This is a genomic window from Fibrella musci (assembly GCF_041321105.1).
Lineage (GTDB): Bacteria > Bacteroidota > Bacteroidia > Cytophagales > Spirosomataceae > Fibrella > Fibrella musci.
The window spans coordinates 115,196-172,866 of the sequence record NZ_JBGGWD010000005.1 but is presented as its reverse complement, the minus strand read 5'-3'; the positions used below and the strand labels follow the sequence as shown (position 1 = coordinate 172,866).

49 protein-coding genes and 1 other RNA gene (1 of these 50 cut by a window edge) are annotated in these 57,671 nt (G+C 57.9%); 35 read left to right on the top strand and 15 right to left on the bottom strand.

All coding sequences use genetic code 11. The features are described from left to right. On the top strand, positions 1-773 hold the 3' portion of the coding sequence (locus tag ACAW74_RS17140) for a vanadium-dependent haloperoxidase (protein WP_370699440.1). Its footprint begins 595 nt before the window's first position; only the last 773 of its 1,368 coding nucleotides appear in the window; the start codon falls outside the window, past its left edge; its stop codon occupies positions 771-773. A 72-nt stretch (positions 774-845) separates the two neighbouring features. Here ACAW74_RS17140 and ACAW74_RS17135 read toward each other — a convergent pair whose 3' ends face one another. Beyond that, on the bottom strand, positions 846-1,139 hold the full coding sequence (locus tag ACAW74_RS17135) for an AtpZ/AtpI family protein (RefSeq protein WP_370699439.1): 294 nt from the start codon (positions 1,137-1,139) through the stop codon (positions 846-848). A 147-nt stretch (positions 1,140-1,286) separates the two neighbouring features. Here ACAW74_RS17135 and porW point away from each other — a divergent pair, with 147 nt between their 5' ends. Both porW and ACAW74_RS17125 read left to right on the top strand, forming a co-directional pair. Further along, positions 1,287-3,557 carry a type IX secretion system periplasmic lipoprotein PorW/SprE gene (gene porW / locus ACAW74_RS17130; RefSeq protein ID WP_370699438.1) on the top strand — a complete coding sequence of 757 codons (2,271 nt, stop codon included), beginning with the start codon at positions 1,287-1,289 and terminating at the stop codon, positions 3,555-3,557. 132 nt (positions 3,558-3,689) lie between these two features. Next, positions 3,690-6,041 (top strand): penicillin-binding protein 1A, encoded by a 2,352-nt coding sequence (locus ACAW74_RS17125; protein ID WP_370699437.1) that lies wholly within the window; start codon positions 3,690-3,692, stop codon positions 6,039-6,041. A 113-nt stretch (positions 6,042-6,154) separates the two neighbouring features. Here ACAW74_RS17125 and ACAW74_RS17120 read toward each other — a convergent pair whose 3' ends face one another. Next, positions 6,155-6,430 carry a helix-turn-helix domain-containing protein gene (locus tag ACAW74_RS17120; protein ID WP_370699436.1) on the bottom strand — a complete coding sequence of 92 codons (276 nt, stop codon included), beginning with the start codon at positions 6,428-6,430 and terminating at the stop codon, positions 6,155-6,157. A gap of 361 nt (positions 6,431-6,791) precedes the next feature. Here ACAW74_RS17120 and ACAW74_RS17115 point away from each other — a divergent pair, with 361 nt between their 5' ends. The 6 genes from ACAW74_RS17115 (at position 6,792) to ACAW74_RS17090 (ending at position 11,799) form a co-directional block, all read left to right on the top strand. Further along, positions 6,792-7,031 carry a hypothetical protein gene (locus ACAW74_RS17115; RefSeq protein ID WP_370699435.1) on the top strand — a complete coding sequence of 80 codons (240 nt, stop codon included), beginning with the start codon at positions 6,792-6,794 and terminating at the stop codon, positions 7,029-7,031. Between the two features lie 134 nt (positions 7,032-7,165). Next, positions 7,166-7,405, top strand: coding sequence for a hypothetical protein (locus ACAW74_RS17110; protein ID WP_370699434.1), 240 nt, complete (start codon positions 7,166-7,168; stop codon positions 7,403-7,405). Positions 7,406-7,544: 139 nt separating this feature from the next. Next, on the top strand, positions 7,545-7,784 hold the full coding sequence (locus ACAW74_RS17105; protein ID WP_370699433.1) for a hypothetical protein: 240 nt from the start codon (positions 7,545-7,547) through the stop codon (positions 7,782-7,784). Positions 7,785-7,918: 134 nt separating this feature from the next. Then, complete coding sequence (locus ACAW74_RS17100; RefSeq protein WP_370699432.1) at positions 7,919-8,158, top strand: hypothetical protein; 240 nt, start codon at positions 7,919-7,921, stop codon at positions 8,156-8,158. Between the two features lie 216 nt (positions 8,159-8,374). Then, a complete protein-coding gene (locus ACAW74_RS17095) occupies positions 8,375-9,565 on the top strand; it encodes an HlyD family secretion protein (protein ID WP_370699431.1) in 1,191 nt (396 codons plus the stop codon). Then, entirely contained in the window at positions 9,562-11,799 is a 2,238-nt protein-coding gene (locus ACAW74_RS17090; protein ID WP_370699430.1) for a peptidase domain-containing ABC transporter, read from the top strand. Before ACAW74_RS17095 ends, ACAW74_RS17090 begins: the two co-directional genes overlap by 4 nt. 52 nt (positions 11,800-11,851) lie before the next feature. On the opposite strand, the gene rhaT is transcribed toward ACAW74_RS17090, so the two are convergent. Both rhaT and ACAW74_RS17080 read right to left on the bottom strand, forming a co-directional pair. Next, positions 11,852-12,886: an L-rhamnose/proton symporter RhaT gene (gene rhaT, locus ACAW74_RS17085; protein ID WP_370699429.1), complete on the bottom strand. Its 1,035-nt coding sequence runs from the start codon at positions 12,884-12,886 to the stop codon at positions 11,852-11,854. A gap of 153 nt (positions 12,887-13,039) precedes the next feature. Continuing rightward, positions 13,040-14,086 carry a GntR family transcriptional regulator gene (locus ACAW74_RS17080; protein WP_370699428.1) on the bottom strand — a complete coding sequence of 349 codons (1,047 nt, stop codon included), beginning with the start codon at positions 14,084-14,086 and terminating at the stop codon, positions 13,040-13,042. Between the two features lie 129 nt (positions 14,087-14,215). On the opposite strand from ACAW74_RS17080, the gene ACAW74_RS17075 reads away from it, so the two are divergent. The 10 genes from ACAW74_RS17075 to ACAW74_RS17030 all read left to right on the top strand — a co-directional run bounded on the left by ACAW74_RS17075 (position 14,216) and on the right by ACAW74_RS17030 (position 25,272). After that, the gene (locus tag ACAW74_RS17075) at positions 14,216-16,363 is read left to right on the top strand and encodes a bifunctional aldolase/short-chain dehydrogenase (RefSeq protein WP_370699427.1); all 2,148 of its coding nucleotides are present in this window, start codon (positions 14,216-14,218) and stop codon (positions 16,361-16,363) included. Positions 16,364-16,455: 92 nt separating this feature from the next. Beyond that, complete coding sequence (locus ACAW74_RS17070) at positions 16,456-17,760, top strand: sugar isomerase (RefSeq protein ID WP_370699426.1); 1,305 nt, start codon at positions 16,456-16,458, stop codon at positions 17,758-17,760. 105 nt (positions 17,761-17,865) lie between these two features. Next, positions 17,866-19,233, top strand: coding sequence for an FGGY-family carbohydrate kinase (locus tag ACAW74_RS17065; RefSeq protein ID WP_370699425.1), 1,368 nt, complete (start codon positions 17,866-17,868; stop codon positions 19,231-19,233). A gap of 73 nt (positions 19,234-19,306) precedes the next feature. Then, positions 19,307-19,555, top strand: a complete 249-nt coding sequence (locus tag ACAW74_RS17060) for a hypothetical protein (protein ID WP_370699424.1) — start codon at positions 19,307-19,309, stop codon at positions 19,553-19,555. Next, entirely contained in the window at positions 19,555-19,923 is a 369-nt protein-coding gene (locus ACAW74_RS17055; protein WP_370699423.1) for a type II toxin-antitoxin system VapC family toxin, read from the top strand. Before ACAW74_RS17060 ends, ACAW74_RS17055 begins: the two co-directional genes overlap by 1 nt. 28 nt (positions 19,924-19,951) lie before the next feature. Next, entirely contained in the window at positions 19,952-21,832 is a 1,881-nt protein-coding gene (locus tag ACAW74_RS17050; protein WP_370699422.1) for a beta-N-acetylhexosaminidase, read from the top strand. Positions 21,833-22,000: 168 nt separating this feature from the next. Beyond that, positions 22,001-22,633, top strand: a complete 633-nt coding sequence (locus tag ACAW74_RS17045; protein WP_370699421.1) for a hypothetical protein — start codon at positions 22,001-22,003, stop codon at positions 22,631-22,633. A 97-nt stretch (positions 22,634-22,730) separates the two neighbouring features. Further along, positions 22,731-23,591, top strand: coding sequence for a tetratricopeptide repeat protein (locus tag ACAW74_RS17040; RefSeq protein ID WP_370699420.1), 861 nt, complete (start codon positions 22,731-22,733; stop codon positions 23,589-23,591). Positions 23,592-23,654: 63 nt separating this feature from the next. Continuing rightward, a complete protein-coding gene (locus ACAW74_RS17035; protein ID WP_370699419.1) occupies positions 23,655-24,398 on the top strand; it encodes a hypothetical protein in 744 nt (247 codons plus the stop codon). Between the two features lie 40 nt (positions 24,399-24,438). Further along, a complete protein-coding gene (locus tag ACAW74_RS17030) occupies positions 24,439-25,272 on the top strand; it encodes a TIGR02757 family protein (RefSeq protein WP_370699418.1) in 834 nt (277 codons plus the stop codon). A 51-nt stretch (positions 25,273-25,323) separates the two neighbouring features. Here the strand turns inward: ACAW74_RS17030 and ACAW74_RS17025 are convergent, their stop codons facing one another. After that, a complete protein-coding gene (locus ACAW74_RS17025; protein WP_370699417.1) occupies positions 25,324-26,121 on the bottom strand; it encodes an energy transducer TonB in 798 nt (265 codons plus the stop codon). Positions 26,122-26,239: 118 nt separating this feature from the next. Continuing rightward, positions 26,240-27,235 carry a type I phosphomannose isomerase catalytic subunit gene (locus ACAW74_RS17020; RefSeq protein WP_370699416.1) on the bottom strand — a complete coding sequence of 332 codons (996 nt, stop codon included), beginning with the start codon at positions 27,233-27,235 and terminating at the stop codon, positions 26,240-26,242. A gap of 208 nt (positions 27,236-27,443) precedes the next feature. Here ACAW74_RS17020 and ACAW74_RS17015 point away from each other — a divergent pair, with 208 nt between their 5' ends. From ACAW74_RS17015 to ACAW74_RS17005, 3 genes are all read left to right on the top strand, one after another. Next, a complete protein-coding gene (locus tag ACAW74_RS17015; protein WP_370699415.1) occupies positions 27,444-27,797 on the top strand; it encodes a DUF6970 domain-containing protein in 354 nt (117 codons plus the stop codon). Between the two features lie 198 nt (positions 27,798-27,995). Continuing rightward, positions 27,996-29,255 (top strand): argininosuccinate lyase, encoded by a 1,260-nt coding sequence (gene argH, locus ACAW74_RS17010; protein WP_370699898.1) that lies wholly within the window; start codon positions 27,996-27,998, stop codon positions 29,253-29,255. 98 nt (positions 29,256-29,353) lie between these two features. Further along, positions 29,354-29,887 carry a hypothetical protein gene (locus tag ACAW74_RS17005; protein WP_370699414.1) on the top strand — a complete coding sequence of 178 codons (534 nt, stop codon included), beginning with the start codon at positions 29,354-29,356 and terminating at the stop codon, positions 29,885-29,887. Between the two features lie 16 nt (positions 29,888-29,903). Here ACAW74_RS17005 and ACAW74_RS17000 read toward each other — a convergent pair whose 3' ends face one another. Beyond that, a complete protein-coding gene (locus ACAW74_RS17000; RefSeq protein WP_370699413.1) occupies positions 29,904-32,849 on the bottom strand; it encodes a T9SS type B sorting domain-containing protein in 2,946 nt (981 codons plus the stop codon). Between the two features lie 171 nt (positions 32,850-33,020). Between ACAW74_RS17000 and ACAW74_RS16995 the strand changes: the two genes are divergently transcribed. From ACAW74_RS16995 to ACAW74_RS16980, 4 genes are all read left to right on the top strand, one after another. Then, positions 33,021-34,976 (top strand): TlpA family protein disulfide reductase, encoded by a 1,956-nt coding sequence (locus tag ACAW74_RS16995; protein ID WP_370699412.1) that lies wholly within the window; start codon positions 33,021-33,023, stop codon positions 34,974-34,976. A gap of 80 nt (positions 34,977-35,056) precedes the next feature. Beyond that, the gene (locus ACAW74_RS16990; RefSeq protein WP_370699411.1) at positions 35,057-36,961 is read left to right on the top strand and encodes a TlpA family protein disulfide reductase; all 1,905 of its coding nucleotides are present in this window, start codon (positions 35,057-35,059) and stop codon (positions 36,959-36,961) included. Between the two features lie 89 nt (positions 36,962-37,050). Beyond that, positions 37,051-37,863 (top strand): SDR family oxidoreductase, encoded by an 813-nt coding sequence (locus ACAW74_RS16985; RefSeq protein WP_370699410.1) that lies wholly within the window; start codon positions 37,051-37,053, stop codon positions 37,861-37,863. Between the two features lie 201 nt (positions 37,864-38,064). Continuing rightward, the gene (locus ACAW74_RS16980) at positions 38,065-38,694 is read left to right on the top strand and encodes a CAP domain-containing protein (RefSeq protein ID WP_370699409.1); all 630 of its coding nucleotides are present in this window, start codon (positions 38,065-38,067) and stop codon (positions 38,692-38,694) included. Positions 38,695-38,787: 93 nt separating this feature from the next. On the opposite strand, the gene ACAW74_RS16975 is transcribed toward ACAW74_RS16980, so the two are convergent. Beyond that, positions 38,788-39,849 (bottom strand): agmatine deiminase family protein, encoded by a 1,062-nt coding sequence (locus ACAW74_RS16975; RefSeq protein WP_370699408.1) that lies wholly within the window; start codon positions 39,847-39,849, stop codon positions 38,788-38,790. Positions 39,850-39,969: 120 nt separating this feature from the next. Between ACAW74_RS16975 and ACAW74_RS16970 the strand changes: the two genes are divergently transcribed. The 8 genes from ACAW74_RS16970 to ACAW74_RS16935 all read left to right on the top strand — a co-directional run bounded on the left by ACAW74_RS16970 (position 39,970) and on the right by ACAW74_RS16935 (position 50,599). Then, the gene (locus ACAW74_RS16970) at positions 39,970-43,236 is read left to right on the top strand and encodes a leucine-rich repeat domain-containing protein (protein ID WP_370699407.1); all 3,267 of its coding nucleotides are present in this window, start codon (positions 39,970-39,972) and stop codon (positions 43,234-43,236) included. A 5-nt stretch (positions 43,237-43,241) separates the two neighbouring features. Next, complete coding sequence (locus ACAW74_RS16965; RefSeq protein WP_370699406.1) at positions 43,242-45,647, top strand: leucine-rich repeat domain-containing protein; 2,406 nt, start codon at positions 43,242-43,244, stop codon at positions 45,645-45,647. A gap of 43 nt (positions 45,648-45,690) precedes the next feature. Continuing rightward, the gene (locus ACAW74_RS16960; RefSeq protein WP_370699405.1) at positions 45,691-46,509 is read left to right on the top strand and encodes an alpha/beta fold hydrolase; all 819 of its coding nucleotides are present in this window, start codon (positions 45,691-45,693) and stop codon (positions 46,507-46,509) included. A gap of 111 nt (positions 46,510-46,620) precedes the next feature. Next, positions 46,621-47,122, top strand: an RNA gene (rnpB, locus tag ACAW74_RS16955) — RNase P RNA component class A. Positions 47,123-47,301: 179 nt separating this feature from the next. After that, entirely contained in the window at positions 47,302-47,865 is a 564-nt protein-coding gene (locus tag ACAW74_RS16950; RefSeq protein WP_370699404.1) for a 30S ribosomal protein S16, read from the top strand. Positions 47,866-48,073: 208 nt separating this feature from the next. Continuing rightward, positions 48,074-48,640: a ribosome maturation factor RimM gene (gene rimM, locus ACAW74_RS16945; RefSeq protein ID WP_370699403.1), complete on the top strand. Its 567-nt coding sequence runs from the start codon at positions 48,074-48,076 to the stop codon at positions 48,638-48,640. A gap of 110 nt (positions 48,641-48,750) precedes the next feature. Continuing rightward, positions 48,751-49,425 carry a tRNA (guanosine(37)-N1)-methyltransferase TrmD gene (trmD, locus tag ACAW74_RS16940; RefSeq protein ID WP_370699402.1) on the top strand — a complete coding sequence of 225 codons (675 nt, stop codon included), beginning with the start codon at positions 48,751-48,753 and terminating at the stop codon, positions 49,423-49,425. 127 nt (positions 49,426-49,552) lie between these two features. Then, positions 49,553-50,599: an acyl-CoA reductase gene (locus ACAW74_RS16935; protein ID WP_370699401.1), complete on the top strand. Its 1,047-nt coding sequence runs from the start codon at positions 49,553-49,555 to the stop codon at positions 50,597-50,599. Positions 50,600-50,698: 99 nt separating this feature from the next. Here the strand turns inward: ACAW74_RS16935 and ACAW74_RS16930 are convergent, their stop codons facing one another. Beyond that, positions 50,699-52,678: a PAS domain-containing sensor histidine kinase gene (locus tag ACAW74_RS16930; RefSeq protein WP_370699400.1), complete on the bottom strand. Its 1,980-nt coding sequence runs from the start codon at positions 52,676-52,678 to the stop codon at positions 50,699-50,701. 237 nt (positions 52,679-52,915) lie between these two features. Beyond that, positions 52,916-53,497 carry a DUF4082 domain-containing protein gene (locus tag ACAW74_RS16925; protein WP_370699399.1) on the bottom strand — a complete coding sequence of 194 codons (582 nt, stop codon included), beginning with the start codon at positions 53,495-53,497 and terminating at the stop codon, positions 52,916-52,918. 60 nt (positions 53,498-53,557) lie between these two features. Here ACAW74_RS16925 and ACAW74_RS16920 point away from each other — a divergent pair, with 60 nt between their 5' ends. After that, entirely contained in the window at positions 53,558-53,722 is a 165-nt protein-coding gene (locus ACAW74_RS16920; RefSeq protein ID WP_370699398.1) for a hypothetical protein, read from the top strand. A 2-nt stretch (positions 53,723-53,724) separates the two neighbouring features. Here the strand turns inward: ACAW74_RS16920 and ACAW74_RS16915 are convergent, their stop codons facing one another. The 5 genes from ACAW74_RS16915 to ACAW74_RS16895 all read right to left on the bottom strand — a co-directional run bounded on the left by ACAW74_RS16915 (position 53,725) and on the right by ACAW74_RS16895 (position 57,578). After that, complete coding sequence (locus ACAW74_RS16915; protein WP_370699397.1) at positions 53,725-55,260, bottom strand: SGBP N-terminal domain-containing protein; 1,536 nt, start codon at positions 55,258-55,260, stop codon at positions 53,725-53,727. A gap of 98 nt (positions 55,261-55,358) precedes the next feature. Further along, positions 55,359-55,883, bottom strand: coding sequence for a hypothetical protein (locus ACAW74_RS16910; RefSeq protein ID WP_370699396.1), 525 nt, complete (start codon positions 55,881-55,883; stop codon positions 55,359-55,361). 46 nt (positions 55,884-55,929) lie between these two features. After that, entirely contained in the window at positions 55,930-56,334 is a 405-nt protein-coding gene (locus ACAW74_RS16905; protein ID WP_370699395.1) for a hypothetical protein, read from the bottom strand. Between the two features lie 34 nt (positions 56,335-56,368). Further along, positions 56,369-56,776 (bottom strand): hypothetical protein, encoded by a 408-nt coding sequence (locus ACAW74_RS16900; protein ID WP_370699394.1) that lies wholly within the window; start codon positions 56,774-56,776, stop codon positions 56,369-56,371. 133 nt (positions 56,777-56,909) lie between these two features. Beyond that, on the bottom strand, positions 56,910-57,578 hold the full coding sequence (locus tag ACAW74_RS16895) for a hypothetical protein (RefSeq protein ID WP_370699393.1): 669 nt from the start codon (positions 57,576-57,578) through the stop codon (positions 56,910-56,912). Positions 57,579-57,671 lie beyond the last annotated feature (93 nt).

Below are 57,671 nucleotides of genomic sequence, written 5' to 3'. Positions count from 1 at the left end.
GTTTTTGGGTACCCCCGGCGGCGGGACAGGCGCAGGTAACGACCACCTCGCCGCTGCATCCGCACTGGGGACAAAACCGCACGTTTGCCTTGGCGAACAGCACGTTGCCCGTTCCGTCGATGACGCCTTACAGCACCAGCCGTTCGTCGGACTATTACAAGGAGTTTGCGGCGGTGTACCAGAAAAACGGATCGCTGAGTCAGGAAGAACGCAACATTGCCGGCTGGTGGGCCGACGACCCGACCGAGACGTTTTCGCCGCCGGGGCATTCGTATAGTCTGGCAGGCATTGTGGCCGTCACGGCCAAGGCCGATCTCTACCAGACGGCCGAGACCTACGCCCGCGTGGGCATGGCCGTGGCCGACGCCTTCATCAACTGCTGGAAAGCCAAGTATACCTACCACTGCGAACGCCCGTCGACCTACGTCCGGGCCAACATCGACGCGAACTGGAATCCCTTCTGGCCTGAGCCGCCTTTCCCGGCGTTCTATTCAGGCCACTCGGTACAGTCGGGTGCCACCGCTACGGTGCTGGAAGCGCTTTATGGCCCGTCGTTCAGTTTCACCGACACCTCACACTGGGGTCGCCCGCGCGACTCGGCCCGCAAGGTGTATTATGTATCCCGTTCCTTTAACTCGTTCTGGTCAACGGCCGAAGAAGCCGCGCAGTCCCGTTTTTGGGGCGGCATCCACACGAATCAGGACAATGTAGTCGGGCTGGCCGAAGGCAAAAAAGTCGGCACCAACATCAACAGCCTCACGTGGCGGAAGTGAGAGCTCAGTGAACAGTACACAGTGGACAGTATGCAGTAAACTGTCCACTGTGTACTGTTCACTGCATACTGTTTACTGCCCTTTCGGTAGGCCTCGTATGAAGAGGTAAAGCGAGGCGAAGATGGCAAACAGCGACAGGCCGATGGTCCAGCCGGGCGTTTGGTTGTGCTGCCATTCGTCGAGTTTCATACCGGCGTAAACGCCCAAGCCGATGGTGGCCAGCATCTGAAACGCAATGCTGCTGTATTGGGCATACGCCGACGGCCGACGGTCAATGTCGTCGGGGCGGTCGGGCTTGTTGGGGTCGGCTGACGGGTTCATGGTCGGAAAAATGGTAGATTCGCCCATCGGTTCAGTCCCGGTCATACGTTCGGGTGAGCGATAAACGTTTTAAAATTGGTTTACTATTTGCTGAGATTGGGCTAAACAGACCAGCCAGCGGTATACACCAAACGCAATAAGCCGCTCTACCGTTTTCGACCGAATCTAGTTTCCCGACGAACGTCCTGACGAATGCAGATCAATCGAATTAACCCCGTTGTCGTTTTGGGTTTGTTGGCGTTGCTGACCGGCCTGAGCGTTTCGTGCTCGCAACACAGCAACGGGGCCATGAGTAAAGCCTACCACAACACCACCGCCCGGTTCAACGCCTACGTGATGGCCCGCGACGACATCGACGAGGTAGAACGGTACCTGTTCAGGAACCGGAAAGAAAATTACAACGAAACGTTACCCATTCTGCTACCGCTGGATTCGACCGCCAGTCAGCCGGTGCGGGCGCAGCTCGACGATGCCATCAAGAAAGCGTCGCTGGTGGCCGAGCGGCACCAGAATAGCCGGTGGGTCGACGATGCCTACGTACTAATCGGTAAAACGCGGCTCTACCGGCAGGATTTGCCCAATGCCATCGAGGTGTTCAAGTACGTGAATACCAAAGGCACCGACGACGACAACAAGCACGAGGCGCTTATTTACCTGATGCGGGCCTACACCGAGCAGGGTGATTTTCAGAATGGCCTCACCGTAGCCGAATACCTACGTACCCAGCCGCTCAACAAGGCCAACACGCGCGATTTTTACCTCACCAAAGCGTACCTGCATCAGCGGAACGGTCAGCCTCAATTGGCGGCGGGGATTCTGGACGCGACCTTCCCGTACCTGAGCAAATCGGAAGAAACGGCGCGGCTGCACCTGATTGCCGGGCAGCTCTACGAAGGCATGGGTAAGTCGGCCGAAGCCACGGCTCACTTTCAGAAGGTGCTGACCTCGCGGCCCAACTACGACCAGGAGTTTTTTGCCAATATCTACCTGATGCAGGCCGACGGCGACGATACGCGCAACGCCCGCCGGTTCGACGAGATGCTCGACGACCGGAAAAACTCCGATCTGAAAGATAAGATCTACTTCACGATGGGCCGGGCCGAGGCGCGCCGGGGTAACTACGACAAGGCGCTGAGTACGTTCGGCAAAGCTGTTCGGTCGGCGGGGAGCGGGTCGGTGCAGTTGCCGCTAACGTACCTGGAAATGGGCTCGATCTATTTCGACAAGAAGCGCAATTTTGCCAAAGCCCAGGCCTACTACGACAGCGCCCTGTCGCTGCTGCCGCCGGGCCACGCCCAATACACGGCGCTGGCCGCCCGCAAAAAAACGCTCGACGAATTCGTGCTGAACCAGGGCACCATCGACACCGAAGACAGCCTGCAACGACTGGTGCAGATGAACCCGGCCGCGCTCGACGCCCTGCTCGACAAGGTGATCGACCAGCGCCAGAAAGACGACGAAGCCCGCGCCGAGCTGGCTAAACAGATTACCGGCCGCGTGAACCTCGACGGGGCGCAGGCCACCAATTCAGACCTCTCGCCCGATCAGCGCTGGGTGCTGTATAACCCGAACCAACTGGCGCAGGGACGGCAGGAGTTTACACGGATCTGGGGCAACCGCCCGCTGGAAGACAACTGGCGTCGGCAAAACAAAGACGCCACGGCGGCCCTTGCTGGCGACAGCAGCCCGCAGAGTGGCAACAACCCGGCCAACGCGACTAATCCTGCCTCGCCGCTGCCCCAGCCGGGCACCAACCCCGTTGCCAGAAACACGCTGAACCCGCGGCAGGTGCAGAAAGACGAGCTCTACAACCGACTGCCTTTCACAAAAGAGGCACTACAAGCCTCGAACGACAAACTCGAATCGGCGTTGTTTCGGCAGGGGAAACTGTACAAATTCCAGCTGGAACAGCCCACACAGGCCATCGCCGTACTCGATCAGTTGCTGACCCGCTACCCCAACTCAAGCTACCGCCCCGAGGCCTATTACCTCATGCACCTGTCGGCCGAGGCCTTGCCGCAGCAAGCGGGCAGACCCTCGCCCTGGCGCGATAAACTGCTGACCGAATTCCCGACCTCGTCGTTTGCCAAACTGCTGTCGGAGTCTGGGCAGACGGGCGTGGTGGCGGGTAACCCGGCGGGTACGTCGGCAGGAGCTGGCAAAGGGCCGGTCAACGAAATCGCCGCCAGCCAGACCTACGCATCGCTGTATCAGTTGTACCAGTCGGGCAACAGCACCGAGGCACTGGCGCGGGTCGAAGCGGCGCTGGGTACGTTCGGTGGGTCAAAAATTATGGACAAAATGGCCTTATTGCGTATAATTTTGTTGGGCCAGGTACGGGGTGTGGACGCCTACCGGCAGGCACTGGGCGACTTCGTGCGCGATTACCCCACCAGTCCATTACTCTCCCACGTGAAAGAACGCCAGGTCGCCGCCGAGCAATTGTCGGCGAAACGGAAATAAATTAGGTTCAATGTCCCACATCCAAGGTTCAAAGCGGTCTTGCCGGAAGCATCCGACCAATACGGTCAGCTTCGTCGGCCAGTAACACTACGTTGAACGTTGAATATTGGACATTGAACCACCAAAGAACCCATGATCGAATTTGCCTCCGGGCCTTATCGCACCACCATTGTTCGCATCTGGCAAGTCTTCCTGGTTGGCCTCGTCGCACTGATTCTGTATGTGTTGGCCGTATCGGTCGACTTTCTCTGGCTCTTCGGCGGCATGCCCGACCTGAAAGCGCTGGAAAACCCCAAAAGTCAGGTGGCGTCGACGATCTATTTCAACGACGGCCCGCAGATGGGTAAGTTTTACCTCGAAAACCGTACCCCCGTTGAAATTACGCAGGTATCGCCCAACGTGATTTCGGCCCTGCTCGCTACCGAAGATGCCCGGTTTATGAAACACTCGGGCATCGACGCCCGGTCGATTGCGCGGGCTGTGGCGGGTATCGTTACGTTTCAGAACACGGCCAGCACGGGTGGCGGGAGTACCCTCACGCAGCAAACCGCCAAAAACCTCTTCAACACGCGCGAAGAAGTCTACGAAGGGGCGTTAGGGAAGGTACCGGTGATTCGGCTCGTCATTGCCAAAACCAAGGAGTGGATTCTGGCCGTGCGCCTCGAACGCAACTACACCAAGCAGGAGATCATCATGATGTACCTCAATACGGTGTCGTTTGGCAATAACACGTACGGGATTCGTACCGCCGCTAAAACGTATTTCGACAAAGAACCCTGGCAATTGTCGGTGGATGAGAGCGCGCTGCTCGTGGGGATGCTCAAGAACCCGTCGCTGTTCGATCCGCGCGTGTTTGAAGACCGCGCCCGCGAACGGCGCAACGTGGTGCTGAGCCAGATGAAGAAATACAAGTTTCTGACGACGGATCAGTACGTGACCTACAAAATCAGGCCGGTGAAACTCGATTTCAACATCGAAAACCAGAACACCAACAAAGCGCCCTACTTCTGCGCCTACATCAAGGATTTCCTGAAAGCCTGGCTCAAGCAGTACAACAAGGAGAACGGCACCGACCTGAATCTTTACACGAGCGGCCTGAAAATCTTCTCGACCATCGACTCACGAATGCAGAAGGCCGCCGAAGAGGCTGTGATGGTCAATATCCGCGATCAGCAGAAGAAATTCTACGAGCAGTGGCGCGGCCGCAACCCCTGGGTGTTCCGCAACGCCCGCAACCAATGGCAGGAAATGCCCAACTTCATCGAAAACGCGGTGAAGCGCACCACCCGCTATAAACTGCTTAAAGCGGTGTATGGCGACGACACGAAAACCATCTGGCGCGAGCTGAACAAGCCCGTGAAGATGAAGGTGTTTACGTACACTAACCGCCGGATGGAAAAGGATACCACCATGAGCACCATCGACTCGCTAAAGTACTACAAGCGGTTGCTGCACACGGGCTTCGTGTCGATGGACCCGACCACCGGGTACGTTCGGGCGTGGGTTGGCGGCGTCAATTTCAAGTACATGAAGTTCGACCACGTGGCGCAGGGCAAACGGCAGCCGGGGTCTACATTCAAACCGTTTGTGTACCTCACCGCCCTCAACAACAATTACTTCACTACCTGCGACCGCATCACCGACCAGCCCGTGGTGTTTGCTCATGGCGAAGATGGCAACGGTGGCCCGCCCTGGCAACCCAAAAACTCAACGGGACGCTACAGCTACCGGGCGTTGTCGTTGCGGGAGGCACTGGGCCAATCGATCAACAGTGTATCGGCGCAGCTGATCAAGAAAACCAAGCCGGGGCCGGTGCTCCGCACGGCGGCGGCGCTTGGGATCGACACCACCGGTTTCCCGGCCAACCCAACGCTCTGCCTCGGCACCGCCGACGTGTCGGTGATGCAGATGGTAGCGGCTTATTGTGCGTTTGCCAACAGCGGTCACCGGGTGCAGCCCATGACCATTTACCGTATCATGGATAAGAACGACAACGAACTGGTGCGGTTTACGCTCAACGCCACGCAGGTGATCAGCGGCCAGAAAGCCTACGACATGCTCTATCTGATGCGTGGCGCGGCCGAAGATCCTAACGGCACGGCCGGTCGCCTACGTACCCAGTACAAGCTGTTGGAAAACGGCAATCAGATCGCAGCCAAGACGGGCACCACGTCGAGCTATTCGGATGGCTGGTTTATGGGCATCACCCAGAATCTGGTATCGGGCCTGTGGGTGGGCGGCGATGAACGGTCGATTCACTTTAAAAACATCGAGTTTGGGCAGGGAGCGCGGCTCGCCATGCCGGCCTGGGGCATGTACATGCAGAAAGTATACGCCGACAAAACCCTGACCAAATACAAACCCAGCCCCTTTCTGAAACCCAATGGCTACAAAGTGGACTGTGGCGGCTATTACATCGATTCGTCGCAACGGTACATCCCGCCCAAGATAGCACCCGCCGAAGAGGAGGAAATCCTGAATTAAGGAGGGGCGGACGAAAGAGAAAAAGGAGACGGGGAGTAAAGAGAGAAGCGTAACGTACCTGAGCGTTGCCTTCTCTCTTTACTCCCCGTCTCCTTTTTCTCCTCTTTTTATGATTAACTGACGCCGCCCCGGCCTAGCAGGCGCTCGGCAAAATGGCTATCGGCCAGCAGTTTCTGGATAAGCGCGATATCGTTTTCGTTGAGTAAGTCACCGATTGTTAGTTGATAAAGGCCAGCCAGCTCCTGAAGTTTGGTGAGCGAAGGCTGCGTTTGTCCACTTTCCCATTTGCAATAAGCAGGTTGGGTCATACCGATATTAAACGCAATGTATTCCTGCGAATAGCCGAATAATTGACGCAGCCGACGAAGCTTTTCCGATAGCATCTGCATAGTTCAACGATTTAGGGTACAACAAAAACGGAAAAGTAGAGCGTCGGCACATAGTATATAATAGGTTAGTCTATTGGCTTAATGGTGTAGTGTATACGGAAGCAAACCGGCTTTTGGATTGCCTGGCTAGTGCAGAATTATTGAGTGGCCCTGCTCGCGGCCGGTTATAATCTTATAACTGAGGGCTATGAAGCTATAAACGCTCGTTATCGGCTCGCCTGCATTTACCCCCCACCTTTGTCATAAGCAAACGGCACCCCGGCGGGCACAGTAATTAAGTCAGCCAGTCGGACGGTCGGGAGCCCCGCGGCAGCCGAAAAGCGAATCGAGTAGGCAACTAAGTATTCAACGATCAATTGTTATGAAAACGCTCGAACTGGCCCAGCTTGGCCTCGAAGAACTCTCAACCACAGACCTGATCAACAACCACGGTGGCGGCGACAACACCAGCATCGGTAACATTGGTGGCATTGCCATCGGTGACCTGATCGATGTGAGCGGCAACAGCCTGTTTAACGGCGACTCGGCCCTCTTCAGTGGTAATTCAACCAGCACGGTCACCGACCTGACGACACTGCTCAACTTCGTGTCGAATCGCTAATCGGTAAGTCCGTGTTCCGAAGTAATCAATCATTGTCATTGGAGGTCATCGGGTAGTCGGTCTCCGTCGAACTAGTCATATTCTTCTATCCACGAAGACCGACTCCGGTGACGATCCGTAAACTTCTTTCTGTTATGAAAACGCTCGAACTAGCTCAACTGGGCCTCGAAGAATTATCAACAGTCGACATGATAAATAACCAGGGCGGTGGCGATACCACCAGCATTGGTAACATTGGCTCCATCGTAGCCGCTGATTTTCTGGACGTAAGTGGCAACAGCCTGTTCAACGGAAGTACCGCGCTTTTCAGTGGTAACTCAACCGACACATCGACGAGCCTCTCGACACTGCTGAGTTTCGTAACCAGCCGATAGTCGCCAGGTACGTTAGCCTGAGTTCAGTCAATCAATTTATGTCAGTGGTAGTGGTCGGGTAGTCTGGTTTCGCTTGCATAGTCATGAATCGCACCGTCGAAACCGGACTACCGGCAGCTACCCTTAACTCCTTACGATTATGAAAACGCTCGAACTGACCCAACTGGGTCTCGAAGAATTGTCAACTACAGACATGATGAATAACCACGGTGGTGGCGACAGCACCAGCATCCTGAACATCGGCAGCATTGCCGTCGGTGATCTGGTCGATGTAAGTGGGAATAGCCTGTTCAACGGCGACAACGCGCTTTTCAGCGGAAATGACACGAGCATCGTCAACAACCTGACCACGCTGCTCGGTTTCTCATCGAGCCGGTAAATAAGGCCAACGTGAATCCTCAAAGTCAATTCATCTCAGTGGTGGTGGTTTGGTAGTCGAATGTCGTTTCCGATAGTCAAGAATCGTGGCTACGACGTCTGACTACCAGCGACTGCCCTTAACGCCATACAGTTATGAAAACGCTTGAACTGGCCCAACTTGGCCTCGAAGAACTCTCAACCACAGACCTGATCAACAACCACGGTGGTGGCGATAGCACCAGCCTCGGCAACATCGGTTCGATCATCGTCACGGATCTGGTCGATATAAACGGTAACGAGCTGATGAACGGGAATTACCTCGCCTTTAGTGGCAATACCACGAACACAGGCACCAGCTCAACCACGGGCTTTAATTTCAGTTTTAGCCGGTAAGATTGTGCGTAAATCAGTGGGGCCGGGTTGCCCATAAAACCCATTGAGTAACAAGTAGGAAGCAGGTATGCAGCCCGGGGAAACAGGAATCCGTTCCATCAGTTTCCAGTTAAGGGCGACATCCCTGCTTCTTTTTTTTTCGTAAAAACAGATGATGCATGCCATAAATGACGGCGCAGCCTAATGACGTGCAACACCCAATAACTCAACGCCCCCATGAACGAGAACGACTTTTCACACGGCCTGGTAACGTACCTGCCAACGGTGAGCGTCAGGAGTCAGCTCATCTACACCACCGTCTTAGGCGCGGTCACGCTTACATTATTGGCCCTTCCGTTTATCCACGTAGATGTATCCGTACAGGCGAATGGACTGGTGCGCCCGATTTCAGAGCGCAGCGAAGTGAAAGCCACCGCCGGGGCCGTCATTGAAGCGGTGCTGGTGAAAGAATGGCAGACCGTGAAAAAAGGCCAACCGCTGTTCCGGCTCCGGTCAGAACAACTGCTTACCCGCCAGCAACTGATCGATCAGCAACTGGCCGAAAAACAGGCGTTTGTGCAGGATTTGACCCAACTTACAACCCGGTCGTGGAAAGAAGTGGCGGGGCTGACGGCTCCACTCTACCGGCAGGAGTACACCCGGTTCCGGTCGGTGGTGGAAGAAAGCTGGAACTTACAGGAAAAGCGCAAGCGTGAATACCAGACGGCCAGCCTGCTGTATTCGCAGAAGGTCATTGCCCGCCTCGAATACGAAGATGCCCTTTACGCGCACAAAGCGGCTCTGGCCCGCTACAACACCCTGGTGGAACAGCAACGGAGCGACTGGCAGACCGACCTGACCCGAAGCCGCCGCGACCTGAGCAACCTCGAATCGGAAGCCAAACAGCTCGCCGAAGAGCAGGAACTGTATGTGCTGAAAGCGCCCATCGGGGGCACGGCAAGCCAACTGGCGGGGCGTTATGCGGGCAGCTATGTGCAGCCGGGCGACATTATGGCCGTTGTCTCACCCGACTCTACGCTCATTGTGGAAGCATACGTACCGTCTAAAGATATCGGCCTGTTGCAACCGGGGCAGGTGGTACGTCTGCAAGTCGATGCCTTCGATTACAACCAGTGGGGCTTGCTGACCGGTAAGGTGCTCGACATTGCCAATGATTTTACCATGAACAACAACCAGCCGGTGTTTAAGGTACGTTGCCAGCTCGACCGGCCGTACCTGAGCCTGAGCAACGGCTACCGCGGGCAACTCAAGAAGGGCATGACCGTGCAAACGCGTTTTCAGGTAGCCCGCCGGTCGTTGTTTCAACTCCTTTACGACAAAGCCGACGACTGGCTAAATCCGGCCATTCAGTCGAAACCGTCACCGTCTAACCGATTGGCGCAGCAGGAGGGCGGAACTCGCTCATGAATCGACTGAACCAACTAAAAAACAGCGTATTAGCCAGTTGGCAACGTGCCCAGGACCGGCTAGCCGAACGGAGCCTGAGCGCCCGCGTGCGGGTAAAGCAGCGTGACCTGACCGACTGTGGCGCGGCTTGTCTGGCGTCGGTAGCGTCGTATTACCGGCTCGTGCTGCCCGTCGCCCGCATCCGGCAGATTGCCTCGACCGACCAGAAAGGCACCACCATGCTGGGTATGGTAGAAGCGGCCCAAAAGCTGGATTTCCAGGCGAAAGGGGTGAAGGCGACCTACGAAAGCCTGTCGAAGATTCCGCTACCCGCCATTGCTCACGTGAACGTGCTCGATGGCCGCATGCAGCATTACGTGGTGGTGTATCGGATAACGCCGCAGCACGTGACGGTGATGGACCCCTCCGACGGGCAGATGCACAATCTCTCGCCCGATCAGTTCAAAGCCGCCTGGACGGGCCTGCTGGTGCTGCTGATTCCCGACGAAACGTTTAAAATCGGCAACGAAAAAGTGCCTGTGTTGCAGCGTTTCTGGCGGCTTATGCAGCCGCACCGCGCCGTGATGGGGCAGGCTCTGTTTGGAGCGCTGGTCTACACCATACTGGGCCTTTCTTCGGCTATTTATATTCAGAAGATCGTCGATAACGTGCTGGTCAACGGCAATCAAAACCTGCTCAATCTGCTCAGTATCACGATGATTCTACTGCTGCTGTTGCAGATTTTTATCAACGCCACCCGCAGCTTCTTCAACCTGAAAACGGGCCAACGCATCGACGCCGCGCTCATTTTGGGCTACTACAAACACCTGATGACCCTGCCGCAATCGTTCTTCGATACCATGCGGGTAGGGGAGGTGATTTCGCGGGTCAACGATGCCGTCAAGATTCGGACGTTTATCAACGAGGTCGGTCTGGGCCTGCTGGTCAACGTGTTGATCGTCTTTTTCTCGTTCGGGCTGATGTTTACCTACTACTGGAAACTGGCCCTCATCCTGATTCTGGTGGTACCGTTCTATGCGGCGATCTATTGGGTGATGAACCGGTTCAACCAGCGTTACCAGCGTAAGCTGATGGAAAACTCGGCCGATCTGGAGGCGCAACTGGTCGAATCGCTCAACGCCATGCCCACGATCAAGCGGTTTGGGCTGGAGCAGTTTGCCAGTCAGAAAACCGAAAACCGATTCGTGATGCTGCTGCAAACCATCTTCCAGACGGGCAGCGCGGGCATCTACGCCGGCAATGCCTCCGAGTTTGTGACGCGCCTGTTCACGATTATCCTGCTGTGGGCCGGGGCTGGGTACGTTCTTGGGGGCGACCTGACGCCGGGCGAACTGCTGTCGTTCTACGCGCTCATCGGCTATTTTACCGGCCCCGCCGCCAGCCTGATCGGGGCCAACCGGCCCATTCAGGAAGCCCTGATTGCCGCCGATCGCCTGTTCGAGATCATGGACCTCGACCGCGAATCGAACGAAAACAAGGTGCAGCTGCGGCCCGATATGGTCGGCGATATCCGGTTTCAGGGGGTTACGTTCCGCTACGGGTCGCGCGCGCCGGTCTTCGATAACCTCACGCTGACGATGCCGAAGGGTAAGGTCACGGCGCTGGTTGGCGAAAGCGGCTCAGGCAAATCGACGATGCTGTCACTGGTGCAGGGGCTGTACCCCATTCAGGACGGGAGCATTTTCATCGGCGAATACGACATCAAACACCTGCACAGCGACAGCCTGCGCCGGGTGGTGAGCGTGGTACCGCAGAAGATCGATCTGTTTGCCGGTGACGTAGTCGAAAACATCGCCATCGGCGAAGAAGACCCGGACATGGAGCGCATCCTGACCATCTGTGGCAGCCTGGGCATCACGGATTTCATCGAGCGCATGCCCAACGGCTTCAAGACGTACCTGGGCGAAAACGGCGCGACGCTGTCGGGTGGGCAGAAACAGCGGCTGGCGATTGCCCGTGCCCTCTACCGCGACCCCGAGATTCTGATTCTGGACGAAGCGACCTCGGCCCTCGACTCGGCTTCGGAGCAGTACGTGCAACAGACGGTGCAGCAACTCCGAAAAGCCGGTAAGACGATCATCATCATCGCCCACCGCCTGAGCACCGTTCGCAAGGCCGACAAAATTGTGGTGCTGGAACAGGGCCATGTCGTGGAGGAAGGCAACCACAAGGAACTGCTGAAAAGCGGCAAAATCTATTCGCAGTTCTGGCAGCAGCAAACCGAGCTGGTCTGAGGCGGCTGATGGATAGCACCGCACGGTCCGCCGTGGTGGTGCTATTTTATCGCTACAACTGACTACCCATGCCGATCAGGACCGTGGAGAGGATAATCAGGCCGAGGCCGATATAGACGGTAGTCAGGGTTTTGGGGCTTGCTCCTTTCCATTCGTTCAGATACAGACCCCAGAGCGTACTGAACAGAATGATGAACGCCATGTGCATGGTCCAGCCGGCAAAGCGGAATTCGTCGCCCAGGTACGTGTCGCCCATGCCGTAGAAGAAAAACTGGAAATACCAGGTGGTGCCCGCCAGCAGGGCCCAGCCGTAGTTGTTGCCCAGTGGGGCGTTGCGATCGGTATAATCGCCGAAACTCTTGTTGCGGCTGTTAAGCACCATGCACCAGATCAGGTTGGTGGTGAGGCCACCCGCCAGCAACACGGGGTAGATCGCGTTGTTTTGCCAGAGCGGGTCGGTGCCCAGCTTTACCACGGCTTCGGCAATGGGCTTGCCCGCGCTTAGTCCGAAGGCAAAACAGGCGCTCAGCACGCCCGACACGGTAGCGATCAGGATGCCTTTGCGCAGGTCGAATTCGGCCACGGCAGCTTTCTGTTCTTCGGCGCTCAGCTCGCGCTCTTTCCGAACGCCCGCCAGCCCACAAATGGCAATCCCGATGAGGCAGACCACGATGCCCAGCAGGGTAGCCTGCCCGGCTCGAGTGAAGAGTAGCTCATCAAAACGGCCTTCATAAATAGGAGGGATGAGCGTTCCAAAAGCCGAACAGTACCCCAGGGCCACCGCCATGCCCAGCGAAATACCCAGATAGCGCATGGTCAGGCCGAAGGTCAGCCCGCCGATGCCCCACAGTACGCCAAAGAAATAGGTCCACCAGAGCGTGTTGGTGCTCGCCGACGCAATGGCCTCCGACGTACCGGTGACCGTAATAGACGCCATCAGCCAGGGCACAATCAGCCACGACGCTACACCACCAACAATCCATGCGCTCTCCCACGACCAGCCTCGCACGCGCCGGAACGGAATGTAAAAACTGCCCGACGCATAGCCGCCGAGGGCGTGGAAGAAAATACCAAGAAAGGAGCCCATAGGGTAGGAGGAAAAGGGTTACAGTAAAGGGGGGAGAGACGGCCGCAACAGCTATCTACTCACAAGCGCCGATGCATCAATCATCATTTTTACCAGATAAAATTGTGTCGCCTGCGTGGGCCAACCTTCCCACTCCTTCCCGTAGGAACGTACCTAGAGCGAATGGCGTACAATCAGCCGGAAAGGGTTCTCGATGTGGTCGGAGCGGTTCTCGCGGATAAGCTGCGCGGCGGTGCGGCCCATCTGCTCAAAATCGGTCGACATCACGGTGATGCCATCCAGGATAATCTCCTTCACCGGCGTATCGTTGTACGACAGTATGCCCACCTCCTGCCCCAGCCGATAGGGCGTTTGCCTGATTTTCTTGACCAGCGGCACCAGGTCGTCTTCCATCAGGGTGATGTAGGCCGTTTGGGCCTCGATGGGCTCCGTATCGATACTGGAAATCAACTGCGCCCCAAACCCGTGCTGACTGCAAAACGCAAAGAACCCGTTCAGGATCGCTTTGGGCAGGTACGTCTGATTGGGAAACAGGATCGTCAGCTGTCGGTATTTTGCCAGCAGGGGCAGAGCTTCCGTGAGCGCACTGTCGATGTCGGCCTTGAAATTCTGGTACACGGCGGCGTAGCGACCGCGGATGCCTTCCATTAACTTGTCCAGTACCAGCAACTTATGCTTAGGTAGCTGATCGATCAACTGCCGGGCTTTGTCTTCCTGATCGAAAAAGTGGGGAATAATTACGTAATGCGTCAGGTCGCGGTCGTCCTGCTGTTGTAGCAGGTCGCGGAAGCGCTCAAAATCGTTGTAATAGACGTGCAACTGTACCGTAGCATCGGCGCCAAGGCTGGCCACAAAGGCGTCGTAGATGAGCTTCTTGTGCGCGCTCAGCTTGTTGAACAGCAGAAAAACGGTCAGCTTCTGATCGATGCCCGTGTGCTTGATATAATACCCTTTGCCGTTGACCGAATTGATGATGCCATTGGCCTGTAGCAACCGGTAGGCTTTCTCAACCGTCCCGTGCGATATGTCGAACTCGCTGCTGACCTCAAAGATGGAGGGCAGTCGACAGCCCGGCCCAACCACGCGCTGTTCGATGTTCCGAATGACCGAATCGTACAACTGCTGGTACTTGGGCGTGTCGGCCTGCGCGTTGATCCGCAGCAGGTGAACGGGGCAAGTGAGGGGGTTAGCGGATGACATAAGGCGGGGGCAAACGTACCTGGAAAGCAGTAGCGCGGCCCAAATCTACTGGTAAGGTGGGTGGTAAGTGATGGGAAGGTAGGGTTTCGCAAAAACCTACTTTTGCCCCGTATACCTGATCGTTTAGCCATGTCTGTTACCCAATCATACAAACACGTAAGTTACCTCTGGGACGAGGCCGAAGCCGCCAAATTTGATGCTCTTCCCGGCGCCGAACGCGAAGTGGCGTTGCTGGTCTATCGCTCCAACCTGTTGGGCGCCGACCTCCGCCTCACCAACTACGGTGGCGGCAACACGTCGTGCAAAGCCATGGCGCCCGACCCGCTCACCGGCCAGGATACGCTGGTGATGTGGGTGAAAGGCTCGGGCGGCGATCTGGGCACCATGAAACGCAATGGCCTCGCTGCGCTTTACATGGATCGGTTACAGGCGCTGAAAACGCGGTACCGGGGACTCGCCTTTGAAGACGAGATGGTGGGCCTGTTCAACTACTGCCTCTACGATCTCGACTCCAAAGCCCCGTCGATCGACACGCCGCTGCACGCCTTTCTGCCCTTCGCCCACGTCGATCACCTCCATCCCGACGCGGCCATTGCCATCGCCGCCGCTAAAGACGGCAAACGCATCACGCAGGAACTGTTCAACGGCCAGATCGGCTGGGTCGACTGGCAGCGGCCGGGCTTCGATCTGGGGTTGAAACTGGAACAGTGTCTGGCCGAAAATCCCGGCATCCGGGGCATTATGCTCGGCTCGCATGGCCTGTTTACCTGGGGGAACACAGCCTACGAAAGTTACCTCAACACGCTCGACGTGATCGAGACCTGCGCTACGTACCTGGACGAAAATTACGCCAAAGGGGGTGCCGCCTTTGGCGGTGAAGCTCTGAGCGCGTTGCTTGCCGACCAACGTACCCAACAGGCGGCGAAGCTGGCCCCGGTATTGCGTGGCCTGTGCAGCAGCGAATCGGTGCACCGAAGCGGCCCCATGATCGGGCATTTCACTGACGATGCCCGCGTGCTGGAGTTTATCAATAGTCACGATCTGGCGCGGCTGGCTCCCATGGGTACGTCCTGTCCCGATCATTTTCTGCGTACCAAAATCAGCCCGCTGGTACTGGCCCTCGCGCCCGACGAAGACCTGACCGACCCGGCTGCGATCAAGGCCAAACTCGAACCGGCCTTTGCCGACTACCGGGCCATGTATACGGCCTATTACGAGGCCTGCAAACACCCCAACAGCCCCGCCATTCGAGATGCCAATCCGGTGGTGCTGCTGTGGCCCGGCGTGGGGATGTTCGCCTTCGCCAAAGACAAGCAGACGGCGCGGGTGGCGGCTGAGTTTTACATCAACGCCATCAACGTGATGCGCGGAGCCGAAGCCATTTCGGAATATACCTCGCTGCCGCGTCAGGAAGCGTTCGATATCGAATATTGGTTGCTAGAAGAAGCCAAGCTGCAACGGATGCCAAAGCCGAAACCGCTCTCGGGCCGCATCGCGCTCGTGACGGGGAGCGCAGGCGGTATCGGCAAAGCCATCGCTAAAAAGTTTGCGCAGGAAGGCGCCTGCGTGGTGCTCAACGACATCAACGAAGAGCGGCTCGCTGGCGCACAGGCCGAGTTTGTCAAGTCGTTCGGGAAAGATGCCGTTGCTACCACTCCGCTCAACGTGACCGACTGGCGCAGCATCGAAGCCGCGATGGAAGCCGCGAGTCTGGCTTTCGGCGGGGTCGACATCATCGTCAACAACGCGGGTATCAGTATCTCGAAGCCCATTGCCGAGCACACCATCGAGGAGTGGGACCGGCTCTACGATATCCTGGTGAAAGGCCAGTTTATGGTGTCGAAAGCTGCTGTGGCCGTGATGCGCCAGCAGGGCCTGGGCGGCGACATCATCAACGTCGTCTCGAAAAATGCGCTGGTGGCTGGCCCCAACAATGCGGGCTATGGCTCGGCCAAAGCGGCCCAACTGCACCTGAGCCGCCTCAACGCCGCCGAACTGGGGGCCGACAAAATCCGCGTCAACACCGTCAACCCCGACGCCGTCATCGCCGACTCCAACATCTGGGCGGGTGGCTGGGCCGAGGGGCGCGCCAAAGCCTACGGCGTATCGGTGGAAGAGCTGCCCGCCTATTACGCCAAACGTACCCTGCTCAACGAGGTGATCCTGCCCGACGATATTGCCAACGCCTGTTTCGCTTTCGTAGGTGGCCTGCTTTCCAAATCGACCGGTAACGTGCTCAACGTCGACGGCGGCGTGGCCATGGCGTTTGTGCGGTAAAGTTTGTTTAATGTTTGACGTTTAAAGTTTGACGTTGCTTCGCCAGCGTGTTCTCAAACGTCAAACTTTAAACGTCAAACATTAAACTAGTTATGCTCCTAAACTCAGACCAGCTCGCGCAGCACAACGACGCGCGGCTTTCGAAACACAAACAGCAACTGGCCCCCTGGACGGGCGAGGTTGACAAGACCGAGGCCATCATCGAGAAGCTGATGGCCTATCAGGTCGCTATTCCCAGCTGGGCCTTGGGTACGGGCGGCACACGCTTCGGGCGCTTTCCCGGCGGGGGCGAACCCCGATCGCTCGACGAAAAAATCGACGATGTTGGGCTGCTTCATGCGCTTAATCGGTCGTCGGGGGCCATTTCGCTGCACATTCCCTGGGATATCCCGGCCGATGCTGCCGCCACGCGGGAACGGGCCGCCGCACTGGGGCTGGCCTTCGACGCCGTCAACTCCAACACCTTCCAGGATCAGCCGGGGACGCCATCGTCCGACCAACCCGAACGCGGCCGGGCCGAATCATACAAATTTGGCTCGTTGCAGCACGTCGACGCGGCGGTGCGGCGGCAGGCCATCGACCACAACATTGAGGTGATCCGGCACGGTGTAGAACTGGGGTCGAAATCGCTGACCGTCTGGCTGTCGGATGGATCGTGTTTTCCGGGGCAGTTGAATTTCCGGCAGGCGTTCCAACGTACCTACGAATCGCTCCAGGAAATCTACGCCGCCCTGCCGCCCGACTGGAAAGTGTTTGTCGAATACAAAGCCTTCGAGCCCAATTTCTATTCGATGACTGTGGGCGACTGGGGCAGCAGCCTGCTCTACGCCCAGAAGCTGGGTCCGCAGGCCTATACGCTGGTCGATCTGGGCCACCACCTGCCCAATGCCAACATCGAGCAGATTGTGTCGCTGCTGCTGATGGAGGGCAAGCTCGGCGGGTTCCACTTCAACGACTCGAAATACGGCGACGACGACCTGACGGTGGGCAGCATCCGGCCCTATCAGCTCTTTCTGATCTTTAACGAACTCGTCGAGGGCATGGATGCGCGCGGTATGAACCACGCCACCGATCTGGGCTGGATGATCGACGCCAGCCATAACGTGAAAGACCCGCTCGAAGACCTGCTGCAAAGCGTGGAGGCCATCCAGATTGCCTACGCCCAGGCGCTGCTGGTTGATCAGGCCCGGCTGACCGAGGCTCGTAATGCCAACGATGTGGTGACGGCGCAGGAGATTCTACAGGATGCCTTCCGCACCGACGTGCGCCCGCTGGTCGCCGAAGCCCGCCTACGAGCCGGTGGTGCCCTGGCCCCGCTGGCCCTCTTCCGCGAACAAGCCATCCGTCAGCAACTGATCGGTCAGCGCGGCGCCAAAGCTATCGCCACGGGACTGTAAATGAGTTTAACGTTCAAGCGGTCCGCCGCTGCGGGTCTGACGTTTAAGGTTGCTCCGACTGACCTAGAACGCGTGAGATAGCGAAGCAACTTTAAACGTTAGACCTTGAACTCGATTAAAACCCCCGTCTGTGCTGTGTTTGATGTTGGCAAGACCAACAAGAAGGTGCTGGTGTTCGATCAGCACTATACGCTGCTGCACGAAGACCAGACCCCGTTTACCGAAATCACCGACGATGACGGTTTTCACTGCGACGACCTGCACCGGCTAACGGACTGGGTACGTGATACCTATCAATGGCTGTTGGCCCAGCCGCAGTGGTCGTTGCGGGCGGTGAACGTGTCGGCCTACGGGGCGAGCCTGGTGCATCTGGATGCGCAGGGGCAGCCCATCGCGCCGCTCTACAACTATCTGCGCGAATTTCCCCGCGACCTGCACGGGCGATTTTTCGAGCAATATGGCCCCGTCGACCAGTTTTGCGCCCAAACAGCCTCACCCGATCTGGGTATGCTCAACTCGGGCCTGCAACTCTACTGGCTCAAGCACACCAAACCGGCCCTGTTTGGGCAGATCGCCCATTCGCTGCATCTGCCGCAATACATCGCGTACCTGCTGACGGGCCAACCCGTTTCGGAAATTACCAGCGTGGGCTGCCACACCGCGCTCTGGGATTTTAGTCAGAACACGTACCACGACTGGACAGGCCGCGAAGGGCTTTCTGCACTCTGCCAGCCGCCACTGCCATCCATGACCAGTTTTACGCTCGACAATGGCGTGGTTGCGGGCATCGGCATGCACGATTCGTCGGCGGCGCTGGTGCCCTATCGACGGGCTTTTGCTGAGCCGTTTGCGCTGCTGTCGACCGGCACCTGGGCCGTGAGCATGAACCCGTTCAACGACGAGCCCCTCACCGTCGACGAGCTTCGGCAGGATTGCCTGTGCTATCTTGGATACGACGGAAAGCCGGTGAAAGCTTCGCGCCTGTTTGCGGGCAATGAACACGAGCGCCATGTCCGGCACCTGGCCGATTATTTCCACGTCGACTTGAACACCTTCCGGCAGGTACGTTACGACGCGGCGCTCATGCAGCGCGTACAGGCGCAGTTTCAACAGCCCAAACCCGCCGACACGTACCTGACCGACCTGCGCGAAAGTCCCTTCGTGGAGCGCAACCTGAACGCCTTCACGACCTACGAAGAGGCGTACCACCAGTTTATGCTCGACCTGATTGCCCAGCAGCTGGCCTCGCTCCAGCTGGCCATCGGTGGGTCGGGTATTCGAAACGTGTATGTAGATGGTGGCTTTTCGCGAAACGACGTATTCATGTGGGGGCTGGCAGCGGCACTGCCCCATTGCCGGTTGCAGGCCTCGGAAGTGGCTCAGGCTTCCGCACTCGGTACAGCCCTAGTGCTGCACGACCACTGGAACCCCATTCCCTTTGATGCTGGCGCGATTCGGCTGGTGGGGTATTGAGCAGGATGGGCGTCGCAAAGGAACAAACAGGCTGTTTCGTATCTTGTGAAAGAAATACCAAACCGACGGACCGATGACGATGTATTCGGTGGAAATCCTGAACCCAAAAGCAATTCGCTTGCTGGAAGACTTAGCTGACTTAGACCTGATCAAGCTGCAGCCAAAAACACCTATAGTCCCGAAAAAACCGATGAGTGATGAGGAACAGGCTTCGCTACGAGAAGCAGTGCTCAGGGGTAGCCCTAACATGGACATTGACGCAATGCTGGAGCATCTTCGGGAGTCTCGTCAAGACCGAAAACTGCCCTTTCGGGATGAATAATGATTATTGTTGATTCAAACATTATCATCTACGCTGCCAAGGCGGAGTATGCCTTTCTGCGCGCTTTACTGATTAAAAAAGGAACATATCTGTCTAGTATTTCCAAGGTTGAAGCACTGGGCTTTCAACAGATTACATCTGATGACGAACGATACCTAAAAGGATTATTCAATACAGCAGCCGTATTGTCGATTGATGATTATGTCATCGATAAAGCCGTTGAACTTCGTCAGCAAAGAAAAATGTCGCTTGGCGATGCAATCATTGCCGCCACGGCCCTGCTGAACGGCTTCGAGCTTTATACCCGAAATACGGCTGACTTCACCCACATTCCCGGCCTTACGGTCGTTAATCCCATCGACCGCTAACGTACCTGATTCCTAATCACAGTCTCCTATGCGCTTTCTTTTTTTTACGGGTCTACTTGTTTCCTCGCTGGCTCAGGCCCAGATTCAGCTCATCCCGCAGCCGGTGTCGGTGCAGCCTCAACCCGGTCATTTTACGCTGACAAAGGCCACGACTATCACCTACAATAAACCGGAGTCGGCCTCGGTGGCGGCAATGCTCTCCCGGCAACTAGCCGAGCAAACAAGCCTCACGCTGACGAGCCGCGCTGCCGCCGTACCGACCAACACGATTCTGCTGGCTCTGACGTCTACCCCCGACGCCAAACTGGGCCGCGAAGGATACCGGCTGAGCAGCAGTCCCAAAGGCGTTACCATCACGGCCAACCAACCCGCCGGGCTGTTTTACGGGGCTCAGACATTGCTGCAACTAATACCTACCGAACGGCCTGCCTCGACCGAACGTACCCAGCCTGCCAACGTACCTGCCGTGCAGATCGTCGATTACCCGCGCTTTGGGTGGCGGGGGGTGATGCTCGATGTGAGCCGTCACTTCTTCCCGAAAGCCGATGTGATGCGCTACATCGACGAACTGGCCCGCCTCAAACTGAATACGTTTCACTGGCACCTGACCGACGACAACGGCTGGCGGATCGAGATCAAAAGTCTGCCCCGGCTCACGAGCGTGGGCGCCTGGCGCGTCCCGCGCGATGGTCACTTTGGCGAGCGCCCGAATCCCAAACCCGGTGAAGCCGCAACCTACGGCGGCTTCTACACGCAGGACGACATCCGGGAGGTGGTGAAGTACGCGCAGGCCCGCAACATCACCATCGTGCCTGAGATCGACATCCCCGGCCACAGCATGGCGATGCTGGCGGCGTACCCCAACCTGTCTTGCAGCAAAGACACGTCGGTGCGGGTCAATCCTGGTACGCAGTTTGCCGAGTGGTACGGCAATGGCACGTTCAAGATGCTGATAGACAATACGTTGAACCCGTCGGATGAGGCCGTCTATGCCACGCTCGACAAGGTGTTTACCGAAGTGGCCGCGCTCTTTCCGGGGCCCTACATCCACGCCGGAGGCGATGAGTGCTACAAAGGGTATTGGGAAAAAGACCCTGGTTGTCAGGCGCTGATGCAGAAAGAAGGCATGAAGAATGTGGAACAGCTTCAGGGTTATTTCATGAAGCGGGTCGAAAAGATCATCAATGCCAAAGGCAAGAAATTCCTGGGGTGGGACGAGATCCTGGAAGGCGACGTGTCGCCCAGCGCGACCGTGATGAGCTGGCGGGGCATGAAAGGCGGTATCGAAGCCGCTCAGCAGGGCCACGATGTGGTGATGACGCCCAGCACCTTTGCCTACATCGACTACATGCAGGGCGACCCGACGGTAGAACCCCGTATCTACGCCAGCCTGCGCCTGAAAACCTGTTACGAGTTCGAACCGGTGCCCGCTGGCATCGACTCGACGCGCATTCTGGGTGGGCAGGGTAACCTCTGGACCGAGCAGATTCCGACTTTGGCCCATGCCGAGTACATGACGTACCCACGTACCTGGGCGCTGTCGGAGGTTTTCTGGACGCCGCGCAACCGCCGCGACTGGGCCGGGTTTATTCCGCGCCTCGAAGCCCAGATGCGCCGCGCCGATGCCGCCGGGGTTAACTACGCCCGCGCGGCCTATGACCCCATCGTCAGCACGAGTATCGCCGACAACAAACTGACCCTGATGCTCGACGCTGAGGTACCCGGCACCGATATTTTTTACTCACTCGACGACACCGTGCCCGGCCGCTACAGCCAGCGGTATAGCCAGCCCATCGCCGTGCCCGAAGGCGACGTGACCCTGCGCGCCGTTACGTACCGCAACGGGCAACCCGTTGGCCGCATGCTCACCCTGAAACGCGATGACCTGCTGAAACGGGCTAAAAAATAAGCCATTCGCCTTCCTGAGGTTACCAACGCCCCAACGTGATTGACTCGCATTGGGGCGTTGGTGCAACTGAGCCCATCGGCGCAACGAGCCGGATTAATGCATTCCCGTAACCTTAGCGGGCCGCGATACCGTAAAAGCCTTATTTTAGCCCGTTCGCAAGTTGACACTATGAAACAGCCATCACACATTGCACTGCTTGCTTTCCTGCTACTAAGTGGGGCAGTTCACCAGCTAATGGCCCAGGGACGGGTCTTGCTTACGGCCGACTCGGTGGTGCTGTATCAGCGGCATATTGGGCAAACGCCGGGCGTCTACCGTTACTTCCGCCACTTTGTGGGCGACATTAACAACGACAAACAGCCCGACATCGTCGTTATTGCCCAGAACACCCAGCAGAAACCCGATGATCCCAAAGGCGGCTATTCGCGTCGGGTGCTGTTGTTGTTGCATCAGCCCAACGGGCAGCTCCGCACCGCCGTATACAACGATCAACTCGTGGCCTGCTCGACCTGCGGTGGGGGCAACTCCCGGCAAGATCCGTTTACCCGAGTGACGATCAACGGCAATTTTCTGTCGTTTGTCAGCACGGTGGGTTTCGGCGAAAAAACCATGCAGATCGTCACGTTCCAGTTTGATCCCAAACGACCCGACTGGTGGCTGCACGACGTCGTGTTGCAACCGCTGACGTTCGATGCATCGGGGCAGCTCACCAAGTCTCAACCCCCAAGAACCGTTGACCTGAAGCCGTTTGGTGCCGTTCGGTTCGAAACATTTACCCGCAAGATCCTCCCAAAAAAATAACAGGCGTGGGGGCAGCTGGCCAGTCGATTACGGCGAAAAGCGGGCACAAAAGTCGCCCGGCCGGGGTTGTTCAGGTAGCGGGTAATCCCTGAGCTGTATGATTGAATTCCTGACGGTGGCTTCGTTTGTAGGCTACATCATCTACCTGAAATACTATGCCGATCAGCGGAGTGAAGCCGAGAAACAGGCCGAGCAACTACACAACGGCATCCTGCTCTACCAGACCGATCAGTTGGCGGCGTCGTTGGTCTATTTCAATCAGGCGCTGATCGATCATCCGAAGTTTGGCGTGGCGTATCTGTACCGTGCCCGCATTTACCGGGCACTGGGCGACACCGAAGCCGCGCTGAACGATCTGGCGAAAGCCAAAAGCTTCGACGATACCATTGCGGAGCTGCACCTCGACACCGGCCAGATCCATTACGAGCAGGGCAATTACCAGACGGCCTTTCAGGATTTTGATAAAGCGATTTTCCACGGAAATACCGCCGAGGCTTATCATTGGCGCGGCCTGACCCGCCAGAAAATTGGGCAGCCGGCAGAGGCTAATCAGGACATGGCGCGGGCCGAAGCGGCACTGGCCGCAGCGCGCGACGTTCTGGGCCTACCGAATCCTAAATCGCAGTTGTTTCTGGATCGGTCTTTGCTTAAACATGCAGTCCTGACAGCACTCAATGCGGCGCTACTGCTTTTTATCATTAAACAAACACCGGTGGTGCACTGGCCCTACCTGGTAGCAACGGCTTCGGGGGCGGCTATTGGCTTCGCCGAACCGCGCAAAGGCTGGGTATTGGCTCTGTTACAGGCCTTTTTGCTGGGCGTAGGTTACTACGTCGTGATAGGCCCATCGCCCTCGAGCGTGGATCTCGAAATAGAATTATTCTCGCTTTACGGCGCAATTGGTCTGACGTTTGCAGGGAGTTTACTGGGAAGCATTCTGAAACGCGCCCAGGCTTAAGTGTAATCGCTGAACGCCGGGAGCCAGCTTGGGTGTCGCCCCCATTTTTAGAGCCTCTAGCGTATGAAAAATGCCCTGACATCGTTGTGGTCAGTAGCGAAATTGGTTGGTCTGGCTGAGACTGTTCCCATGCAAACCACGCGGTTGTATGAAGGACACGTGGCCAATTACCCCGTCTCGCTAACGCTGACAACCGCCAACAATCTGGCCTACGGTACACTGGTCTACACGCGCAGCGGCATACCCATTCAGGTAGTAGGTACGTTGCACGGACCCTCGTTATTGATGCACGAGTTCGACAAGAAAGGCAATGTGATGGGGATCTACAGCGGCAAACGAACCAGCAAAGGCTTTCTGGGGCTGTGGAACAGCCCGTCAGCAGCTGGCCCCGAAATGCCGTTCGACCTGACCAGCGGAGTGGCTACTAAACCGGAGAAACCCCTGAAGCTGACCGATCTGACGGGTACGTATGAGTATAACTTTGGCCCGAAAGCCAGCTCGGCGACACTCTACGTACAGCAGCTCGACGCCCGCAACATCTGGATTGCCATGCAGGGCGTTACGGGCGAACCGGCCCGCCACCTGGCCATCATCGATCGGACCTTGCTTCGGCTATCGGGTAATCAGGCTATTTATACCTCCGCCGAAAAAGGGAAATGTGCCATCAGGCTGACCTTCTTCAACGATGGCGCCTGCGTTGATTTCCTCGACGAGTCGGCCAATTGCGGGTTTGGCGATGCCGCCACCGTAACAGGCAATTATGTGCGGACCAATTCGCAAACGCCCCTTTTTCAGTACCTGAACTAAGCGGCGTGAATAAACGCGGCGGCTTCGTGGTTAAGGAGGTATGCAAGCCATTCAAGAACTCCTCGACCAGAAAGTCGATCAGTATAATCGTCCGGCCTTTATTGCGCGTGACCCCATCAGCATTCCGCACCGGTTTTCGCGGTTGCAGGATATCGAAATCATGGGATTTTGGGCCGCTGTGCTGGCCTGGGGGCAACGGCCGGTGATTTTGCAGAAAGCCAATGAACTCGTTACGCTCATGGAGGGCGTGCCGTATGACTTCATCCGCTACCACGAAGACAGCGACCTGCGCCGGTTTCTGGCGTTTAAGCACCGCACGTTCAACACCACTGATACGCTCTACTTCCTCCATTTTCTGAAGAAGTACTACAACCGCTACGAAACGCTGGAAGATGCCTTTCTGCCCGCAGGGGGCGGGGCCGACAGCCCAACCACGGAGCCGCACCTCATCGCCTTCCACGACCGGTTTTGCGACACCACCGGCGAGGCGGGACTATTCTTTCCCGAACGTACCCGGAAGCACATTGCCACACCGGCCCGCAATTCGGGCTGCAAACGGCTCAATATGTTTCTGCGCTGGATGGTCCGCCGCGACGATATGGGCGTGGATTTTGGCCTCTGGCAACGCATCCGGCCCGATCAACTGGTTATTCCTATCGACGTGCACGTGGGGCGCGTGGCCAGTAAGCTGGGTCTGCTCGGCACGAGGCGCGTGGGTCCGTCGTCCGGCGGCGGTTCGTCACCCGGCGAAACGCCCAAAACCGACTGGAAAGCCGCCGTGGCCCTTACCAACACCCTTCGCCAGTTCGACCCCACCGACCCTGTTCGCTATGACTTCGCCCTGTTCGGTCTGGGCGTGGAAGGCGAAATGTGAGGTTGGTGATGGGGATAGCACCGCACGGTCCGCCGCTGCGGTGCCATCACGTTATTCCAGCGCGAAGGTGATGGGCAGGACGTACCTGACCCGGACAGCGCGGCCTGCCTGCCGACCGGGTTTCCAGCGTGGCATGCTGCGCAGTACGCGCAGGGCTTCTTCGTCGGTGCCAAACCCGAGCCCCTTCAACACCGCCGCATCCACGATACTCCCGTCGGTGTTGACCGTGAATCCGATGAATACCTTGCCCTGTGCATTGACCCGGCTGGCTTCGGCGGGGTAACGGAGTTGCTTTTGCAGGAAATCGGTCAGGGCAGCCCGGCCACCCGGAAACTGTGGTTCCTGTTCAACCGAGACAAAAACGGCCTCTTTCTCGGGTGGCGTCACCTCCAGCGCGTGCTCGATAACCGTGGGACCTTTCGAGGCTTCGGGCGGAGCAATAAACTCGACCTCGCCCGTGCCTTCCTGCGTTGTCTGTCCCGAGGTGGCTTCCTTCAATTCGTCGACCGTCGCCACGTCAGGTACGTCGTCGGGTGCTTCGGCCACCACATCGGGCACCAGGTTACGCACCGTTGCCACGGTGGGCGCAGGCTGCGTTTGAGGCGGAATAACGACCGGGTCGGCGGGTGGGGTATCGAGGGTAACGTGTTCCAGGATTACTTCATCCATGAACTGCGTCTTGTCGGGTTTGACCAGCGCATAGAGGCGGGGCAGTTGCAACGTACCCAGAAACAGAACGCTCCCCAATAAAACGGCGCGGCCCAGCGTGGGGCGGTAGGCTTGCCGGAGCGCATAGGCCCCGTAGGCCTGCGGTCGGCCTGCAAACAGAATGTCGTCGAAATTGGCCATGATACTCGGTGTTTGGTTTCCGAGTGGATGCCGAACGACCAAAAAGTGCATACGACAACCGCCCCGGCTGCTCGATGCTGTTGAGCGGCCGGGGCGGTTCAGTAGGGCCTGAAATCCCTTACGGTACGTATGATTCGAGCAGGGTCATGTGGCCGTTGGGGACGAGCGTTACCGAGGGTGTCGACGCCGGAATCAGCGCGCATTCGCCCTTTTTCAGCGGCACCGAATAGCCACCCGTTGCCTGAATCGTCAGGGAGCCATCCACGCACACCAGAATCACGAACGAGTCGAGGTGGGTGTAGTCGTGCATCACTTCCTGATCGAAATCGAGCACGTTGGTCACGAAATAATCGCTCTTAACGGCGTTCACGCCCTCGTTCTGCTTGTGGTCGTAGCTTGTTTTATACTCGCCGTAATAGTGGTAATCGATGGCGTCAACAGCCTGCTCGGTATGCAGTTCGCGCGTCTGTCCCTTATCGTCTTTTCGGTCGAAATCGTAGATCCGGTACGTGATGTCGGAGGTTTGCTGAATCTCGGCGAGCAACAACCCTTTTCCGATGTAATGCACCCGACCGGCCGGCAGGAAGAACACGTCGCCGGGTTTGGCTTCTTCGATGTTCAGGATCTCGGGGAGCGTGTTGTCGGCAACGGCTTTCACGTATTCGTCTTTCGTCACTTCGCGGTTGAAACCCGAGTTGAGCTTGGCTCCCTCGTCGGCTTGCAGGATGTACCACATCTCGGTTTTGCCGAAACTGTTGTGGCGGGCGCGGGCGAGTTCGTCGTTGGGGTGCACCTGAATGCTGAGGTCGTCGTTGGCGTCGATGAACTTCACCAGCAGCGGAAACTCGTTGCCGTAGCGTTCGTAGACGTGTTTGCCCACCAGTTCCTCTTTAAATTTTTCCAGAATGGCCTGCAGGTTTTCGCCCACCAGCGCACCTTCTTTGACGACAGAAATGTTGCCCGGTACCCCCGAAATTTCCCAGGTTTCACCACAGTTGGGTAGCGGTTGGCCATCCGGGCCGGTTGGGAAGTCTTTGCCCAGGATGGTTTTGATTTTATGGCCGCCCCAGATTTTGTCTTTAAACTGGGGGGTGAATGTAAGCGGGTATAGCATCGCGGTTGATTCGTTATGTAGTCTGAGTCTTCAACCGGCAAAGATAGGGTGCAGTTTAAGACAGGTCGGTATTCTGTCGGGCTTTACCAGCCAGTGGCCTGACGGGGCAGGGGCGGGTTGCATCCCGCGGGAAACGGTCGACTGACGGGGTGTTTTGTCCAATTCCAACGAAGTTGGTTCTGCCGGAATCAAGGGCTAAAACGGCATCATGATGAAACGTTACGTGCTATTAGTTGGCCTAGCCGCCTTACTCGCCTGCAGCCGGAGCACTGAGCCCGCGCCGACTGACGTACCTGCCTGTATTCGGACCATCATTCAGCAGAATGGCCAGTTTGAGAAGACCAATCTGCATTTCGTATCCATTCGCCGCTACCTATATCAGAATCGGTACGTCTATTTCGCGCTGTCGGACTGCTGCGACATGTACGATATCCTGTTCGATACTACCTGCCAACGGATCTGCTCGCCTAGCGGTGGATTTTCGGGCGGGGGTGATGGACAATGTCCCAACTTCTTCAAGGAGGCTACTGGGGAAACGCTCATTTGGCAGCGCCCTCAGTAAGCCGATTCGGGAAATCTATCCGTCGTCTGTTTGCTTGCCCACCGCTTTCTTTGCGACCTTTGTGGCTGACTGCTACCGAGCGAGGCCGTTTATTCGCTCCATTACTCAATCATTCACGCATTGGCTAAGCTTTGGCAAAAAGATGGCGTCTCGACCGCCGCCGAAATAGAACGCTTTACGGTCGGCCGCGACCGCGAAATGGACCTGCATCTGGCCCCATTCGACGTACTGGGTAACCTCGCCCACGCCCGAATGCTCGAAACCATTGGCCTGCTCACCTCCGACGAACTGACCGCGCTACAGAGCGAGTTGAAAGCCATCTACGGACAAATCGAAGCCGGGCAGTTTGTGATCGAAGATGACGTAGAAGACGTGCACTCGCAGGTGGAACTGCAACTGACGCGGGCGCTGGGCGACGTAGGGAAGAAGATCCATTCGGGCCGGTCGCGCAACGATCAGGTGCTGGTTGATCTGAAGCTGTTCACCCGGACCCGCCTGTGGCAGGTAGCCGAGGCGACCCAACGCGTGTTTGACCGCCTCATCGCCCGCTCCGACGAGCACAAAGCCGATTTACTACCGGGCTATACACACCTGCAAATTGCCATGCCGTCGTCGTTCGGGCTGTGGTTTGGCGCTTATGCCGAAGCCCTCGCCGACGATATGCTGACGCTGCAAACGGCCTATCGCTTTGCCAACCGCAACCCGCTGGGGTCGGGGGCGGGCTACGGCTCGTCGTTCCCCCTCAACCGGACGCTGACCACCGATCTGCTGGGCTTTGAAGGTATGCACGTTAATGTGGTGTATGCGCAGATGAGCCGGGGCAAAACCGAACAGACGGCCCTCAACGCGCTGGCGGCCATTGCCAGCACCCTCTCGCGGCTGGCGATGGATGTGTGCCTCTACAACAGCCAGAATTTTGGTTTTCTGGTACTGCCCGAAGCCCTCACGACGGGCAGCAGCATTATGCCACACAAGAAAAATCCTGACGTGGCCGAGCTGCTGCGGGCCAAATGCAACCGCCTGAAAGCCCTGCCGATGGAGGTAACGCTGGTGTTGAGCAACCTGCCTTCGGGTTACCACCGCGACATGCAGCTTCTGAAAGAAGTGCTGATGCCCGCTTTCGACGACCTGCTCGACTGCCTTCACATCGCCGATTACATGCTCGAACATGTGCAAGTAAAACCCAACCTGCTCGACGACCCCAAATACGACCTGCTGTTCAGCGTAGAACGGGTCAATGCGCTGGTGCTCGATGGTGTACCGTTCCGGGAGGCGTATCGTACCGTGGGGAAAGAAATCGCCGAACACACCTACCAGCCCCCCCGCGAACTGCACCACACCCATGAAGGCAGCATCGGTAATCTGATGAACGAACAGATCGTCGGGGCTATGCAACAGGCACTCGCTGGCTTTGGTGCCGAACGTACCCAGCAAGCCGAACGAACCTTGCTCGCCTGAACTGGGTACGTCAAGTAACGCCCGGCTCCAGCCGTGTCGTCGTATTGCGTCTCGTTTGGCTACTAGTGCGACACGGCTGAAGCCGGGCGTTACTTAATATGAACTATATCCTCTGGACGATCCTGAACATCGCGTTGCTGCTGGGTGTGGTACTGGCCTGGCAGTACTGGCTGCATCGACAGCCAAAAAGGTCCTCAGCGTTTCGGTACGTGGGTACGTTCGCGTTGATTGCTGGGGCGTTTTTCTGTATTAGTCAATCCGACCGTTTCCCCCCCGCTGACCGGTTGCCGATTCAACTAAACGGCTGTTACCAACTGGACAGTCTGAGCGGATTTCAGCACGTCAACGAGTTGATTAAGGCGCCCACGTTTCAACTTCAGAACATGACCCACCTGACGTACCCCCGCGACTCGATTTTTAGTCGGGTTGTGCTGGATGTACGTCCGTTTGCGCATAACCTGTTTCCCATTTTTGACTGGGACCGCACAGTCAGCTACCGGCAGGTATCCCCAACGGAACTGGCCTACACCATTGACGTCGCGCTCAAGTGGAAACTGCTGTTTGTTCCGGTGTATACCGAACATCGCCTGTTCACCCGCAGCTTCCACCTGACGCCCGCCAACTGCCTCTAGGAAATGGGGTGATTACTTATCCCCGCATGCCGATGGCGTCTCGGATGAGCTGCACATAGCCCTTCTGCACCTGCGGGGCGGCGTTGCGCTGCAAGCCCGCATACACCACCCGCACCTCGTAATAGTACAACCCGCCCGGCAACTCTTTACCCGCTGAGGTCTGCCCACTCCAGGCCAGCAACGGGCCCGCCGACTCGTAGACCTTCGCCCCCCACCGGTTGTAGATCACCACCTCTACCCGCTCCACAAATCGGGGGCAGCGCAGCGGCGCAAACACGTCGTTCTTGCCATCCCCGTTGGGGGTGAACAGATTCGGCAACGCAAACAGGGGGCAGATGTCTTTGCACACCCGGTTGCTGGGACCGCTCTCCAGGCCCCGGTTGTTGACCGCCCGCACCTCGTAGCAACCCGCTACCGTGGTCAGATTCTGATGCAAAAACGTGGTGGTCGGCGCGGGTACGTTGGCTAGCAGCCGCAGACTGTCACCCTCGTAGCGGGCGTAGTAAATGTTGTAGGACGCGATGCGGGCATCACAGGCCTGCCCCCCCGACTGAGCCGGGTACGTCCAATTCAAGGTGTTAGTAAACGTGCTCTGGTTGCAAAAGGCATCCGGAGCCAGACTGGCGCAGTTCAACTGATCCACCGTCAGGGCCGGGGCGCAGGGCCGGGTGGTGTCGCCCGGGGTGGCGCATTGTATCTGGCTAAAGTTGAGCAGCCGCCCCGTACGAGCCCGAATCGTGGCGTCGCTGTATTGGCCCACGGTCTGCACCCGGTAGCAGTAGCTGCTGTTTAGCGAGAGCATGCCGCCCGTGTTACCATCCGAAGCCACCAAGTCCGCCCCACTATCCACGTAGCGGTAGGTGGCGGGGCCCTGCACGGCCACCTGGGCAATCAGGTTGAAGGGACCCGCTGGGCCCGTCCGACTGCGGTACACCAGATGCGTCTGGTTGTCATTGCTCCAGGGCACAGTGGCCGCCCAGCTCAGCTCGATCTGGCGGATGCCACCGGCGGCGCTCAGCCGCACGCTGTTGGCGATCTCGGTGGTCTCCTGCCGCAGCAGGGCTCCGTTGACCGTCGTGTAGAACTCCAGCCGGTAGCGGTACACCTGAGCAGCCGTGTTGATACCCCGGTCGACAAAGACCGTGTCCACTACATTGGGCAACAGGCTGGTGTTAACCGCTGTCAACTGCGTAAAGGCTGTGCTGGTGGCGCCTTCGGCCCGCAGCAGCCGGTACTGGAAGGGCCCGCCCCCGTCGGCAGGGTTGAGCCCGATGGGCCGACTCCAGCGCACGGTGATCACGCCCCGGCCTGGCCCCGTAGCCGCCCCGGTAGTGTCGACCGTCACCTGGGTGATGACCGGAGCCAGCAGGGGCAGGCTCAGGCACACACCCGCTGAAACGACGCTCTCCCCGCCGGTGGGCAGGGCAAACTGAGCCACGATGCGGTAGGTGTAGCTCACCCCCCGCCGCAAGTTGGTGGTGTCGGTGAAGGTCGTTGCCGTCAGGGGCACGCTGCCAATGAGTGTGTAACCCGGCAGAATGCCCGTCTGGCAATCGACCGGCCTACGCGTATCGCAGCCCTCCTGGCGGTAGATGAGCATCTGCGAGGGCTGCTGATCAGTGGGGGGCGCGGGGGGCAGGCAGCCATACACGCTCCAGTTGAGCTGGATGGCCCGCCCGCTGGTGCCCACCCCGGCCAGGGGGCGGGCCGTCAGGTTCTGGGGCCGGGGGGCGATGAGCTGCACGTTGAAGCTCTCGTAGGAGTTGAGCGAGAAGGCCGTGCCCCGGGGGGGCTGGTCGGTGGCCTTGATGGTGATCTGGTAGGGCTCGTCGCGCAGCTGGCCGCAGTTGGTCTGCCAGGCGAAGGTGCCCGTGGCCGGCGAGGGCTGGGAGCCCGCCGGAGTGAGGCTGGCGTAGGCGGGGGGCAGCAGGGCGGGGCTGAACTGAGTGCCCTCGGGGGTGCGGTTGAAGGGCCCGCCGTAGCCCTGCAGGAGGATGCGGTTGCCGTCGGGGTCGGTGGCCCGGATGGCCTGGGTGATCAAGGAGCCCGCCTCGGCGCAGAGGTCGGCGATGGGGTCGATGAGGGGTCGTCGGTTGGGTCCGTCGAGGACGATGACCTGCACGTCGCGGGTGATCTCGCCGATCAGCACGCCCTGTCGCCATTCCTGGATGACGAAGGCGTAGTTGTACTGGCCGGCCTCGACGGGGGCGTCCCAGCAGACGTCGCCGGTACGGGGGTCGACGGTGAAGGTGGCCGGTGAGTTGCCAGCCTCGGTGCGGCCTGGTGCCCCGATAACGTTAGGCAGCACATACACCGGCACGGGCAGCGAGCGGCAGGCTACGGCATTCACGTTGCCGATCTCGTCGGCTGATCGCTGGGGCGTGGCGATGCGGTAGGAGAGGCTATCGCCGTCAGGGTCGAAAGCGGCGGGGTTGTGGCAATAGCGCTGCCCGATGCGAGCAGTATCGACGGGTGGGTTGAGTAATACCGGGTTGGTATTTAGCCCCAGCGATCCGTTGGCAGAGATGGTCGTTGAGACAAAGAAATTGACATTAACAGAATTACCGTTGTTGATGTTGCGGGTGTTATCGTTACGGTTGATGACCCGCGCCGATATAGTAAATGTACCTGGTCCCGCATAGGTGTACACAATACGGTACACGTTAACCGTGGTGGCAGCATTGAGGGGCCGAATCGACTGGCGGGGTACGTTCTGGAAATTGCCATCGCCAAAACAGAATAGGGATTCGGTAGCAGCACTGGCGGCATCCTGGCTTTGCCGATTGGTCACGTCGTAGTAGGCCGTCAGGGTAATCTCATACGTCAGACCGGAACCCGAACTAGGCAAACGCCGGGTGGTAATCTCGCCTGCCCGTACGTGGGTGGCATATGTAAACGTTGGCCACAAGAGGCCGAGACCTGCCACCAGGGTCAATAGTCCTACCGTAAAGAACGATCTCATAGCGTTAGACGTAACTAGTTTTCCGGTAAACGCCGGGTTGCTTCAAACTGGTGTGCGACGTAGTAAAATGGTTACTTGGCGGTGGGTTAATCCGTATTGAGTTGTATACATGTCGATCAGATTACGGGATGACTATGCCATAGTCTACGCCTTGTCTGCTATCTTCCGACCATGAATCCACGGCTTCTTCTTTCCCTTTTCCTGCTTACGACGTCGCCCTTGCTGGCTCAGTTTCGCTACACACCCGAGCGACCCCAACCGGGCGATGTGGTTTCGTTTACGTATACGCCAACCACGACGCTGGCTAACGAAACGGCAATAGAAGGCAGGTACGTACGTTACGGATCGCCGCTGGTGATGCGGCTGAGTCAACCCGAAACTGCCACGGCAGTGCGGGTCGGCAATACGGTGATGGGTGAGCTTAAAGTGCCCAAAAAAGACGTGGCGGGCCTTCTGATGGCCTTTCAGAGTAAAGGCAAACCCACGCTGATCGACCACAATAACACCCATTTTTACCCCATCATGCTCTACACGGCCGACGGGAAAGTCCAGCCTCACGCTACGGGTGGACAGGCGTCGGTGATGGTCCGTACGGCGTTCCCCTACGCCATGAAAATCAAACCCGACTGGGCCTGGACCGTTGGGCAGTATGAACGGGAGCTGCAGCAAAATCCCACGACCCGCCCCCTGTATTGGGCCGACCTGATTCTGGCCAAAATGCGGCAGGCTGAAAGCGGGCCGGTAACGGCGGCACCGGCTGTGGCCAGACGAGGCGCCACCAAACGAGCCCCGGTCGGCCGCGCTACGACGCAAACCAATTTCCGGCAGACAGCGCTGGCCGACATTGCCACGTACCTGGATAGCCAGAAACCCGCGCCGTCGCCCGCTGACCTGACCACCGCCGCCCAACTGTACGAGCAACTCAGCGAACCAAAACTCGCCCAACAAACCCGTGATCGCATAAAAACGGTTGACCCGGCGGGCGACGCGGCCCAAAAAGCAAGAGCCGAAGTTGTTCGGGCTGAGCCGGATATGGGCAAAAAACTAACCGCTTTCGCGTCGTTTACGCAGGCATTTCCAACGTCGGCCTACCGGGCGGTGCTGGTGAGTTCGGTGGCCGAGGCCTACTTCAAACCCGGTCAATTTAAAGAACTGGTTCAATTCCTGACGGCGCAGCCAATAACCGCTACCGACCCCACCTTGTTGCTCAGCTTTGCCCAGCAGATGGCCGACGAAGGGCGTGGCGTGCCACAGGCCGAATGGATTGCCAATCGGGCCATTACCGTATTCCGGCAGGTGCCCGCTCCCCGCAACAGTGGCCAGGATCGAGTGGCGCAGATACGGGCCGCACAGGCTGCGTTGGGCCATGCGCTCGAACAGCAGAATCGACTCCTGCCCGCGCTGACGGCCTACCACGAAGCTACCGCCAGCCTGACGCCCGACCAGACCGACCCCCGCACCAACGAACGTACCTGGCTGTGTGCGCAACGCGCCAGCCGGGCCGATTCGGTCCTGCCATTCATCGAAAGTGTTGTTCGCGAAGGGCGGGCCACGCCTCGCCTCCGAACCAGCCTGATTGAGTGGCAGACCCCGCGGCTGGGCGGGGCCGCGCAGGCAATAACGTACCTGCGCACGCTCGAAGCCGACTACCGCGCCGACCGCCGTGCCGAACTGGCCGAACAGTTTGTCAACCAGCCCGCCCCCGGTTTTACGCTGACGACCCTCGATGGCAAGACCGTCTCGCTGGCAAGTCTGCGCGGCAAGGTGGTGGTGCTCGATTTCTGGGCGACCTGGTGCGGCCCCTGCATTGCTTCGTTTCCGGCCATGCGGCAGGCGCGCGATTACTTCAAAAATGACCCTGGTGTGCAGTTCCTGTTTGTGAACACCCGCGAAGGTGGACCCGTCAGCCGGGTGCAGAGTTTCGTGGCCCGCCAGCCCTACACGGGGATCATTCCGCTCGACATGAATCAGCGGGTGTCCGACGCCTATGGGGTACAGGGTATTCCCACGAAGGTTGTCATCGATCCCAAGGGTCGGGTACGTTACCGCAGCATCGGGTACTCGGGTAACGCCGAAGCCACCGCCGACGAGCTGACGCTGGTGATCGAAGCGCTGAAAACCATGTAACCCACCCAATTTTGCCCGATTCTGCTTCCATTAGGTCAACTTTTTGTGCGTGAGTGAGTACCAGTCAGTAGCTTACGGCTATGAACCGCTATCTCACACCCTTCCTGTTTTTGCTCAGCGTGACCCCCGTTCTGGGCCAGTTTCGCTTTACGCCCGATCGCCCCAAAATCGACGGGTCAGTATCATTTACCTACACGCCCACTGGCCCGCTGGTGGGCGAAACCGACATTCAGGCGGTGTTTCTGCGCTATGGATCGCCCACACAGATGCGCCTGAGCCAGTCGGAAACGGCCCCGGCGGCGCAGGTCGGTGCGGCCTTCGTGGGCACGATCAAGATTCCGTTTAAAGAGGTAGCCGGGCTGTTGGTCGCCTTTCAGAGCCGAAACAACCCGGCCCTGATCGATCACAACAACGCTCATTTTTACCCCATTCTCCTGTACAGCAAAACCGGCACGGTACTGCCTCATGCCATAGGCGGGCAGGCGTCGGTGCTCATGCGCACGTCGTTTCCCTACCTGCTCAAAGTCAAACCCGATTGGGCCTGGGCGGTTGGGCAGTATGAGCAGGAAATCGCGCAGCATCCCGCCACTCGTTCGCTGTACTGGGCCGATCTGGTGCGGGCCAAACTGCGGGAAGGGCAACAGGGCCAGACCCGCCCCGATTATCGGCAAACCTGCCTGGCCGACATCGACGCCTACCTGACGAGCGAAGCGGCCAACCTGACGCCCGCCGATCTGCGCGCCGCCGCCGAGCTGTACACTCAGCTCAACGAGCCGCAATTGGCGCAGAAGGCCCGTGACCGCATCAGCAGTGTCGACCACAGCACCGATGCCGCCCAGAAAGCCCGCGTGGCGCAGATCGCCGCCGAAACGGATCTGGGAAAAAAGCGGGCCAATTTCAACGATTTCGTAGCCACCCTGCCGCGTTCGCCCTATCGGGGTGTGGCCGTCAGCTCGGTTGCCGAGGCGTATTTCAAGGCCGATAAGCTGCGCGAACTGGTGGAGTTCATGGGGGCCGAAGCCGCCCCGGAAACCGACCCGGTGCTGATGTTGTCGTTTGCGCATCAGCTGGCTAAAGAGGGGCGGGGCATGCCGCAGGCCGACTGGCTGGCCAACCGGGCTATCTGGGCTTTTGGCAAACGCCCTGTGCCCGCCAACAATAAGCAACTGGCGATGGAACGGGCGGGGCAGATCCGGGCGGCACAGGCTGTTTCGGCCCACGCTCTCTACGAGCAAAATCGCTACCTGCCCGCGCTGAACCGCTACCGGGACATCTGGGCCGCCACGCCGCCCCGACAGACCGATCCCACCACCAACGAACGCATCTGGCTGTGTGCGCAGAAAACGAGCCAGACCGACTCGGTACTACCCTTTATGCTGACGGTGGTGCGGGCCAACCGAACGACGGCGAGCCTGCGCAACAGCCTGCGCGACTGGCAAACGGCCCGGCTGGGCGGCACGCGTGAGCTGGCTACGTACCAGAGCAATCTGGCCGTTATCGAGGAGGCCGACCGCCGCGCCGTCGTGATGGAGAAATTCACCGACGAGCCCGCCCCGCCCTTTACGCTCGTGGCACTCAACGGACGGCGGGTGTCGCTGGCGAGTCTGCGCGGTAAGGTGGTGGTGCTCGATTTCTGGGCGACCTGGTGTGAGCCCTGTCGGGCATCGCTGTCGCCCAAGCTACAGGTTCGGAACGGCTTCAGGAACGTACCTGGCGTGCAGTTTTTGTATGTCAACACCCACGAAACCGCCACTAAAGGGGGCGTGCGGGCGTTTGCCGCCAAACAGATTGGGGGTAGCCCCGTACCGCTCGATCCGGACCGGAAAATGGCCGATGCCTACGGTGTCAAACTGCTGCCGTCAACCATTCTGATCGACGCGCAGGGCCGCATCCGCTACCGCAGCACGGGCTACTCCGACAACGCGCAGGCCACCGCCGACGAGCTACGGCAGGCAATCGAGGTGTTGAACGAAGGATACCGCTGAGCCGATAAACGGGGAAATGGGGCCTTGTCGCCCTTGTTTAGCCTATATCGTTCATCGCTCTTTCAGCACTTATGCCGCATCTTTGCGCGATGAATCAGAAAGTAGTTGTGATTACGGGGGCTTCGTCGGGAATTGGGCAGGCGTTGGCCTTTGCCTTTGGCCGGTTAGGGGCTTCCATTGTATTCTGTGGTCGGAAAGCGGATGCGTTGCAAACGACGGCGCAGGCTCTGTCGGCAGCCGGCATTAACAACCTGCCTGTTGTCGCGGATGTGAGCGTCGAAGCCGATATGCAGCGCCTGATGACCGATGCTGTCGGGCGGTTTGGCCGAATCGACGTGCTCATCAATAATGCGGGCATCAGCATGCGGGCCATGTTTGCCGAAACCGACCCCGATGTGCTACGCAAACTCATGGACATCAATTTCATGGGTACTGTCTATGCCACACGCTACGCCCTGCCCCATATCCAGCAAACCAAAGGCTCTATCGTCGGGATTTCGTCGATTGCGGGGTACCGCGGCCTACCCGTCCGGACGGGTTATTCGGCGTCCAAGTTTGCCATGAACGGGTTTCTGGAAGCGTTGCGCACCGAATTGCTCCACAGCGGCGTACACGTATTGACGGCCTGCCCCGGTTTCACGGCTTCCAACATTCGGTTTTCGTCGCTCGACGCCCACGGCCGTACCAAGGGCGATACCATGCGCGATGAAGGCAACATGATGAGCGCCGAAGAATGCGCCGACCATATCCTGAAAGCCGTTCAGAAACGCAAACGCGAACTGATCCTGACCACGCAGGGCAAGCTGACTGTGTTCCTCAATAAGTGGTTGCCTGGCCTGGCTGATCGGCTGGTATACAATACGTTAGCGAAAGAGAAAGGGTCGCCACTGAAGCGTTCGTAGGTACGTTATCTACCAACCATGTGGCTTTTGTAACTGTACTTGTAACCTACCTGATGTGTCTAAAATTTACTGATTCGATACCGATCTGAGTGTCAACGCTTAACGGTAACCGGTACGTTGAATTCGCTTACTCTGTTCTAATTTTTCATGCAATAAGGATCATATATGGCCGTTCTGGCCTTGAAATCAATCCCAACTTGTATGAAAAAATCGTTTATCGTCGCCGGTATGCTGGCGATGCTGGGCCTCGGGGCCTGTCAATCTGATCAGGTAGCTGACCCAACGCAGGGCAACGTACCTGTCGCGACATCGTCGGTAAGCAAAGCGAGCGAAACGGCCAGCGTTGAGGAGTCGGGCGTGGTGTCGGGTTTCTCGGAGCAGGGCAAAACGGCCAATGCCCGGGCGGCTTCGGCAGCCTTGCAGCAGGAAATTCTGACGTACCTGAACCAGGCTCGCGCCAAATCGTGCCTGTGCGGCACGAAAACCTATGCCGCTACCACGCCCTTGGCGCTCAACGCCAAACTGAACGCGGCCTCCGACAAGCACGCGCTCGACATGGCGACCTACAATTACTTCAGCCATACCGGCCGCGACGGGTCGCAGCCCTGGGACCGCATGACGCGCGAAGGGTACGTTTGGCGCACGGCAGGTGAGAACATCGCGGCGGGGTACACCACCGCCCGGGCCGTGGTCGATGGCTGGCTGAAATCGCCGGGGCACTGCGCCAACATCATGAACCCGTCGTTCAAAGAAGTCGGTGTGGGTTACGCCACCAACGCCAGCAGCACCTACCGCGTCTACTGGGTCAACGACTTCGGCACACAGCGATAGTTAATGGACAATGTACGATGCACAATGTACAATGGGCCTTGCGGCGGATCACTGACGCTAACCCATTATACATTGTGCATCGTACATTGTCCATTAACTAGCAGGCTCCTGCTGGCTTAGGCAGTGGAAGCTGCCCAGCCCCCAGACGATTTCAGTGGAGTCGATACCGATAACCTTACGGTCGGGGAAGCACTGGCCAATCAGATCGAGCGCAGGCTGGTCGTTGGCGCAACGGAACGTCGGAACAATGACCGAGCCGTTGGTAATCAGAAAATTAGCATACGAGGCGGGGAGCCGCTGTCCATCGCTCTCGACTGGGTCGGGCATGGGCAATTCCACAATGTTGAGCGGTTTGCCGTTGAGCAGCCGCATCTGCCGGAGTTCGTGATGAATCTCCTGCAAAGGGGCGTAGTTCGCATCGTTGGGGTTGTGTTCGATCGCGGCAATGACCGTGTCTTCGTTCACAAACCGCACCGTATCGTCGATATGCCCGTCGGTGTCGTCACCCACGATGCCATCTTCTACCCACAACACCTGTTTAACGCCGTAATAGTCGCAGAGGTACTGCTCGATCTGCGCCTGTGATAGGTGCGGATTCCGGTTTTTGTTGAGCAAACAGGCCCGGCTCGTCAGCACCGTCCCGGCCCCGTTAAATTCGACCGAACCACCCTCCATCACGATACCCGGCGTCACGTAGTCGAGCTTCCGGTAGTGCGCAATAGCCGTGGGAATCAGGTCGTCTTTGTCGTAAGGCGGGTATTTGCCCCCCCAGGCATTGTACCCCCAGTTCACGATCATGCGCTCCTTGGTAACGGGATTGATCAGAAAGGCCGGGCCGTGGTCGCGGCACCACGAATCGTTGGTCGGGAAGGGGAGGAGTGTAATCCGGTCCATATTGGCGCCGGCCATCAGCAGCCGCATTTTCGCCTGCTGAATAATCACCTCGTTGTGTGCGTTGATGCACACCTGCTCGCTGTCTGCAATCGCTTTGATGAAATCGAGGTAAGCGGGCATCATCAATTCGAGGCGTTCCCGGCTCCACGAAGCTTCGGTATGCGGCCAGCTGAGCCAGGTGGCTACGTGAGGGTGCCATTCGGCCGGAAAAAAGAAGCCCTGCTGCGCGGGCGTTAACTCATCAGTTGAAAGGTCACTCATTCTTGTTCTTTGTTGATATATTGCCGTCTGGAAAGTTCGCTTTGCCAACATTGAACGGCGTCGAGGACCGCGAATGGCGACAGCAACTACTTCCTGCAAAAGTACATACGATTCCTGCTTATGACCCGTCTGCTGTTGTCTTTACTGTGTCTGTGTTGTTTTACGGCCCTTGGGCAATCCGTTCCGGGGAAGCGCGTTCAACTCTTTCGCTTCTATAATCCTCGCCCTAAAGTCGCCAACGTCAAATCACTCGCTCTGGAAACGTCCGACTATATGCGATTTTACAATTCGTGGGCTGATCTGGCCGATCAGACGAAGCAGGATAGTGCCCAGATTCAACTGATGATCTCGCTGGATTCAGTCGAGAGGCAAGCCGACTGGGCAAGCCTGCGCCGGGTAAAGCGAGTGCAGATGCTGACGCTGCAACTGCCCCGGCTGCTAACCCAATCCGTGGCCGATTCGCTGTTAGCAGCACTGACTAATTGGCCGGACTTAACCACCATTTCACTATCACCCCAAAGCGGTGGACCGCAAAATCAACCAACCATTGGTGGGTCAAGTAGTTTGGGTTTGAAGCAGCTAAGGCGGCTGATGGTCTTCGCCGGCAGTCGGTCAGTTGTGGCGGGCTTACGCCTGTTTGAACAGGCCCCGGCTATTCAGGAGTTGGTGCTGAATGGTATTGGTCAGGGCGATGATGTGGTGGCGTTGGGAAATGCCCTAAAACCCTACCGGCAGTTACGGAGCCTGCATATCTACGGTCTTTCCACCAAGGCAGATCTGGGGCCAATGCTGGTTCAGCTTCCGCAGCTAACTGGTTTGCGGCTGCTAGACATCGACCAGCCGGGTGCGGCACTCACCAGACTACTGAAACAACTGCCCAATCTGCATAATGTGAGTATAGGGCAGCGTTTCGGGAGCGATTTTGCGGGCCTTCAACTGGGGCAACTAACCAAACTCGACACCCTTGAGCTGAACCTGATGGCCCGAACGCCCATGTCGGCCGACTCGCTGCTCAGTGGTCTGCACTCGCTGCGTTCCGTATCGCTCCGCAATGTGGCCCTGTCGTCGCTTGACTGGATGGCCGACAACCCGGACCTGCACACCGTTACCCTGAACGAGGGGGGGATACCACCCCTTAGTCGCTCGCTCAATCAGCTCACCAACCTGTCGAGGCTGACGTTCGAGGTGTATGATACGCTGGGGCAGTTTCCCGAGAAGCTAACTACCCTGCCCCGCCTGCGCGTACTAACGATCCGGGGCGGCAACCTGGGTACGTTACCACCCTCGCTGGCTAACCTGACTTCGCTGACAGCCCTGACCCTGAACAACGGGCGATTGCGGAACGTACCTGATGAATTAGGCAAACTCACCGCACTTACTGAACTGGACCTGGGCAGCAACCAGATCGCTCAGTTGCCCGGCGTTGTCTGCCAACTGCCACAACTTCGTAAACTGACACTGACCAACAACCAGTTGCTGTCCCTGCCTGGCAGCATCGGGCAGCTGCGCCGGTTAGCCGAACTGTACATAGCCCGAAACAAGCTAACGTCCCTGCCTGCCGAACTGGGCCTCTGCCGTAACCTGCGTACCCTGATGCTCGACGAAAACCCACTGACCAACCTGCCTGAAAGCATTGGGAAACTCGATTCGCTTCAGACGCTAAGTCTGGTCAGAACCCGCCTGCTGGCGTTACCCAACGCAATCGGGCAGTTGACGGCCCTGCGGGAGCTGACGCTGTCGGGCGGATCATTGCGGAACGTACCTGAGTCCATTGGTGCATGTCGGCAGCTAACGTACCTGCAACTGACCGATAGTACGCTCACCGACCTGCCCGCCAGTGTTGGCAAGCTGGCAAACCTAACCCGCCTCAACCTCAGACTGCCTCACCTCAGCGCCTTGCCCGCGTCGTTTACCCAACTGCATAAATTGACCTACCTATGGCTCGACGTACCTGACCTGTTGGTACTGCCAGAGAACCTGGGCGCGCTGACCCAGCTGAACACCCTGCATGTGATAAGCCGTCGGCTGATTGGCCTGCCCAACAGCATCGGGCGGTTGGCGGCCCTGCGGTACCTGCAACTCGATGGTACGATGGATCCCGAAACCAATAAACCGGTTGGGCAGCTTATGCAACTGCCTGACAGTCTGATAAACTGCAAAAAGTTAGCGTCGCTGTCCATTCGTCAGCAGGTGAATTTTGATGGGGCTGACGCCATTCGAAAAACGACCCGCTTGCCTGGCCTGGGCACGCTGGACCTGACGCTGTGCGGGATCGATGAACTGACCGACATCGACTGGAAAAAGGTGCCACTTCGATCCCTGTCTCTGCAACAAAATAACCTGCGCGACGTACCTGAGGCCATGCTGGACGCCCCACAACTGGCTTCTGTCAATCTGGTCTATAACTATCACCTGCCACGGGCCTTCAATCGGGCTTTCTGGCAAAAAGAAGAACTGCGTGTGGCATTTGTCGAGAGTCGATTGGGCGCTACCCCCGTCGCCAATAAGCCCGATGCCACACTGATGCGAGCCTTTATGAATTCGGGTATCCGCGAACGCCAACAGCGCAATTGGGGCGAGGCCTTCGCTGCCTTCGACAATGCCGTATTGGTTGCCCCTGATAGCCTGAAAACCATTCCGCTCAGCCAACGGGCCGAACTGCGGCTGGCGCGAAAAGAGTATACGCTGGCTATTGCCGATTTCGAACAGGCCTTGTCGGCAGCCGCCCGGCTCACCAGTCAGGTATTGGCCAGGGAAGGACTACCTGCCGGCGAGGGGCAGTATAGGACTAGTGCGTTATGGAATCAGCTAGGCATGGCTCGGGCTGGCGCGGGGCAGCACGAACGAGCACTTTCCGACTTCGAGAAAGCCTTGGCACAACTACCGGCTGGCGAGGCGATGAACTTGCTGCGGGCGCATGTTACGACCCAAAAAGCCCGGAGTTTAGCCAGTCTTCGTCGGATATCCGATGCGCAGGCGAGTTTGCTCAACGCGGCGGACCTGTATGCGTCTCTGCGCTACGCCGGGATAGGGGAGCGCCTTACCGAAGTAGAGCTGGCCATACTGGCCAACCAACCGGCCCGTGCTACCACTGCGTTGGAACAGATCAGAAAACAGACGCCTAACCTAAGTGTCTACCGAAGTGGCTACACTACTCTGTTCGATTACCTGAAGGCCTGCGTCGAGGTGCTGACCAATACTACTACCCCCGCTCAGGCCCCGATTACACTGGCCGAACAGCAGCGGAAACGGCCCGAAAAAATTTATAACTGGAGTTTCGACTTAATGGAGACGTTTCTGCCCCAAATTGGCCTTCCGTCCGAGAAAAGGATGGCCCTGACTGAACTCACGAACCTGGCTAAAAGCCAGGCTGCTGTTGTCGACTAGAACCCATGAGCCACTCCACCTACGCTACCTGGTTAACGTACCTGATCGGTCTGCTGTTTCTGGGCGGAGCCGGACCAACCGCCGCGCAGTCGCCAGAAAACAAGGCACCACTCATCTGGTACGTACCTCAGTCGACCGGGCAACCGCCCCGGGAAGACGGGCCGGGCCTGATAACCTATACGTCCTGGGCCGATCTGAGCCAGAAAGTAGCCCAACAGCCCGATAAGCCGTTTCATCTACAGCTTACACTCCTGAAAAACACCCCGGCCGACTGGCAGGCCCTTCGGAAGCTTGCGTCGCCAACCCTGCTGACCGTCGAGGTGGCCGACAGTGCGCTCAATGAGGCTTTACTACCGATCATGGCGGGATGGACGTCGCTTCGGGAACTTCGAATCGGGGTAGAAAATCGTCCCCGTTCGTTTACGGTAGTGCCCGATGGAAAGGGTGGGCAACGAACCATCTCGGAAACCACACAACAGCCCATGCTCCCCAACGCAGGTTGGGACAAACTCACATCGGTGCGCGAACTGTCGATAAGCTCGGGACTAAACCTGCGGCAGGCGCTGCGCGAATTGAGTCGGTTGCCCGCCTTGGAGAGCCTGACTTTGTACCTCTGGGACAGCGCTACGCCGTTGCCTACGGAGGCCGACTGGGCGCTACTGCCTCAACTCCGCGAACTGATTATCAATGGTTATGAAACGCCAGGTGAATTCGTGACCAGCCTGAGCCCGTTGACGAACCTGACAATGCTGTCGATGTACGCCAGTAAAGCAACCGACCTGAACAAGTTGCTGGCTTCGCTTTCCCGGCTGGAAACCCTCTATTTAACGTACCTGGGGACTACCAACACGTTGCCACACATACGCCTGGCCGCCCTGCCTGCCCTGCACACCTTGCACCTGGGTCGGTATGGTAAGAAGGATGAAACGGTCGATCTTGATTCGACGCTACTGGGCGTAACGACACTCCGTCACCTGACACTCGACGGCATCCGGCTAGCTTCCCTGCCCCGAAACCTCATTGCCAACAATCAACTGACGACACTGTCGCTAGTTGATTGTGGATTAACGACTTTGCCCGAGACAGTGGGTGAGCTGACCCTGTTAGAAGCGTTGCACGCCGACCGGAATCCATTAGGTACGTTGCCTGCGTCGGTTGGTCAGCTAACCCGGTTGAAGCGGCTCAGCCTGGACCGTTGCGAGCTGACCGAACTGCCCGCCACGCTGGGCCAACTGAGCCAGCTAACGTACCTGACGGCCACGCAAAACCTCCTTACCCGCCTGCCCGAATCGCTGGGGCAGCTTCGGCAGCTGCGCGACCTCAATGTGTCGATGAATGAACTGACCGACTTGCCCGTCAGCCTTCGCCAACTGCCGTCGCTGGAGCGGCTGGCGGCGTTCACCAACCAACTGACGCGCTTCCCTGCTGAACTGACGCAGGTACGTCACCTCTACCTGTCCGACAATCAGTTCACGAACGTACCCAATGCCGTGGGTGAACTCCGGCGGCTGCGGAGCCTGACGCTGGCGGGCAATCCGCTGACGAGTCTGCCGGAAGCCATCGGTCAGCTCGACTCGCTGGAGATGCTGACGCTGGGTGATAATCAGCTGGCTCAGCTGCCCCAGCGTATCGGACAATTGAGCCGCCTGTCGTGGCTGGAACTGGGCAATAACCGGCTGCGTGAACTGCCCGCGTCGGTAGGCGAGCTTACCTCACTGACGACGGTCGTCATTGGTAATAATCCGCTGGAAACCCTGCCCGAATCGGTGGGGCGGTGGCAACGCCTGCGAACGGCTACGCTGCAACTACCTTACCTGCGCCGCCTGCCCGATCAGATCGGCAACTGGCAACAACTTGAAGACCTGACCATCGACAGCGACCAACTGGTGGTCTTGCCCGACGCCCTCACCGACTGCCGCAGCCTGACGGTACTTACGCTGTCGGGAAATAAATTGATTGGTCTGCCCGAACGCATGGGCAAGCTCACCCGATTGAAACAACTGGTGGTATCGGCCCGGTCCGATTCGACCACGGGTTCGGGGCTGGGGCAGCTGACCACCCTGCCCGCCGACCTGGCCAACTGTCCCGCCCTCACCGATCTGACCGTGCAACAGCAGCAGGCCTTCGACGGCCGCGATGCGCTCCGGCTGTTGGCCACCCTACCACGCCTGCAAACCCTGTCGCTGATCAACTGCGGCATCGTCGAGCTGTCGGGCATTGCCTGGGCCAAACTGCCTATAGTCAACCTGAATCTGATGCAGAACCGCCTGAGCCAACTGCCCAATGGCCTCCTCGACATGCCCAACCTGGCGCAGATTAATCTGGCCGACAATAACCTGCCGCCCCACCTGAATCGTTTTTTTCGGCCGAAAAGCGAATTGGCCAAAGCGCTCGCCAAAGCCGCTGAGTAACGTACCCGGCGTATTGGCTTTATCGTACCAAGCCTGAATCCCCATGACTCGTTTGAAAATTGGCCTGTGCACCCTGCTGAGTTGCCTCCTGACTACCGCCCTGCTGGCTCAAACGGGCCGCGAACCGTTGTTTAAATCGTTCGATGGCACCCAGATTCATTACGACGTGCTGGGCAAAGGCCCGCGGGCGGTGGTGCTGCTGCATGGCTTCATCGTCAACGGCGAATCCTGGAAACGGGCACCGCTGACGCAACTGCTGGCCGATTCGGGCTACACCGTCGTCACGCTCGATCTGCGCGGCAACGGCCGGTCGGATAAGCCCCACACACTGGCTGCCTATCAGTACGACGCCGAAGTAAAAGACATTGCCGCCCTGATGCAGCACCTGGGTCATCTGCAATACGATGTGGTCGGCTATTCGCGGGGGGCTATTGTCGCCGCGCGGATGCTGGCCATTACGCCCAAAAAACTGATCCGCAAAGCCGTGTTGGGCGGCATGGGCCTCGACTTCTCGGACCCTAACTGGATACGGCGGCGTAACTTCTACGAAGCGCTGGCCCGGCCCGGTAGCCACCCCGAACTACAACCCGCCATCGACTACGCGCTTAAATCGGGGGCCGACACCACCGCCCTGAAGTTCATGCAGCAGGCCCAGCCCGTCACGTCGCCCGATCAGCTTCGGCGCATTCAGCAGCCTGTGCTGGTCATTGCGGGCGATCAGGACGAAGACAACGGGAAAGCCGCCGATCTGGCCGCCATTCTGCCTCATGCTAAACTGGTGAACGTACCTGGCAACCACAACACCACCATGGGCACCCTCCCGTTTGCCCGGCAGGTGATGGCTTTTTTAAAGAATGAATAATGGACGATGTATAATGCACAATGCGCTGACGCGAGGTTATTAATGCGTCAGCCCATTGTACATTATACATCGTTCATTATTCATTCCTTACCTTTGCCCTGCGTTGCAATGGGTCGGGGTCGTCTTACCGCCTCGCTTCGGCGGGGAGGAAAGTCCGGACAGCACAGGGCACCCTACTTCCTAACGGGAAGGCGGGCGGCGGGTAACTGCCAACCGACAGCCAGTGTCACAGAAAACAAACCGCCAACGTTGGCGTTTGCAGTTTTCAGTTTTCCGTTTTTAGTTGGCTGGCGCAAGCATAGTCTCGCGTCAGCCAACTGAAAACCGGAAACTGAAAACTGCAAACGCCTTCAGGGTAAGGGTGAAAAGGGGGTGTAAGAGACCACCGCTCGGCTGGCAACAGGCGAGGCACGATAAACCTTAGGGGCTGAAAGACCAAATAAGCACCGGATGCGGGGCGGCTCGTCTCCAGATGACCTTTGGGTCACTGCCGGTGCGGGTAGGTCGATAGAGGGGGTCGGTGACGGCCCTCCCAGATAAATGGTAAGACGGTTCGGCGCGCCTGCGGGTACGGCCGGGCCGACAGAATCCGGCTTATAGACCCCGGCTCTTGTAGCGCTTTTTCAGTATGCAGTGAACAGCATCCAGTACACAGTGGCCTCGGTTGAGGAAATTGTCTACTGCATACTGTTCACTGCATACTGTTTTTCCGTACCTTTGCGGCCACGTTTAACCCGGGGGACGTGTTCCCCCATCGGAACGACGGGTTCGTTCCGGGAAAAAGGCAAAACCATGCTTAAGATCCGTTTAGCGCGTCGCGGACGCAAAAAAATGGCCATGTACGACATCGTCGTGGCAGAATCAACCTCACCTCGTGACGGCCGTTTCGTTGAGAAAATCGGTACGTACAACCCCAACATCGACCCGGCTCGTATCGTACTCGATAACGGCCGTGCTGTACATTGGCTGATGGTGGGTGCCCAACCGACGGATACGACCCGTGCCATCCTGTCGCACGAAGGCGTTATGTTGCAGAAGCACCTGCAAGTGGGTGTCGTGAAAGGCGCCATCACGCAGGATCAGGCCGATGCCAAACTGGCCGACTGGAAAGACAACAAAGCGGGCCGCAAGGCTGACACCGCTGATGTGAAGAAACAGGCTGCGGAAAAAGCACGTCAGGAGCGCCTTGCTGCTGAACAGCAGGTGAACGCTGCCCGTGCCGAAGCCATCGCGGCGAAGTACAAAGTGGAAGAGCCGGTAGCTGAAGAAGCCCCCGCTGAAGAGGCACCGGTAGCGGCCGAAACCGAAGAAGCTCCGGCTGCTGAGGCGTCGACCGAAGAAAAGGCTGCTGAATAAGCCACCGCTTTCTGACCAATGGCGAGCCTGTTCTACCCGAGCAGGCTCTCTTTTTTTCTAAATCGGGAACGCGGATAATATGAATTTTAGGGGGTACGCGCGGATCGGGCAGGGGAAGCCTCAACCAGTCTGTTGGCTGTGTATCCGACTTCGATATATAATCCGCGATCATTCCTAAAATCCATGTCAGCTGCGTTCCATTCGAATCATGACAAAAGACGATTGTTTCCAGGTTGGGCATATCACCAAAACTCACGGCCTCAACGGTGAAGTGGTGCTGTTTCTGGACGTTGACGACCCAACCGACTACGAAGACCTGGATTCGGTGCTGATTGAAGTGCGGGGCGAACTGCTGCCGTATTTCGTCGAATCCCTGTCGATCAACCGCGACCGCGCTATCCTGGCGCTGGAAGAAGTAGAGACGATCGACGAAGCCAAAAAACTGGTGAACTGCCCCGTTTGGCTCCCGCTCGACAACCTCGAAGACATCACCGACCCCGATCGGTTTTATTACCACGAAATCATTGGTTTCCAGATCATTGATAAAGAAGCAGGTCCGCTCGGAACGGTCACGTCGGTGCTGACCATGCCCACGCAGGACCTGATCGATATGCGTTACAAAGGGCAGGGCGTACTGATTCCGGTCAACTCGGCCATCGTGAAAACGGTAGACCGCGCGGCCAAAACCCTGAACGTTGAACTCCCCGAAGGCCTCCTCGACGTCTACCTGAAAGACGCCGGCGAACCTACGGATGGGGATGAAGAAGAGAACTAGTTCAAAGTCCAACGTTCAAGGTCCAATGTCTAACATTGGCTAACGCACCTTAGTCAGGTGCCAACACACATTGGACGTTGGACATTAAACGTTGAACCTCAACTTACGTTATGCGCATCGACATCATCACCTGCCTGCCCAGGTTGTTAGACAGTTTTTTCGGGCACTCCATTCTGCAACGGGCGCAGCAGGGCCAGCACGTCGAGGTGGTGGTGCATGACCTCCGCGACTACACGGCCGACAAGCACCGGCGGGTCGACGACTACCCGTTTGGCGGCGGCGCGGGCATGGTTATGCAGATCGAACCCATCGCTAAGTGCATCCGGGCGTTGCAGGCCGAACGTACCTACGACGATGTCATTTACATGACGCCCGACGGCGAACGGCTGGCCCAACCCCTGGTGAACCGCCTGTCGCTGGCCCAGAACCTGATTATCCTGTGCGGCCACTACAAGGGCGTCGATGAGCGAGTGCGCGAGCATTTTATCACCCGCGAAATCAGCATCGGCGACTACGTGCTGAGTGGGGGCGAACTGGCCGCGGCCGTATTGTCCGACGCCATCATCCGGCTCATCCCCGGCGTCTTGGGCGACGAAACCTCGGCCCTGACCGACTCCTTCCAGGACAACCTGCTGGCGCCGCCCATCTACACCCGCCCCGCGTCGTTTGAAGGCTGGAGCGTACCTGACATTCTGCTGTCGGGCCACGAAGCCAACATCGACAACTGGCGCTATGAACAGGCTCTGGCCCGAACACAGGCGCGAAGACCTGATTTGCTGGAGTGATTTAAAGGGTCAATGTTCAATGACCAATGTCCAATGTCCAAAGTGGATCGGTGCCTGAGCGCTTGTGCAGTCGCCAATCTTGGACGTTGAACTTTGGACGTTGGACATTTAATATTGAACGACGAAAATGACACGTACCCAACGACTCGACGCTTTTAGTAAACTCGGCGACCTGCTGCGCGACCCGGCCCGATTGGCCGACCGCGAGGAGGCCGCGCACCGGGCTTTTTCTAAAAATAACTGGTTTACGGTCGAGAATGGGCTTCGGTCGCTCGACGCCATTGCGGGCCAGATGCTGACCCGCGATGCCCTCACCAACTGGCTGACGCACTACCCGGCTGAACCAACTGAGCCCCGGGCCGTCGGGGTCGTGATGGCGGGTAATATCCCGGCCGTGGGTTTTCACGACCTGCTCTGCTTGCTCATCAGTGGCCATACCCTGCTGGCTAAACTGAGCAGCCAGGATGAGCTGCTGATGCGCTTTCTGATCCGGTCGTTGCTGGAGGTAGAACCGGCTTTTGCCGACCGCATTCAGGTTGTGGAACGGCTCAATGCGGCCGACGCCTTCATCGCTACGGGCAGCGACAATTCGGCACGCTACTTCGAGCAGTATTTCAGCAAGAAACCCCACATCATCCGTCGCAATCGCACGTCGGTGGCGGTGCTGACGGGTGCCGAAGACGAGACCCAACTCGAACGGCTGGGCAACGACATCCTGGCCTATTATGGACTGGGGTGCCGTAATGTGTCGACGTTGTTTGTGCCCGATGCCTACGAGGGTGAACCGGCCTACGATTTTACGCCGCTGCTCCGCACGCTCGAACCGCGCACGGCGACCTACATGGCGCACCACAAGTACCTCAACAATTACGATTACAATAAGTCGATTTATCTGGTCAACCGGGTGCCGCACCTCGACAACGGCTTCCTGATGGTGACCGAAGCGCCTGACCCGGCTAATCTGGTATCGCCGATTTCGGTCATCTATTACCAGCTTTACCGCGATCAGGAGCATCTGGGTACGTTGCTGGCGAGCCATGCCGACAAAATTCAGGTGGTGGCCTCAGCTGAAGGCTGGTATGCCGGCTCGGTGCCGTTCGGCCAGACTCAATACCCTCGCCTCATCGATTACCCCGACGGCGTCGACACAATGGCGTTTCTGGGGGGATTGTAAATGGGTTTTCAGTTTGACGTCTGACGTTTAAAGTTAGCTGACGCCCAATCACGAACGAATGCGTCAGCTAACTTTAAACGTCAGACGTCAAACTGAAAACTACTCTCCCGGCCAGAAAACGCGGAACGTCGCGCCTTTTCCTTCTTCACTGTCGGCTGTGACGATAGCGCCGTGATTTTCGGCGACGCGTTTCACGATGGCGAGGCCAATGCCGGTGCCTTCGTAGGGGCTGCTTGCCGTGTGGAGGCGCTGAAACGTACCGAAAATGCGTTCGCGGTACTCGGGCCGAAAACCAATGCCGTTGTCGGTGATCGTCAGTTCGTAGTAGGTCGGGGCTGAAAGCGGTCGGCTATGGGTGGTATCCAGCCGTGCCGCCAGGGCTTCGCGGGCGTGTAGCGTGCTGCTGATGCTCACCTCGGGCGCCCTACCGATCTGCGCATACTTGATGGCGTTGGAGAGCAGGTTTTGCAACAGTTGCTGGAGCTGTCGACTGTCGGCCTGAATCGTAGGCAGCGGGTCGGCTTTGATGACGGCCCCGTGTTCCAATACCAGCTGATCGAGGTCTGTCAGCACCTCGTTGAGAGCCTGATTGAGGTCCACCGGTTCGCGGGTCAGTTCGGGCGTGGCCAGTCGGGAGTAGGCCAGCAAGTCTTTCACCAGCACGGTCATCCGTTGGGCCGACCGGTGCACCCGCAGCAGCAGATCGTTGCCATCGGCCCCCAGCACGTCGGTATATTGTTCGATCAGCAAGCCGCAGATCGTAACGATTTTGCGGAGGGGCTCCTGCAAATCGTGCGACGCCACGTAGGCAAACTGCTGTAGGTTTTCGTTGGCCTGCCGAAGCACCTGGTTGGCCTGTTCAAGCCCGCGCTGGTACGTTACGTTGGCCGAAATGTCGATATACGACTGGATAAAGCCATCGCCCCACTTCACCGCCTGCGTGTCGTACCATAGCTCTTTCCCCTGCCCGTTATAAAAATTGGTATAGCGCAGTAGTTCACCTGTTTCAACGAGCTGTACCCACTTGTCGAACAGACCGGTGGTTTTCACGTGCGGGAATAAGTCAAGAACCCGCCGCCCCACCATATCCGTGGCTTTCAGTCCCGTTAGTTCCTCGGCCCGTCGATTGAAGCTATCGTACACAAAATCGACAATCGGGCCGGGCTGACCGTCGGGACCGGGTTCGCGGATGGCCGTGTAGGCCGCAATCCCCGACAGGGCGCTGTCGTTGATCTGCACGAGCCGGTCGTTGGTGCGTTGCAATTCGAGTTCCTGCCGTTTAATACCCGTCACGTTGTTGTACGTAACCAACAACTGATTGGGCGTTTGCCGCACGGCCGATACCTCAAACCAGCCCTCCAGCCCAAACTCGTCGCGATAATACTGCGTGCTTTCCTCGGCAACGCCCGTGGCCATTACCCGCTTGTACAAATCGAAAAAGCCGTTGTCGCGGTTGCCGGGAAAGACAACCAGCAACTGCCGCCCGATAATTTCCTCGGGCTTCATGAAGTTGCTTTTCAGTACCGATTCGTTGGCCATATCCATCCGAAAATCGATGATTTCGTCTTGCGCATCGCGGATGGCCGTCATGGCAATGATGCTGTTGATGGAGGCGTCGAAAATAGCCCGTAACTCCTGAGCATGGCGTTGGGCTTCGGTCTGCGCCCGGTGCATGTCGGTGATATCGTCGTAGGTCAGGATAAGGTCGTCGCCGTTGGGAGCGACCCGCGCCGAAAACCAGCCATCGAGACCGTCGGCCTGATACATGTGTTCGGAGCGGGTCGGCTGTTGCAGGCGGATGGCCTCCACAAACTGCGCAAAGAAGGGGTGCTGCGTCAGGGTAGGGAAGAAATCCGATATGCACCTACCCGGCAGTTCGTCGTACGAAAAGGGGGTGAGGGAGGCATGTGCCTGATTGGCCAGCCGGTAGCGGAAATCGATAATCTGGTCGGGTTTCTCGGCCGATCGAACCGCCGTAAGCAGGGCCATACCGCTGGGGGCCGCGTTGAGCACCAACCAGAGTTGCGAAATAGATACACCCGCTCCGAAGTCCGGGGCCGAGTCAGAAAGTGACATCATGTCCGTTGAGTAAAGCTGCTTCTTATCGTGATCAAAAGTAGCAATAAATCAGCGTGTAACCGCCGGTAACGTCGGCAGCTAATAGGTACGTTACAGAATGGTCTGATGGCGTGACACACATTGTTCAACTACATACGTTTTCGATCTGTTTTGAAGCGTTAGGCCAGCGGGTAGGGCACGCCAACAAAAAAGCCGCACAGGTACGTACCCACGCGGCTCAAAAAGGTTTGTAACCCCTTAGTCGGGGATAAACGTGCATTCGGGGAAGCCGTAAAATTCGGTTTTTACATTAGCGACGCTGTTTGGAAACGTGGCCGTGGCCACAGCGCTGTAACAGGAGTTATAAACCAGTATGCTGCCTTTCGTGAAAGGCATAAATTCAGTGCTGTTGGTTTTGCTGATAACCCCGTATTTCTTGTTGGTACCTGCCGATTGGCTGTTGACGCTGATCACGTATTTTTTGTTGGCCGTCAGCGCGAGCGCATCGATGCCTTCGAGCGTGAGTTTATCGGGCGACGTTTGCTCGACGGTCTTCTGGCGAAGCAGTTGTTTGCTATCGAAATCCCAGATGATGACGCGGTACGTACCCGGCTCGGGCATCTTCGCGCCGAGCTGCGTAATCTTGCCAGCGACGGAGGCGCTGAATACGATGCCCAACTCCCACGGTCCCGATGAGCGAGTAGTCGCCTGAACGGTGGTTTCACTGGTTATAAACGAGGTAATGGCGTTCTCGGCGGGCTTGGTGGCGTCGCTCTTTTTGCAGGCGTTTAGCCCAACGATGCTCAGGAGGCAAATCAGCCCAATACAGAATACGTTCATAAACGTGCGTTTTGTGTTGATAGACAGGCTGTTAAAGTAGGCGGTAGGGCCTCCGATCGCGTGGGTCTTTTACCTAAAGGCACGTTGACGTATGCCAACGGTTTTGGGCTGGTAGTAACGTACCTGGCTATCATCACCGTCAGGTACGTTGGTGGCCCGGCAGCGAGCAGCCCGTTAGCCCAGATGGGCCAACGGGCTGACGTTGTTCTGGTTAGTACCGCTTAAGGTTACTTCACGGTAAGTTTCAGGACTCGGTTGGTGCCGCTGCCCCACTCGCCCAGATAAAGCGTACCACTATTGTCGATGCTGAGGCCGTAAGGGGCGTTGAGGCCCGATAGCAGCGTCTGCGACGTCTGGCTGCGCGGATCGAATACCCGCAACCGACCGTTGCCGCGATCCGTAACGTAGACCAACCCGCTGTTGTCGACCACCACATTGGATGGCAGGTTGAGGCGCACAGCGCTGGCGGCCCCATCGGCATTGCCCGCCGTGCCATTGCCAAACAGTGTGCTGACCGTCCCGGCGTTGTAGTCGACCACCCGCACCGCGTGATTGCCCTCATCGGCTACGTAGAGCAGGTTATTTTTCAGGAAGATGCCCACCACGCCGTTGAACCGGGCATTGGTGCTGCTCACCTGCCCCGCATTGAAGCCTTTACTGCCAGCTGATCCAACTGTGGTAGCCCCCGATACAATACCGTTGTTCCGGTTGGTGCGCACAATGGTCGAGTTGCCGAAGCAGGCCATGTAATAGGTGCCGTTGGTTGGGTAGCTGCCCGAAGGCGACTGGGATACCACGGCCACCGACGTTGGCGCGTTGTAGATGGCATCGTTGGCCTGTACGGATGTCCAGTAGCTTAGGTTCGGGAACGAATAGGAATAGACACCCTTGGCTTCGTTGGTAGCGACGAGGTATTTATCGGCACTCCCACCCAGACCGGTTTTCAGGATGGTAATACCCGTCAGTGAAGCGTGTTTGTTAGTACCATCCGTCAACGTAGCCGCTGACACACTACCGTTGGGTTTCATAATGATTACCGCGCTGTTGGTGCGGTCAGAAGCGTAGACGGTGCCATCGTCGGGATCAACGGCGGTGCTTTGAAAGGCACGGCCCGATGAACTGAACAGCGTGGTGTTGGTGGCGATCTGATACTGGTACGCGAAGGCCGAGGCCGACGTAGCCTGCCTGCCACCCACCGCAACAACCAGGTTACCCGACCCCGCCCGTTCGGGAATCTGCACCGTGATCTGATCGGTGCGCGAGGCCGTGATGGCGGCGTTCTGCCCGTTGATCGTCACCTTGTTATCAGTCGACACGTTGCTGAACCCCGCCCCGTTGATCACCACCGTCGTACCCGCCCCGCCCGAGGTCGGCGCAAAACTCACGATGCTGACGCCCTGGATGGAGACCGTTACGGTGTAAGTCTGCGTGGTGCCGTCTTCGGCGGTGACTGTGTAGGTGACGGGATTGGCAAAGTTCTGCGCCACGCCCGAAGCGGGTGACACCACCGCCCCGGTCGGCAGGGCGATTGTAGGGGCAAGGGCGCTCAGGTTGGTGCCCACCGGCACCGTGGCCGTAATGGTGTTGCCGCTGATGGTGGCATTGACCGCCGGGCTGAGGCTGTTAAAAGCAAAGGCTGTGATCGATTTATCACTGCTTTTGGCCGCAACCGGGTCATCGGTTTTTTTACAGCCGGTGGGGAACGTACCCAGCAGCAGCAGCAGCGTAAGAAATTGAACGGATTTGATAAAGACCGATTTCATGGTGTGTAATACGTTTATGGTCGCTGTTAGCGCTCAGGTATGATGTGGCCGCCTCTTCCTGGTAGGCTGGGTGAGGCGGCATCTTGACGTAAGGCAGATCAGCCACCAAACACCGCACGGCCTTTGGCAAGCCCTTCCTTACCCAACTGTTGCGCGAGATTTTGTACCGATTGAGCAATCGCTTTGTCACTGACGAGTTGGGCAACCGACAAAAGGCTCTTCGCCATGAGCTGGTTGTTCAGAAAGTCGGGTACGTTGATCATCCAGTCGGGGCCGGGCTCTGGGTCCGGGTTGACGGGGGGCAGATGCCCGCCCAGTAGTTTCCAGATCAAATCCTGCCAGCGTTTAGGGTAGGTAGGGCATGGGTCCTCGTCGTAGGCTTGCAAGACGAGCCCTTTCTCGCCCTTACCAATCGACTTGGCAACCATAGACCGACCTAGTTTCCGAAGGTCGTCGGCCATTTTGGGCTCCCTGATCTGGCTGGCAATATCACGAACCAAAAAGCCCAGTACCCGCCAGTTGAGTTGGTCGTTCGGGCCGGGGCATTTTGTGCATCCGTCGACCCACTCGGGATGAAAGGACAGCAATTGAGAAGCGCGGTTGTAAATAAGCAGATTAGCCATAATGGTCTGTGTGGTTAATTGTGTGTGAATCGTAAGGTGTTGACTACTAGTTAATGGCTCGATTGCCGTCCCACTGCATCTTAGTTGGGCAGTCCTTGCTGGGGCCGTCTTTATCGGTCCAGACGCCGTCGAAGGAATCGTTGCTCGTCAGCGTGAATGAGAACGTACCTGAGTAGCTGAGCGTGGGGCAGGTCAGGTGGTCTTTGTAGATAAGCTCGTACCACGTACCGGCCAGCGTCTTGCCGGTTTTATCCAGCCTGCCGATCAGAAAGCCGCTGTGTTCGTAGCCGTCGTTGTCGGTATGGCCGCCCCAGGCACCAGTAAACTGGCCGGGCGTTACTGCATCGGGCTTCATGGCCAGACGGGCACCCGCCGCCTTGTTGCCGTTGCAGGTTGTCCATTTGGTGTCCCAGCAGCCTATGAAAGGGCTGGTTTTTTCTGCTGATTTCATCGTGTCGGGAGTTGGTTTAGGGCCAGCAGGCCAGTTAGGATACACGTACCAGTTCGCTATCGGTAAGGCCCGGCGTGTTCACCGACAGCGTATTGGCATCTTTCTTTTTCAGGGTGCTTTTTCGGTATTCGACCGTCACGCCATCCGAAAACCGGACAATCTGGTCGTAGCTCCAGGCATCGGGGCCGGTGGTGAGTACGTTGCGCCAGTAATCTTCACCCACCACGAAGTTGAATTGCGTATTGTTGGTGGGGACTTTGGTGCCGGTGGCTTTCTTGTTGGCCGCCTCGAAGACGCACTCGGCACCGTTGGCGTAGCGCCACGTACCGGCCAGAAAGGCGTATGGGTCAGGGGCTGGCTCTGATTTTTTGCAATCTTGGAGCAGCAGGGCCAGCACCAGCACGAGGCCAGCCCGGACAAACGAGCAACGAAAACGAGTCATGGTGTGGAGAGAGCGGAAAGCCTGTTTAGTTTGGCCAAAAGTCGGAAAGCAACGTACCTGGCGCTTCCCCAAAACGGGGGATACCAGCTTGAGGCAGAGGTAGGTACGTAAATGAACGTGGGGCCGGAGGCCATTACCGCCTCGTGTCGTCGGCGGGCGCAGTCTTGGGCTGAGCGTCGGCGTTCAGGCGGAAGCTGCTTTGTTTGCTGGCGAGGCCGTCGCCGTCTTTGATCACCCGGGCGGCCCCTACCGGAATGAGTCGGTCGGTCGGGTCGTTTTTGCTTTTCATCAGCAGGGTCGTGTAGAAATCTTTGATGCCCGTGCTGGTGATTTCGCCCGAAAAAATACGGACCTGTTTGGCTGTGGCGCTCCCATCGACCAAGTCGATCTCCGCGAAAAACGTAAACTGGTTGCCGTTACCAGCCAGAAAACCACCCACCCCCGTGCCGGTTGATCCGGCATTCTTAATATCGACCACCGCCGTCTGATCAGCGGTATTTTGCTTTGAGAAGCGGACAACCAGGTCGTTGAAAACGTACCCGGCCGAGTAGCTGTCGGTGTCGTAGGGGCTGACGAGCGTGTGGGGCGACGAGGCAAAAATACCCTCGATGTTGGGTGGCTGCGATCCTTCGTTGATAATCATGCCGCGCTGCCGCAACTTGTCGATATCGGCCTGTGGGATAATCGACTGAATCTTAGCCGAGAAACCTTTGGTCGGGTCGTCGGCTTTCTTGCAGCCCATTTGGCTGCCAAGTAATACGCTGACGATCAGAGCAGTCAGGGAAAAACGAAACGTGTTCATGGAATGAATTGGTTTGGTGTGAGAAGGGCCTCAGCCCTGTTGCTGAGACATGGTAAAGAGTGTAATTAAGCTGGGGGAGCGACTCTCAAAAAC

Excerpts from the sequence above, each read along its gene's own strand:
- ACAW74_RS17135 (WP_370699439.1), bottom strand. The coding sequence starts at position 1,139 with ATGACCGGGACTGAACCGATGGGCGAATCTACCATTTTTCCGACCATG.
- porW (WP_370699438.1), top strand. The coding sequence starts at position 1,287 with ATGCAGATCAATCGAATTAACCCCGTTGTCGTTTTGGGTTTGTTGGCG.
- ACAW74_RS17125 (WP_370699437.1), top strand. The coding sequence starts at position 3,690 with ATGATCGAATTTGCCTCCGGGCCTTATCGCACCACCATTGTTCGCATC.
- ACAW74_RS17120 (WP_370699436.1), bottom strand. The coding sequence starts at position 6,430 with ATGCAGATGCTATCGGAAAAGCTTCGTCGGCTGCGTCAATTATTCGGC.
- ACAW74_RS17115 (WP_370699435.1), top strand. The coding sequence starts at position 6,792 with ATGAAAACGCTCGAACTGGCCCAGCTTGGCCTCGAAGAACTCTCAACC.
- ACAW74_RS17110 (WP_370699434.1), top strand. The coding sequence starts at position 7,166 with ATGAAAACGCTCGAACTAGCTCAACTGGGCCTCGAAGAATTATCAACA.
- ACAW74_RS17105 (WP_370699433.1), top strand. The coding sequence starts at position 7,545 with ATGAAAACGCTCGAACTGACCCAACTGGGTCTCGAAGAATTGTCAACT.
- ACAW74_RS17100 (WP_370699432.1), top strand. The coding sequence starts at position 7,919 with ATGAAAACGCTTGAACTGGCCCAACTTGGCCTCGAAGAACTCTCAACC.
- ACAW74_RS17095 (WP_370699431.1), top strand. The coding sequence starts at position 8,375 with ATGAACGAGAACGACTTTTCACACGGCCTGGTAACGTACCTGCCAACG.
- ACAW74_RS17090 (WP_370699430.1), top strand. The coding sequence starts at position 9,562 with ATGAATCGACTGAACCAACTAAAAAACAGCGTATTAGCCAGTTGGCAA.
- rhaT (WP_370699429.1), bottom strand. The coding sequence starts at position 12,886 with ATGGGCTCCTTTCTTGGTATTTTCTTCCACGCCCTCGGCGGCTATGCG.
- ACAW74_RS17080 (WP_370699428.1), bottom strand. The coding sequence starts at position 14,086 with ATGTCATCCGCTAACCCCCTCACTTGCCCCGTTCACCTGCTGCGGATC.
- ACAW74_RS17075 (WP_370699427.1), top strand. The coding sequence starts at position 14,216 with ATGTCTGTTACCCAATCATACAAACACGTAAGTTACCTCTGGGACGAG.
- ACAW74_RS17070 (WP_370699426.1), top strand. The coding sequence starts at position 16,456 with ATGCTCCTAAACTCAGACCAGCTCGCGCAGCACAACGACGCGCGGCTT.
- ACAW74_RS17060 (WP_370699424.1), top strand. The coding sequence starts at position 19,307 with ATGACGATGTATTCGGTGGAAATCCTGAACCCAAAAGCAATTCGCTTG.
- ACAW74_RS17055 (WP_370699423.1), top strand. The coding sequence starts at position 19,555 with ATGATTATTGTTGATTCAAACATTATCATCTACGCTGCCAAGGCGGAG.
- ACAW74_RS17050 (WP_370699422.1), top strand. The coding sequence starts at position 19,952 with ATGCGCTTTCTTTTTTTTACGGGTCTACTTGTTTCCTCGCTGGCTCAG.
- ACAW74_RS17045 (WP_370699421.1), top strand. The coding sequence starts at position 22,001 with ATGAAACAGCCATCACACATTGCACTGCTTGCTTTCCTGCTACTAAGT.
- ACAW74_RS17040 (WP_370699420.1), top strand. The coding sequence starts at position 22,731 with ATGATTGAATTCCTGACGGTGGCTTCGTTTGTAGGCTACATCATCTAC.
- ACAW74_RS17035 (WP_370699419.1), top strand. The coding sequence starts at position 23,655 with ATGAAAAATGCCCTGACATCGTTGTGGTCAGTAGCGAAATTGGTTGGT.
- ACAW74_RS17030 (WP_370699418.1), top strand. The coding sequence starts at position 24,439 with ATGCAAGCCATTCAAGAACTCCTCGACCAGAAAGTCGATCAGTATAAT.
- ACAW74_RS17025 (WP_370699417.1), bottom strand. The coding sequence starts at position 26,121 with ATGGCCAATTTCGACGACATTCTGTTTGCAGGCCGACCGCAGGCCTAC.
- ACAW74_RS17020 (WP_370699416.1), bottom strand. The coding sequence starts at position 27,235 with ATGCTATACCCGCTTACATTCACCCCCCAGTTTAAAGACAAAATCTGG.
- ACAW74_RS17015 (WP_370699415.1), top strand. The coding sequence starts at position 27,444 with ATGATGAAACGTTACGTGCTATTAGTTGGCCTAGCCGCCTTACTCGCC.
- argH (WP_370699898.1), top strand. The coding sequence starts at position 27,996 with ATGGACCTGCATCTGGCCCCATTCGACGTACTGGGTAACCTCGCCCAC.
- ACAW74_RS17005 (WP_370699414.1), top strand. The coding sequence starts at position 29,354 with ATGAACTATATCCTCTGGACGATCCTGAACATCGCGTTGCTGCTGGGT.
- ACAW74_RS17000 (WP_370699413.1), bottom strand. The coding sequence starts at position 32,849 with ATGAGATCGTTCTTTACGGTAGGACTATTGACCCTGGTGGCAGGTCTC.
- ACAW74_RS16995 (WP_370699412.1), top strand. The coding sequence starts at position 33,021 with ATGAATCCACGGCTTCTTCTTTCCCTTTTCCTGCTTACGACGTCGCCC.
- ACAW74_RS16990 (WP_370699411.1), top strand. The coding sequence starts at position 35,057 with ATGAACCGCTATCTCACACCCTTCCTGTTTTTGCTCAGCGTGACCCCC.
- ACAW74_RS16985 (WP_370699410.1), top strand. The coding sequence starts at position 37,051 with ATGAATCAGAAAGTAGTTGTGATTACGGGGGCTTCGTCGGGAATTGGG.
- ACAW74_RS16980 (WP_370699409.1), top strand. The coding sequence starts at position 38,065 with ATGAAAAAATCGTTTATCGTCGCCGGTATGCTGGCGATGCTGGGCCTC.
- ACAW74_RS16975 (WP_370699408.1), bottom strand. The coding sequence starts at position 39,849 with ATGAGTGACCTTTCAACTGATGAGTTAACGCCCGCGCAGCAGGGCTTC.
- ACAW74_RS16970 (WP_370699407.1), top strand. The coding sequence starts at position 39,970 with ATGACCCGTCTGCTGTTGTCTTTACTGTGTCTGTGTTGTTTTACGGCC.
- ACAW74_RS16965 (WP_370699406.1), top strand. The coding sequence starts at position 43,242 with ATGAGCCACTCCACCTACGCTACCTGGTTAACGTACCTGATCGGTCTG.
- ACAW74_RS16960 (WP_370699405.1), top strand. The coding sequence starts at position 45,691 with ATGACTCGTTTGAAAATTGGCCTGTGCACCCTGCTGAGTTGCCTCCTG.
- ACAW74_RS16950 (WP_370699404.1), top strand. The coding sequence starts at position 47,302 with ATGCTTAAGATCCGTTTAGCGCGTCGCGGACGCAAAAAAATGGCCATG.
- rimM (WP_370699403.1), top strand. The coding sequence starts at position 48,074 with ATGACAAAAGACGATTGTTTCCAGGTTGGGCATATCACCAAAACTCAC.
- trmD (WP_370699402.1), top strand. The coding sequence starts at position 48,751 with ATGCGCATCGACATCATCACCTGCCTGCCCAGGTTGTTAGACAGTTTT.
- ACAW74_RS16935 (WP_370699401.1), top strand. The coding sequence starts at position 49,553 with ATGACACGTACCCAACGACTCGACGCTTTTAGTAAACTCGGCGACCTG.
- ACAW74_RS16930 (WP_370699400.1), bottom strand. The coding sequence starts at position 52,678 with ATGATGTCACTTTCTGACTCGGCCCCGGACTTCGGAGCGGGTGTATCT.
- ACAW74_RS16925 (WP_370699399.1), bottom strand. The coding sequence starts at position 53,497 with ATGAACGTATTCTGTATTGGGCTGATTTGCCTCCTGAGCATCGTTGGG.
- ACAW74_RS16915 (WP_370699397.1), bottom strand. The coding sequence starts at position 55,260 with ATGAAATCGGTCTTTATCAAATCCGTTCAATTTCTTACGCTGCTGCTG.
- ACAW74_RS16910 (WP_370699396.1), bottom strand. The coding sequence starts at position 55,883 with ATGGCTAATCTGCTTATTTACAACCGCGCTTCTCAATTGCTGTCCTTT.
- ACAW74_RS16905 (WP_370699395.1), bottom strand. The coding sequence starts at position 56,334 with ATGAAATCAGCAGAAAAAACCAGCCCTTTCATAGGCTGCTGGGACACC.
- ACAW74_RS16900 (WP_370699394.1), bottom strand. The coding sequence starts at position 56,776 with ATGACTCGTTTTCGTTGCTCGTTTGTCCGGGCTGGCCTCGTGCTGGTG.
- ACAW74_RS16895 (WP_370699393.1), bottom strand. The coding sequence starts at position 57,578 with ATGAACACGTTTCGTTTTTCCCTGACTGCTCTGATCGTCAGCGTATTA.